Origin of the sequence: Pseudomonas sp. TYF_14 (genome assembly GCF_043105275.1) — a bacterium.
GTDB lineage: Bacteria > Pseudomonadota > Gammaproteobacteria > Pseudomonadales > Pseudomonadaceae > Aquipseudomonas > Aquipseudomonas alloputida.
On the sequence record NZ_JBICLK010000006.1, the window covers coordinates 1 to 57,671 of the forward strand.

At 63.2% G+C, this 57,671-nt stretch carries 48 protein-coding genes (1 of these 48 running past the window's edge); 25 read left to right on the forward strand and 23 right to left on the reverse strand.

The window, feature by feature from the left end; genetic code table 11:
- Positions 1-28: 28 nt before the first annotated feature.
- The gene (locus ACF8O8_RS01415; RefSeq protein ID WP_003254945.1) at positions 29-631 is read right to left on the reverse strand and encodes a peroxiredoxin; all 603 of its coding nucleotides are present in this window, start codon (positions 629-631) and stop codon (positions 29-31) included.
- Positions 632-855: 224 nt separating this feature from the next.
- Here ACF8O8_RS01415 and ACF8O8_RS01420 point away from each other — a divergent pair, with 224 nt between their 5' ends.
- Both ACF8O8_RS01420 and bfr read left to right on the forward strand, forming a co-directional pair.
- A complete protein-coding gene (locus tag ACF8O8_RS01420; protein WP_003254947.1) occupies positions 856-1,074 on the forward strand; it encodes a bacterioferritin-associated ferredoxin in 219 nt (72 codons plus the stop codon).
- A 199-nt stretch (positions 1,075-1,273) separates the two neighbouring features.
- Complete coding sequence (bfr, locus tag ACF8O8_RS01425) at positions 1,274-1,747, forward strand: bacterioferritin (RefSeq protein WP_003254948.1); 474 nt, start codon at positions 1,274-1,276, stop codon at positions 1,745-1,747.
- A gap of 57 nt (positions 1,748-1,804) precedes the next feature.
- Here bfr and grxD read toward each other — a convergent pair whose 3' ends face one another.
- Together grxD and ACF8O8_RS01435 are read right to left on the reverse strand one after the other, a co-directional pair.
- Positions 1,805-2,140 carry a Grx4 family monothiol glutaredoxin gene (grxD, locus tag ACF8O8_RS01430; protein WP_010952251.1) on the reverse strand — a complete coding sequence of 112 codons (336 nt, stop codon included), beginning with the start codon at positions 2,138-2,140 and terminating at the stop codon, positions 1,805-1,807.
- A 91-nt stretch (positions 2,141-2,231) separates the two neighbouring features.
- Positions 2,232-4,340: a molybdopterin-dependent oxidoreductase gene (locus ACF8O8_RS01435; protein ID WP_392509141.1), complete on the reverse strand. Its 2,109-nt coding sequence runs from the start codon at positions 4,338-4,340 to the stop codon at positions 2,232-2,234.
- 374 nt (positions 4,341-4,714) lie between these two features.
- Between ACF8O8_RS01435 and argF the strand changes: the two genes are divergently transcribed.
- Together argF and ACF8O8_RS01445 are read left to right on the forward strand one after the other, a co-directional pair.
- Entirely contained in the window at positions 4,715-5,635 is a 921-nt protein-coding gene (gene argF, locus ACF8O8_RS01440) for an ornithine carbamoyltransferase (protein ID WP_003254953.1), read from the forward strand.
- Entirely contained in the window at positions 5,632-6,741 is a 1,110-nt protein-coding gene (locus tag ACF8O8_RS01445; RefSeq protein ID WP_010952248.1) for an ABC transporter ATP-binding protein, read from the forward strand. The genes argF and ACF8O8_RS01445 overlap by 4 nt, the downstream gene beginning before the upstream one ends.
- Before the next feature lie 37 nt (positions 6,742-6,778).
- Here ACF8O8_RS01445 and ybaK read toward each other — a convergent pair whose 3' ends face one another.
- Positions 6,779-7,249, reverse strand: a complete 471-nt coding sequence (gene ybaK / locus ACF8O8_RS01450; RefSeq protein WP_003254957.1) for a Cys-tRNA(Pro) deacylase — start codon at positions 7,247-7,249, stop codon at positions 6,779-6,781.
- Positions 7,250-7,551: 302 nt separating this feature from the next.
- Here ybaK and ACF8O8_RS01455 point away from each other — a divergent pair, with 302 nt between their 5' ends.
- The 4 genes from ACF8O8_RS01455 to glpD all read left to right on the forward strand — a co-directional run bounded on the left by ACF8O8_RS01455 (position 7,552) and on the right by glpD (position 12,572).
- Positions 7,552-8,403, forward strand: coding sequence for an MIP/aquaporin family protein (locus ACF8O8_RS01455; protein WP_350298233.1), 852 nt, complete (start codon positions 7,552-7,554; stop codon positions 8,401-8,403).
- Between the two features lie 51 nt (positions 8,404-8,454).
- Entirely contained in the window at positions 8,455-9,954 is a 1,500-nt protein-coding gene (gene glpK, locus ACF8O8_RS01460; RefSeq protein ID WP_060495345.1) for a glycerol kinase GlpK, read from the forward strand.
- Between the two features lie 101 nt (positions 9,955-10,055).
- Positions 10,056-10,811 carry a DNA-binding transcriptional repressor GlpR gene (glpR, locus tag ACF8O8_RS01465; RefSeq protein ID WP_010952246.1) on the forward strand — a complete coding sequence of 252 codons (756 nt, stop codon included), beginning with the start codon at positions 10,056-10,058 and terminating at the stop codon, positions 10,809-10,811.
- Positions 10,812-11,033: 222 nt separating this feature from the next.
- Positions 11,034-12,572, forward strand: a complete 1,539-nt coding sequence (gene glpD / locus ACF8O8_RS01470; RefSeq protein WP_020190708.1) for a glycerol-3-phosphate dehydrogenase — start codon at positions 11,034-11,036, stop codon at positions 12,570-12,572.
- A 27-nt stretch (positions 12,573-12,599) separates the two neighbouring features.
- Here glpD and ACF8O8_RS01475 read toward each other — a convergent pair whose 3' ends face one another.
- On the reverse strand, positions 12,600-16,919 hold the full coding sequence (locus tag ACF8O8_RS01475) for an NEL-type E3 ubiquitin ligase domain-containing protein (protein WP_392509142.1): 4,320 nt from the start codon (positions 16,917-16,919) through the stop codon (positions 12,600-12,602).
- A 333-nt stretch (positions 16,920-17,252) separates the two neighbouring features.
- On the opposite strand from ACF8O8_RS01475, the gene ACF8O8_RS01480 reads away from it, so the two are divergent.
- From ACF8O8_RS01480 to ACF8O8_RS01510, 7 genes are all read left to right on the forward strand, one after another.
- Entirely contained in the window at positions 17,253-18,170 is a 918-nt protein-coding gene (locus ACF8O8_RS01480) for a glutamate/aspartate ABC transporter substrate-binding protein (protein ID WP_003254967.1), read from the forward strand.
- 145 nt (positions 18,171-18,315) lie between these two features.
- Complete coding sequence (locus tag ACF8O8_RS01485; RefSeq protein WP_010952242.1) at positions 18,316-19,062, forward strand: amino acid ABC transporter permease; 747 nt, start codon at positions 18,316-18,318, stop codon at positions 19,060-19,062.
- Complete coding sequence (locus ACF8O8_RS01490; protein WP_010952241.1) at positions 19,063-19,734, forward strand: amino acid ABC transporter permease; 672 nt, start codon at positions 19,063-19,065, stop codon at positions 19,732-19,734. It abuts the gene before it with no gap.
- Complete coding sequence (locus ACF8O8_RS01495; protein ID WP_021781956.1) at positions 19,731-20,465, forward strand: amino acid ABC transporter ATP-binding protein; 735 nt, start codon at positions 19,731-19,733, stop codon at positions 20,463-20,465. Before ACF8O8_RS01490 ends, ACF8O8_RS01495 begins: the two co-directional genes overlap by 4 nt.
- Positions 20,466-20,533: 68 nt before the next feature.
- Entirely contained in the window at positions 20,534-22,438 is a 1,905-nt protein-coding gene (locus ACF8O8_RS01500) for an ATP-binding protein (protein WP_392509143.1), read from the forward strand.
- Positions 22,435-23,763, forward strand: a complete 1,329-nt coding sequence (locus ACF8O8_RS01505; RefSeq protein WP_010952238.1) for a sigma-54 dependent transcriptional regulator — start codon at positions 22,435-22,437, stop codon at positions 23,761-23,763. The genes ACF8O8_RS01500 and ACF8O8_RS01505 overlap by 4 nt, the downstream gene beginning before the upstream one ends.
- Before the next feature lie 23 nt (positions 23,764-23,786).
- Positions 23,787-24,122 carry a GlpM family protein gene (locus tag ACF8O8_RS01510; protein WP_010952237.1) on the forward strand — a complete coding sequence of 112 codons (336 nt, stop codon included), beginning with the start codon at positions 23,787-23,789 and terminating at the stop codon, positions 24,120-24,122.
- A 17-nt stretch (positions 24,123-24,139) separates the two neighbouring features.
- Here the strand turns inward: ACF8O8_RS01510 and ACF8O8_RS01515 are convergent, their stop codons facing one another.
- Positions 24,140-25,135, reverse strand: a complete 996-nt coding sequence (locus ACF8O8_RS01515) for an alpha/beta fold hydrolase (RefSeq protein WP_049588505.1) — start codon at positions 25,133-25,135, stop codon at positions 24,140-24,142.
- A gap of 195 nt (positions 25,136-25,330) precedes the next feature.
- On the opposite strand from ACF8O8_RS01515, the gene metR reads away from it, so the two are divergent.
- On the forward strand, positions 25,331-26,248 hold the full coding sequence (gene metR, locus ACF8O8_RS01520; RefSeq protein ID WP_003254981.1) for a transcriptional regulator MetR: 918 nt from the start codon (positions 25,331-25,333) through the stop codon (positions 26,246-26,248).
- On the opposite strand, the gene ACF8O8_RS01525 is transcribed toward metR, so the two are convergent.
- Entirely contained in the window at positions 26,232-26,645 is a 414-nt protein-coding gene (locus tag ACF8O8_RS01525; protein ID WP_392509144.1) for an NUDIX domain-containing protein, read from the reverse strand. The two genes, metR and ACF8O8_RS01525, sit on opposite strands and share 17 nt — an antisense overlap.
- Before the next feature lie 136 nt (positions 26,646-26,781).
- On the opposite strand from ACF8O8_RS01525, the gene ACF8O8_RS01530 reads away from it, so the two are divergent.
- Entirely contained in the window at positions 26,782-31,062 is a 4,281-nt protein-coding gene (locus ACF8O8_RS01530; RefSeq protein ID WP_392509145.1) for a DEAD/DEAH box helicase, read from the forward strand.
- A 214-nt stretch (positions 31,063-31,276) separates the two neighbouring features.
- Entirely contained in the window at positions 31,277-32,896 is a 1,620-nt protein-coding gene (locus ACF8O8_RS01535) for an FMN-binding glutamate synthase family protein (RefSeq protein WP_392509146.1), read from the forward strand.
- A gap of 36 nt (positions 32,897-32,932) precedes the next feature.
- Here the strand turns inward: ACF8O8_RS01535 and ACF8O8_RS01540 are convergent, their stop codons facing one another.
- A complete protein-coding gene (locus tag ACF8O8_RS01540; protein ID WP_003254987.1) occupies positions 32,933-34,351 on the reverse strand; it encodes an amino acid permease in 1,419 nt (472 codons plus the stop codon).
- Between the two features lie 391 nt (positions 34,352-34,742).
- On the opposite strand from ACF8O8_RS01540, the gene ACF8O8_RS01545 reads away from it, so the two are divergent.
- The 3 genes from ACF8O8_RS01545 (at position 34,743) to ACF8O8_RS01555 (ending at position 39,281) form a co-directional block, all read left to right on the forward strand.
- Positions 34,743-37,892 (forward strand): transglycosylase domain-containing protein, encoded by a 3,150-nt coding sequence (locus ACF8O8_RS01545; protein WP_392509147.1) that lies wholly within the window; start codon positions 34,743-34,745, stop codon positions 37,890-37,892.
- Positions 37,893-37,981: 89 nt separating this feature from the next.
- Positions 37,982-38,527, forward strand: coding sequence for a PadR family transcriptional regulator (locus ACF8O8_RS01550; protein WP_003254989.1), 546 nt, complete (start codon positions 37,982-37,984; stop codon positions 38,525-38,527).
- Complete coding sequence (locus tag ACF8O8_RS01555) at positions 38,520-39,281, forward strand: siderophore-interacting protein (RefSeq protein ID WP_392509148.1); 762 nt, start codon at positions 38,520-38,522, stop codon at positions 39,279-39,281. The genes ACF8O8_RS01550 and ACF8O8_RS01555 overlap by 8 nt, the downstream gene beginning before the upstream one ends.
- Before the next feature lie 159 nt (positions 39,282-39,440).
- Here ACF8O8_RS01555 and ACF8O8_RS01560 read toward each other — a convergent pair whose 3' ends face one another.
- From ACF8O8_RS01560 to ACF8O8_RS01615, 12 genes are read right to left on the reverse strand one after another with little or no spacing between them, the layout of a single operon-like run.
- Positions 39,441-40,103, reverse strand: coding sequence for a hypothetical protein (locus ACF8O8_RS01560; protein WP_392509149.1), 663 nt, complete (start codon positions 40,101-40,103; stop codon positions 39,441-39,443).
- Positions 40,100-40,486 (reverse strand): type II secretion system protein GspM, encoded by a 387-nt coding sequence (gene gspM, locus ACF8O8_RS01565; protein ID WP_010952229.1) that lies wholly within the window; start codon positions 40,484-40,486, stop codon positions 40,100-40,102. The genes ACF8O8_RS01560 and gspM overlap by 4 nt, the downstream gene beginning before the upstream one ends.
- Entirely contained in the window at positions 40,483-41,559 is a 1,077-nt protein-coding gene (locus ACF8O8_RS01570) for a type II secretion system protein GspL (protein ID WP_392509150.1), read from the reverse strand. The genes gspM and ACF8O8_RS01570 overlap by 4 nt, the downstream gene beginning before the upstream one ends.
- Complete coding sequence (locus ACF8O8_RS01575; protein ID WP_392509151.1) at positions 41,556-42,146, reverse strand: type II secretion system protein; 591 nt, start codon at positions 42,144-42,146, stop codon at positions 41,556-41,558. Before ACF8O8_RS01575 ends, ACF8O8_RS01570 begins: the two co-directional genes overlap by 4 nt.
- On the reverse strand, positions 42,143-42,511 hold the full coding sequence (locus tag ACF8O8_RS01580) for a type II secretion system protein GspI (RefSeq protein WP_003254995.1): 369 nt from the start codon (positions 42,509-42,511) through the stop codon (positions 42,143-42,145). The genes ACF8O8_RS01575 and ACF8O8_RS01580 overlap by 4 nt, the downstream gene beginning before the upstream one ends.
- A complete protein-coding gene (gene gspH, locus ACF8O8_RS01585; RefSeq protein ID WP_060489318.1) occupies positions 42,508-42,939 on the reverse strand; it encodes a type II secretion system minor pseudopilin GspH in 432 nt (143 codons plus the stop codon). The genes ACF8O8_RS01580 and gspH overlap by 4 nt, the downstream gene beginning before the upstream one ends.
- A 3-nt stretch (positions 42,940-42,942) precedes the next feature.
- Positions 42,943-43,377, reverse strand: coding sequence for a type II secretion system major pseudopilin GspG (gspG, locus tag ACF8O8_RS01590; RefSeq protein ID WP_003254997.1), 435 nt, complete (start codon positions 43,375-43,377; stop codon positions 42,943-42,945).
- A gap of 17 nt (positions 43,378-43,394) precedes the next feature.
- On the reverse strand, positions 43,395-44,597 hold the full coding sequence (gspF, locus tag ACF8O8_RS01595) for a type II secretion system inner membrane protein GspF (RefSeq protein WP_392509152.1): 1,203 nt from the start codon (positions 44,595-44,597) through the stop codon (positions 43,395-43,397).
- A 3-nt stretch (positions 44,598-44,600) separates the two neighbouring features.
- Positions 44,601-46,049, reverse strand: a complete 1,449-nt coding sequence (locus tag ACF8O8_RS01600) for a GspE/PulE family protein (RefSeq protein ID WP_049588498.1) — start codon at positions 46,047-46,049, stop codon at positions 44,601-44,603.
- Positions 46,049-47,785, reverse strand: a complete 1,737-nt coding sequence (gspD, locus tag ACF8O8_RS01605; protein WP_049588495.1) for a type II secretion system secretin GspD — start codon at positions 47,783-47,785, stop codon at positions 46,049-46,051. The genes ACF8O8_RS01600 and gspD overlap by 1 nt, the downstream gene beginning before the upstream one ends.
- Before the next feature lie 21 nt (positions 47,786-47,806).
- Positions 47,807-48,229 (reverse strand): pilus assembly protein PilZ, encoded by a 423-nt coding sequence (locus tag ACF8O8_RS01610; protein WP_049588493.1) that lies wholly within the window; start codon positions 48,227-48,229, stop codon positions 47,807-47,809.
- On the reverse strand, positions 48,229-49,869 hold the full coding sequence (locus ACF8O8_RS01615) for a lipoprotein UxpA (protein WP_392509153.1): 1,641 nt from the start codon (positions 49,867-49,869) through the stop codon (positions 48,229-48,231). Before ACF8O8_RS01615 ends, ACF8O8_RS01610 begins: the two co-directional genes overlap by 1 nt.
- A gap of 224 nt (positions 49,870-50,093) precedes the next feature.
- Here ACF8O8_RS01615 and ACF8O8_RS01620 point away from each other — a divergent pair, with 224 nt between their 5' ends.
- Complete coding sequence (locus ACF8O8_RS01620; RefSeq protein ID WP_392509154.1) at positions 50,094-52,169, forward strand: PhoX family protein; 2,076 nt, start codon at positions 50,094-50,096, stop codon at positions 52,167-52,169.
- Between the two features lie 129 nt (positions 52,170-52,298).
- Here ACF8O8_RS01620 and gspK read toward each other — a convergent pair whose 3' ends face one another.
- Positions 52,299-53,264 (reverse strand): type II secretion system minor pseudopilin GspK, encoded by a 966-nt coding sequence (gene gspK / locus ACF8O8_RS01625; RefSeq protein WP_392509155.1) that lies wholly within the window; start codon positions 53,262-53,264, stop codon positions 52,299-52,301.
- A 145-nt stretch (positions 53,265-53,409) separates the two neighbouring features.
- Here gspK and tatA point away from each other — a divergent pair, with 145 nt between their 5' ends.
- Genes tatA through tatC form a run of 3 tightly spaced genes read left to right on the forward strand, consistent with a single transcriptional unit; the run spans position 53,410 to position 54,691 of the window.
- Positions 53,410-53,643, forward strand: coding sequence for a twin-arginine translocase TatA/TatE family subunit (gene tatA / locus ACF8O8_RS01630; protein WP_350298244.1), 234 nt, complete (start codon positions 53,410-53,412; stop codon positions 53,641-53,643).
- On the forward strand, positions 53,643-53,933 hold the full coding sequence (tatB, locus tag ACF8O8_RS01635) for a Sec-independent protein translocase protein TatB (protein WP_350298245.1): 291 nt from the start codon (positions 53,643-53,645) through the stop codon (positions 53,931-53,933). Before tatA ends, tatB begins: the two co-directional genes overlap by 1 nt.
- Positions 53,930-54,691 carry a twin-arginine translocase subunit TatC gene (gene tatC / locus ACF8O8_RS01640; protein ID WP_003255015.1) on the forward strand — a complete coding sequence of 254 codons (762 nt, stop codon included), beginning with the start codon at positions 53,930-53,932 and terminating at the stop codon, positions 54,689-54,691. The genes tatB and tatC overlap by 4 nt, the downstream gene beginning before the upstream one ends.
- A gap of 41 nt (positions 54,692-54,732) precedes the next feature.
- Here tatC and ACF8O8_RS01645 read toward each other — a convergent pair whose 3' ends face one another.
- On the reverse strand, positions 54,733-55,044 hold the full coding sequence (locus ACF8O8_RS01645) for a YqfO family protein (RefSeq protein ID WP_010952215.1): 312 nt from the start codon (positions 55,042-55,044) through the stop codon (positions 54,733-54,735).
- A 3-nt stretch (positions 55,045-55,047) separates the two neighbouring features.
- Positions 55,048-57,671 carry the 3' portion of a phosphoribosylformylglycinamidine synthase gene (gene purL, locus ACF8O8_RS01650; RefSeq protein ID WP_392509156.1) on the reverse strand. 1,276 nt of this gene lie beyond the right edge of the window, so 2,624 of the gene's 3,900 nt are visible here — the last part of the coding sequence; its start codon lies beyond the right edge, outside the window; its stop codon occupies positions 55,048-55,050.

A 57,671-nucleotide genomic window follows, 5' to 3' on the forward strand; every position in this document is an offset into this window, starting at 1 on the left:
AAGGCCGGTTTTTTCATGCACGCAGCAATTACAGCTTGCCAGCGTTCTCGCTCAGGTAGGCAGCAACGCCTTCAGGCGAAGCGTTCATGCCCTTGTCGCCTTTTTTCCAGTTGGCAGGGCACACTTCGCCGTGCTCTTCGTGGAACTGCAGAGCGTCAACCAGACGCAGCAGCTCGTCCATGTTACGGCCCAGTGGCAGGTCGTTGACGATCTGCGAACGGACAACACCGTTGGTATCGATCAGGAAGGCACCACGGAAGGCCACGCCGCCTTCGGACTCGACGTCGTAGGCTTTGCAGATTTCGTGGGTCATGTCGGCAGCCAGGGTGTACTTCACCTGACCGATGCCGCCGTTGTTGACCGGGGTGTTACGCCAGGCGTTGTGGGTGAAGTGCGAGTCGATAGACACACCGATCACTTCCACGTTGCGCGCCTGGAAGTCAGGGATGCGGTTGTCCAGGGCGATCAGCTCGGACGGGCAGACAAAGGTGAAGTCCAGCGGGTAGAAGAACACCAGGCCGTACTTGCCCTTGATGGCCGAGGCCAGGTTGAAGCTATCGACGATCTCGCCATTGCCCAGCACGGCCGGAACGGTGAAATCGGGGGCTTTCTTACCAACGAGTACGCTCATTGTAATCTCCTGATGAGGGTGAAAAACCGTTTGCCGGGCCAGACGGGCTTGCCCGACATCCAACAAAGGCCGACCATCATACACGGCTTCTCATGACAGGCCGACTCCGTCGACAAAGCGACCATCGGTCGCTCAAGCACAGCCCTCTCAGAAAGATCTTTGACAAGCATTCTCATTACCATTAAGCTCCAACCCATCGACCCAACCAGCGATGGTCAGCCCTTATGTATGTGTGTCTTTGTGTCGGCGTTACCGACGGACAGATCCGCGATGCGATCTATGAAGGATGCTGCAGTTACAAGGAAGTGCGAGCCGCCACCAATGTCGCCAGCCAGTGTGGGAAATGCGCCTGCGTGGCCAAGCAGGTGGTCCGCGAGACCCTGACCGAGCTTCAGGTCAGCCAGGCGGCCTTGCCCTACCCCGTCGAATTTACCGCTGCCTGAACGCAGAATTTCAAGAACCGGACCTGGTGTCCGGTTTTTTTATGCCCGCAATTCAACAAGTTAGCGTTGCAACGCGGTTCACAAACATTCTTATTCCTATTAATTTTCACTTAGTATTCAAGAACTTAGGTTTGACACACCTAAGTATCGGGCTCAAACTTCAGTGGATTGACACACTTCTACAGGGCAGGAACCCGACATGAAAGGCGACGTAAGCGTCATCCAGCATCTCAACAAGATCCTCGGAAACGAGCTGGTCGCGATCAACCAGTACTTCCTGCACGCACGCATGTACGAAGATTGGGGGCTGAACAAACTCGGCAAGCACGAGTACAAAGAATCCATCGATGAAATGAAGCACGCTGACAAACTGATCAAGCGTATTTTGTTCCTCGAAGGTATTCCTAACGTTCAGGACCTGGGCAAACTGCTGATCGGCGAGCACACCAAGGAAATGCTCGAGTGTGACCTGAAGATTGAACAGCAAGGCCTGGTCGACCTGAAGGCCGCCATCGCCCATTGTGAAACCGCTGGCGACTTCGGCTCGCGTGACGTGCTCGAAGATATCCTCGAGTCCGAGGAAGAACACATCGACTGGCTGGAAACCCAACTGGGGCTGATCGACAAGATCGGTATCGAGAACTACCTGCAGTCGCAGATGGGCGAAGAGTAACTATTCGCCCCATAAAAAAACCCGCTGATCGCGGGTTTTTTTATGCTTGCCGGAAGATCAGGCTTCAGAAGCCTTGGCCTTGGCAGCCGCGTCCTTGATCAGGGTTTGCAGCTCACCCTTCTCGAACATTTCCAGCATGATGTCGCTGCCGCCAACCAGCTCACCGGCTACCCACAGTTGCGGGAAGGTCGGCCAGTTGGCGTATTTTGGCAGGTTGGCGCGAATTTCCGGGTTCTGCAGGATGTCGACGTAGGCGAACTTTTCGCCACAACCCATCACGGCCTGCGATGCACGCGCAGAGAAGCCGCACTGCGGGGCATTCGGCGAGCCTTTCATGTAAAGCAGAATGGTGTTGTTGGCAATCTGCTCTTTGATCGTTTCGATGATATCCATGTAGCACCTCGGCTGAACTATCCGACACAGTCGTCGGCACGGTGTCGCATTGTATCGGAAAGCCGAGCGCTGTGCTCGGCCTTGCCGTTCCTCAAGCGGCCTCGACCTGCACGGGTACGCCATTGAGTGCAGCGTTTCCGGAAACCTGGTCCCTAAAGCGCTCATCGGTCAGGTCATTGGCACTCACGCCGGGTTGCGCCTGGGCGATCTGCAGGTGCACGCCCTGACGACCATGACCATAACCATGGGGCAAGCTGACCACACCGGGCATCATGTCCTCGCAGGCCTGCACCTCGACCTCCAGTGAGCCAGTACGCGAACGGATGCGCACGCGCTGGCCATCCTGCAGTTGCCGCTGCTGCAAATCTTGCGGGTGCATCAACAACTGATGCCGTGGCTTGCCTTTCACCAGGCGATGGAAGTTGTGCATCCACGAGTTGTTGCTGCGCACATGACGGCGCCCGATCAGCAGCAGCTCGCCCGGCACTGGGGGCGTCATTTGCGCCAGGCGGTGCAGGTCGTCCAGCAAAACCTGGGGGGCGGCTTCGACAGCCTTGCTGGCAGTTGCCAGGCGCCCAGCGAGGTTGCTGCGTAACGGCCCCAGGTCAAGCCCGTGCGGGTGATCGTCCAGTGTTGCCAGGGAGAGCCGCCAGGGCGTTGCTTCACCATAGCGCCCTTTGCGCAGGGCTTGATCAATCATCTGCGCAGGCGACCAGGTCGGCTTCAACGCCAACTCGGCACGCTTGGCAAACGCCTGGGCCAGGCCGACGAAGATCTCCCAGTCATGCAGTGCCCCCTCCGGCTTGGCCAGGATCGCCCGGTTGAAGCGCGTGACATTGCGCACTGCCAGCAAGTTGAAGGTGCTGTCGTAATGGTCGTTCTCCAGCGCTGAGGTGGAGGGCAGGATCAAGTCGGCATGGCGGGTGGTTTCGTTGATGTAGAGATCGATACTGAGCATGAACTCCAGACCCTCCAGCGCCGTATCCAGCTGGCGGCCGTTAGGCGTGGACAACACAGGGTTACCGGCAACGGTCACCAGGGCGCGCACCTGCCCTTCGCCCGGTGTTTGCATTTCCTCGGCCAGGGCAGCCACCGGCAGCTCGCCGCCATACTCGGGCAAACCCGACACACGGCTCTGCCAGGCGTTGAAATGGCCGCCCGAGGTGGTTGCCACCAGGTCGACGGCAGGCTCCGTGCACAACGCGCCGCCTGTGCGGTCGAGGTTGCCGGTCACCAGGTTCACAAGTTGCACCAGCCAGTGGCAAAGGGTACCGAATGCTTGGGTCGAGACGCCCATGCGGCCGTAGCACACGGCCTGCCCGGCAGCAGCGAAGTCGCGTGCCAGCTGGCGAATATCCGCTGCAGCAATACCACATTGGGCGCTCACGGCCTCGGCACTGAACGGCGCAATGGCCTCGCGCACCTGCTGCAGGCCGTTGACCGGCAAGTGCGAGCCCCGTGCCAGGCCCTCTTCGAACAATGTGTTGAGCAAGCCGCACAACAGGGCTGCATCACCACCGGGGCGTATGAACAAATGGCTGTCAGCCATTGCCGCCGTTTCGCTACGCCGCGGGTCAACCACCACCAGGCGCCCACCACGCGCCCGCAGGGCCTTAAGGCGCTTCTCCACGTCCGGGACGGTCATGATGCTGCCATTGGAGGCCAGCGGGTTGCCGCCAAGAATCAGCATGAACCCCGTGTGGTCGATGTCCGGAATCGGCAGCAGCAGCCCATGCCCATACATCAAGTGGCTGACCAGGTGTTGGGGCAACTGGTCCACTGAAGTGGCTGAGAAACGGTTACGGGTCTTGAGCAGGCCTAGAAAGTAGTTGCTGTGGGTCATCAAGCCGTAATTGTGCACGCTCGGGTTGCCTTGGTAGACCGCCACGGCATTGCGCCCATGGGCTTGCTGGACCGCCCACAATTTTTCGGCTGCCAGTGCGAAAGCCTCATCCCAGCCAATGGCCTGCCAATGCTCGCCGACTCGCTTGTGGGGCTGACGCAGGCGATCCGGGTCGTTCTGGATGTCCTGCAACGCCACGGCCTTGGGGCAGACATGGCCACGGCTGAACGGGTCCAGGGGGTCGCCCTTGATCGAGCTGATCAGCGCCCGCCCGTCCTCCTCATGGCTGACTTCGATGTTGAGCCCGCAGATCGCTTCGCACAGGTGACAGGCACGGTGATGCAGGGTCTTGGTCATGGCCGCCTCTGCCTTGTTGTTGTCGAACAGTGACTATGCGCCCGCCCCCGCCCTGCGGCCAGTGCGCTTCGCCGCGTGAATCCACCGACATCATGCGCACGATTTACGACAGCCATTTGCCAAATTGCCAGCAAGCCGTGTACAACCGTCTGTAGCAAATAAAGAACAGCACGGGCCAACGGGTAAAGACACCCTTTGCAACACCCTTTGCAATCACGCCGCTTTTCCCCCCTTGGCTTCAGGCGACATTTACTTATAGTATTGCGCCTTTCCCTATTTCGTCCGCCCCGTGCGGCTTACGCCGCAGGTCACCCCCGTTGTCAAAAAAAACCATACGGTCGACCTGCATACCGTTGCAGATAAGGTAGTCACTCATGAGCGCTAGGCACTTTCTCTCCCTGCTGGACTTCACCACCGACGAATTGCTCGGGGTGATCCGCCGCGGCATCGAGCTGAAGGACCTGCGCAAGCGAGGCGTGCTGTTCGAACCGCTGAAGAACCGTGTGCTAGGCATGATCTTCGAAAAGTCCTCGACCCGTACCCGTGTGTCGTTCGAGGCCGGCATGATCCAGCTCGGCGGCCAGGCCATCTTCCTGTCGCCCCGCGACACCCAGCTGGGCCGCGGCGAGCCAATTGGTGACAGCGCCATCGTGCTGTCGAGCATGGTTGATGTGGTGATGATCCGGACCCACGCCCACAGCACCCTGACCGAGTTCGCCGCCAAGTCGCGTGTGCCCGTGATCAACGGCCTGTCCGACGAATCGCACCCGTGCCAACTGCTGGCCGACATGCAGACCTTCGTTGAACACCGCGGCTCGATTCAGGGCAAGACCGTGACCTGGATCGGCGATGGCTTCAACATGTGCAACTCCTATATCGAAGCCGCCAGGCAGTTCGATTTCCAGCTGCGCATCGCCTGCCCCGAAGGCTATGAGCCGGATCAACGCTTCATGGCACTGGGCGGCGACCGCGTGCAGATCATCCGGGATGCCAGGGAAGCTGTGCGTGATGCACACCTGGTGGTCACCGATGTCTGGACTTCCATGGGTCAGGAGGAGGAAACTGCACGGCGCCTGGCGCATTTCGCGCCTTACCAGGTCACCCGCGAACTGCTCGACCTGGCTGCACCCGATGTCCTCTTCATGCACTGCCTGCCCGCCCACCGTGGCGAGGAAATCAGCCAGGACCTGCTCGACGACCCACGTTCGGTCGCCTGGGACGAGGCTGAAAACCGCCTGCATGCACAGAAGGCGCTTCTCGAATTCCTTGTAGAACCGGCTTACCACCACGCATGAGTCAACCCCTACTGCTCAACCTGCGCAACCTCGCCTGCGGCTATGGCGACCAGCGCATCGTCCAGAACCTCAACCTGCACCTGAACGCAGGCGACATCGGTTGCCTGCTGGGTTCATCCGGTTGTGGCAAGACCACCACCCTGCGCGCCATCGCCGGTTTCGAGCCGGTGCACGAAGGTGAAATCCACCTGGCCGGTGAGGTCATTTCCCGGGCTGGCTTCACCCTGGCCCCGGAAAAGCGCCGCATCGGCATGGTATTTCAGGACTACGCACTGTTCCCGCACCTGACCGTGGCGCAGAACATTGCCTTTGGTATCGCCAAACACCCACGCCAGGCGGCCGTCATCGAAGAGATGCTGGAGCTGGTCAAACTCGGCGGGCTGGGCGGGCGTTACCCGCATGAGCTGTCCGGCGGCCAGCAGCAACGTGTCGCCCTGGCCCGGGCGCTGGCGCCCGAGCCGCAACTGCTGCTGCTTGACGAGCCATTCTCCAACCTCGACGTGGAGCTGCGCCGGCGCCTGAGCCATGAGGTTCGCGACATTCTCAAAAGCCGCGGTACCAGCGCCATTCTGGTCACCCATGACCAGGAAGAAGCCTTTGCCGTCAGCGACCAGGTCGGCGTCTTCAAGGAAGGCCGCCTGGAACAGTGGGACACGCCCTACAACCTTTACCACGAACCGCAGACGCCATTCGTGGCGAGTTTCATCGGCCAGGGGTACTTCATCCGTGGGCAAATGAGCAGCCACGAGGCGGTCAATACCGAAGTGGGTGAGCTGCGCGGTAACCGCGCCTACATCATGGCGCCGGGCAGCTCGGTGGATGTACTGCTGCGCCCGGATGATATCGTGCATGCACCTGGCAGCGCGCTCATGGCGAACATCGTGGGCAAGAGTTTCCTTGGGGCATCCACGCTCTACCGCCTGCAGTTGCCCACCGGTAGCCAGCTCGAAGCGATCTTCCCTAGCCATAACGACCACGAGATCGGTGAGAATGTGGAGATTGCAGTGAAGGCCGATCACCTCGTGCTATTCCCGGTACCGGGTAGCGTTGCGGCACAGTTGCCACGCCAGGAGAATGGCGTGCGTCGATACAGTTCGGCGACTTGACTTCAGAACCAGAGGGCCGCTTGGCGGCCCCCTGTTCTCAGCCTCGACCAATCCCGGCAAACGTGCCCTGCGTATACTCCGCCAGCACCGCCGCGGCCAACTCCACTTCCAGGCCACGCCTGCCGGCGCTGACATGGATAGTTGCAAAATTCTGCGCCGAGTCATCAATAAAGGTCCGCAGGCGCTTCTTCTGCCCCAGCGGGCTGATGCCGCCCACCAGGTAACCGGTCGCCCGCTGCGCCGCTGCCGGGTCGGCCATCTCGCACTTTTTTACCCCGGCAGCATGGGCCAGGGCCTTGAGGTCCAAGGTCCCCACCACAGGCACAACCGCTACCAGCAATTCCCCTTTCTCGCTGCTTGCCAGCAACGTCTTGAACACCTGTTGCGGGTCGAGCCCGAGCTTTTCTGCCGCCTCCAGGCCATACGACGCCGACTTCGGGTCATGTTCATAACTGTGCACACGATGCTCGGCACGGTGCTTCTTCAACAGGTCTAGGGCGGGGGTCATGCAAGGGCTCCAGTCAGGGACGACTCGGCGGCTACTTTAGGACAATTCCCACATCCCAGCCACCGCACCGCAATCGCGCGCGTCTAGTACAGGGATCAGCAGCTGATTCTAGCGACCATATCGTGACTGACCGTTCACTTTCGACCTTTGACATCAGCGTTTCTTGTCTATATTTTTTCGTTTCTGAATAAGCGGTGCACTTATAAGGTGCATTTCCTACATCACCCGGGGTCAATGGGGATAGACACCGGGTTTTGCTGTCGAGCGCCACGCGCCTCACAACAAAAAAAACGAGGTCATACATGACGACTGCTCTGCGCCAACCCACACTGTCCAGCCAATGCCTGGCCGAGTTTCTCGGCACCGCCCTGCTCATCTTCTTCGGTACCGGCTGCGTCGCCGCGCTCAAGGTGGCCGGCGCCAGCTTCGGGCTTTGGGAAATCAGTATCATCTGGGGCGTGGGCGTCAGCATGGCCATCTACCTCACCGCCGGTATTTCCGGTGCGCACCTGAACCCAGCCGTGAGTATCGCCCTCACACTGTTCGCAGGGTTCGACAAGCGCAAGCTGCCCTTCTACATGCTGGCCCAGGTATGCGGCGCATTCTGTGGCGCAGCACTGGTCTACACGCTGTACAGCAATCTGTTCTTCGATTTCGAACAAGCCCACGCCATGCTGCGCGGTAGCGAAGGCAGCCTGGAGCTGGCCTCGGTGTTCTCCACCTACCCGCACCCGTCGCTGTCCACCAGCCAGGCGTTTCTGGTTGAAGTGGTGATCACTGCCATTCTGATGGCCGTGATCATGGCCCTGACCGACGACAACAACGGCCTGCCGCGCGGCGCCATGGCCCCGCTGCTGATCGGCCTGCTGATTGCAGTGATTGGCAGCGCCATGGGCCCATTGACTGGCTTTGCGATGAACCCGGCCCGCGATTTCGGGCCAAAACTCATGACCTTCCTGGCCGGTTGGGGCGAAATCGCCTTCACTGGCGGGCGGGATGTTCCCTATTTCCTGGTTCCGGTATTTGCACCGATCCTTGGCGCCTGCTTGGGTGCAGCGAGCTATCGCGGCCTGATTGCACGCAACCTGCCAATGGCGCCCGCCGCGACCCCTGAGACAAATGACATTCGCCAGGGCGATACTCAAGCCAATTGATGCCACCATCACGCACAGCCCTGACCCCCTATTCTTGCAAGGCCTACGACCATGACAGACACCCAGGATAAGAACTACATCATCGCCCTGGACCAGGGTACCACCAGTTCGCGGGCGATCATTTTCGACCGTGACGCCAATGTTGTAGGTACCTCCCAGCGCGAGTTCGCACAGCATTACCCGCAGGCGGGCTGGGTCGAGCATGACCCGATGGAGATTTTCGCCACACAAAGCGCGACCATGGTCGAGGCCCTGGCCCAGGCGGGTATCAGCCACGCCCAGGTCGCCGCGCTGGGCATTACCAACCAGCGCGAAACCACGGTGGTATGGGACAAGGAAACCGGGCGCCCGGTGTACAACGCCATTGTCTGGCAGTGCCGCCGCAGCACCGAGATCTGTGCTCAGCTCAAGCGTGACGGCCATGAAGACTACATTCGTGAAACCACCGGCCTGGTCACCGACCCGTATTTCTCCGGCACCAAGCTGAAATGGATCCTCGACAATGTCGACGGCGCCCGTGAACGCGCCGAGCGTGGCGAACTGCTGTTCGGCACCATCGACACCTGGCTGATCTGGAAGTTTACGGGTGGGAAGGTTCACGTCACCGACTACACCAATGCCTCGCGCACGCTGATGTTCAACATCCACAGCCTGCAGTGGGACGACAAGCTGCTGGAAATCCTGGGCATCCCGCGGCAGATGCTGCCTGAGGTGCGCCCATCCTCGGAAGTGTACGGCCACACCAAGAGCGGCATAGCCATCGCCGGTATCGCCGGCGACCAGCAATCGGCACTGTTCGGCCAGATGTGCGTGGAGCCGGGCCAAGCCAAGAATACCTACGGCACTGGCTGCTTCCTGTTGATGAACACGGGCGACCAGGCGGTGAAGTCGTCCCACGGCCTGCTCACGACCATTGCCTGCGGCCCGCGTGGTGAGGTGGCCTATGCACTGGAAGGCGCGGTATTCAATGGTGGCTCTACCGTGCAATGGCTGCGTGACGAACTGAAGATCGTCAACGACGCCCTGGATACCGAGTATTTCGCCAGCAAGGTCAAGGACAGCAATGGCGTGTACCTGGTGCCAGCCTTTACCGGCCTGGGTGCCCCGTACTGGGACCCGTATGCCCGTGGTGCGTTGTTCGGCCTGACACGTGGCGTGAAGGTAGACCACATCATCCGCGCCGCACTGGAGTCCATCGCCTACCAGACCCGCGATGTCCTCGACGCCATGCAGCAGGACTGTGGCCAGCGCCTGTCCGAGCTGCGCGTGGACGGTGGTGCCGTGGCCAACAACTTCCTCATGCAGTTCCAGGCCGACATCCTCGGCACCTGCGTGGAGCGGCCGCAGATGCGCGAAACCACGGCGCTGGGCGCCGCCTATCTGGCAGGCCTGGCCTGTGGCTTCTGGAGTGGCCTGGACGAGCTGCGCGACAAGGCGATCATCGAGCGTGAGTTCAGCCCGCAACTGGACGAAACGCAGAAAGAAAAGCTGTATGCCGGCTGGAAGAAGGCGGTCGAGCGTACCCGTGACTGGGAAGATCACGAGGCATGATAGCTGTTGGGGCCGCCATGCGGCCCCAATCGTCTACTGGCCGTCATCCCCTTCCTACGGCATCATTGCAGAATTTGTCCGGCAGCCCCAAAGGACCGCCCATGAATCTGCCCCCCCGCCAACAACAAATCCTCGAACTGGTACGCGAACGCGGCTATGTCAGTATCGAGGAAATGGCGCAGCTGTTCGTTGTCACTCCCCAGACCATCCGACGCGACATCAATCAGCTTGCCGAGCTCAACCTGCTGCGCCGTTACCACGGCGGCGCAGCTTACGACTCGAGCATCGAGAACACCGCCTACGCCATGCGTGCCGACCAGATGCGTGACGAAAAGCAGCGCATTGCCGACGCCGTAGCCCGGCAGATTCCCGACCATGCGTCGCTGTTCATCAACATCGGCACCACCACCGAATCGATCGCACGGGCGCTGCTCAACCACAGCCACCTGAAAGTCATCACCAATAACTTGCATGTGGCGGCGATCCTGGCCGCCAAGGACGATTTCGAAGTGCTGGTGGCAGGTGGCACGGTGCGCCGAGATGGTGGTGTCGTCGGCCAGGCCAGTGTCGATTTCATCAACCAGTTCAAGGTCGACTTCGCCCTGGTGGGCATCAGCGGTATCGACGAGGATGGCAGCCTGCTCGATTTCGACTATCAGGAAGTGCGGGTGTCGCAAGCCATCATTGCCAATGCCCGGCAAGTGATCCTCGCCGCCGACTCCAGCAAGTTCGGGCGCAATGCCATGGTGCGCCTGGGCTCGATCGACCTGGTCGACTGCCTGGTGACCGACCGGACACCAACCCCGGCCCTTACCCAATTGTTGAACCAGAACAAGATCAGGCTTGAGGTGGTCTGAGGGCTGGTGGGTGCATGCCGCCAGACTTTTGGTGTCTGCGTGAGCAAGCGCCCCCTCACCCAAGCCGTACCCCCTGAATTTTCGTAAATGTTCACTTCATTGTCATTTGATCAGTTTTTTCTATAGAGACTGACTGGCGACCGGCGTTCTGTTGCGCTAATATTTTCGCAAACGAACATCAATGTTCACATTCGATGTGAACAGCCTCAGGAGGCCTTGCCCGTGTCCCAGCCAGTTTCGTCCCAGCCCCCAACAGCCAACTGCTATGACCTTGCCGTAATCGGCGGTGGCATCAATGGCGTGGGCATCGCTGCCGACGCCGCTGGTCGCGGCTTGAAGGTCTTCCTTTGCGAAAAAGACGACCTGGCCCAACACACGTCGTCAGCCAGCAGCAAACTGATTCACGGTGGCCTGCGCTACCTGGAGCACTACGAATTTCGTCTTGTACGCGAGGCCCTGGCTGAACGCGAAGTGCTGCTGGCCAAGGCGCCCCACATCGTCAAACCTATGCGCTTCGTGCTTCCGCACCGCCCGCACCTGCGCCCTGCATGGATGATCCGCGCCGGCCTGTTCCTCTACGACCACCTGGGCAAGCGCAAGCGCCTTGGCGCCTCGCGCAGCCTGCGCTTTGGCCCGGGCTACCCGCTGAAGCCGGCAATCACCCGCGGCTTCGAATACGCCGACTGCGCTGTCGATGACGCCCGCCTGGTAGTACTCAACGCCATGGCGGCCCGTGAGCTTGGCGCCCATATCCGCACCCGCACCCGCTGCTTGCGCGCCGAACGTGTAGAGGGCTTGTGGCAGGTAGAGCTACAGCACGCCGATGGCAGCCTCCAGACGATCCATGCCCGCGCGCTGGTCAACGCCGCCGGCCCGTGGGTGGCCAGCTTCATCAAGGACGACCTCAAGCTCGATGCGCCTTACGGCATCCGCCTGATCCAGGGCAGCCACATTATCGTGCCGCGCCTGTATGAAGGCGAACATGCCTACATTCTGCAGAATGAAGACCAGCGCATCGTCTTCTGCATCCCGTATCTGGACCGCTTTACCCTGATCGGCACCACTGACCGGGAATACAGCGGCGACCCGGCCGCGGTCGCCATTACCGAGCAGGAAACACATTACCTGTTGAAGGTCGTCAACGAGCACTTCAACCACCAACTGAGCCAAGCCGACATCCTGCATACCTACTCCGGCGTTCGGCCGCTGTGCAACGACGAGTCGGACAACCCTTCGGCGGTGACCCGGGACTACACACTCGCCCTTTCGGCAGAGGTTGGCCAGGCACCGCTGCTGTCGGTGTTCGGCGGCAAGCTCACCACCTACCGCAAGCTGGCCGAATCGGCCATGGCTGAACTCAAGCCCTTCTTCACTCAGATGCGCGCCCCCTGGACCGCCAGTGCGCCACTACCGGGCGCAGAGGGCATGACAACGGTACAGGCGCTGATCGATGCCGTACTGGCACGTTGCGGCTGGTTGCCTGTCGACCTGGCCAAACGCTGGGTGCTCACCTATGGCAGCCGTGTGTGGCGACTGCTCGATGGCGTTCACGGCCCCGAAGACCTCGGGCAGGCTATCGGGGCCGGGCTGTTCACCCGTGAGGTGGACTACCTGCTGGAGGAGGAATGGGCTGAGCAAACCGCTGACATTATCTGGCGCCGCACCAAGCTGGGCCTGTCGCTGACCGCACAGGAGCAGATGGCCCTGGAGGCGTATCTGCAGCAAGCCCGCAAGGTGCGGGCGAATAGCCGCGCAGCCTGATACCTACGGTGAAGCCCTCTTGATCCGTCAAGGGGGCGTATTCGCCCAGCGCTCGTAGGCTTCACGCGCCAACCGCGCCAGCAATGCCCGCTCGCTGCGATCGAAATCAGCCTTCAGTGCTTCACAGCGTTGCAGAAACTCGTTTTCGCTGATCACTTGCTCATCTACCTGAGCCTGCAGGGCCTCCATACGCTGGTGCAGTGGCTGTACCAGGTCTTCAAATCGCTGCGCATGAAACTCGCGCGCGTATTGCTCCCAGAAAGGCCGCTGTGCCAGCGAGGCAATCAGGGCATCCGTCGACTCATTTTGTAAAACCGCGTCCTGGACCCGCAGCAGGTTGCTGGTGGTCACGTTTGCAAAACCTGGGTAGTGCATTTCGTCGAGCTCGATCGGCAAGCCCAATGGACGCGCAAGCCGCTGTCGGTAAAACAGCCTTGTCTCAATTTCATCGATATGTGGGGCGTGCTCGGCATGCATGCGTTGCACGTGCAACGTCGCGTGGCGGTCAACCTCGTCCAGGCGAAACAAACCACGCGCCAGGCTTAGCAAGCGAGCTTCCATCCGACTGCCATGCGCGTCTTCGACGGCGCGCAACACCAGAACCCCAAGCTCCATCTGCTCCAGCAACAGCAGCAGGCGGTCTTCACAACTGCGTGGACCAGACGCCTCGAGAAACAACTGGTGACGCAACTGCTCGTGCTGCTCACACGTTTCCAGAATTCGCCAGATTCGGCTGCGGTAATGCCCAGGGTGCTGTTCAAAGTCCTCGCCGTGGACGAAGTCTGCCAGAAAGCGGAACATTCCATCTGAGTGCGGTTCCTCAAGCAGCGCTGTCCATATGGCCTGCTGGCGATCACGTTCAGCGTCGGCTGTGCTGTTGGCCCAGGTATTGAACAGGTCACTGTCAATGGCGCGATGGCGTGCGGACGCTGACCCCCACTGGCCCGGGGCCACACCTCGTGCCTCATCGAGCAGCAATGCGTCAGCTTCGCCAAGTGGATTATCGTGCAAGGACAACTGGTGCACCTGCCGGCGCAGCTGCTGCAACTCTCGGCGCAGTGTGCGAATGTTGTTGTTACGCACGTCCACATGGGCACGAAATGAGATCTGCTCAGGCAACGCCTCAAGGCCAGCAGAGCGCAGGTTGACTTCACGCAAATTGCCCAGGCGCGTCAGTACCGGCGCCCTTCCCAACGGGTTGTGGCTGAGGTCCAGGTACCGCAGCGCACTCATCCCGGCAAGACGCAATTCACCGGCCTCATCCATTATCACGCTGTTACGGCGCAGGTTCAGCTGCCGCAGGCGGGGCATATGTTCAATGCCGTGAGGGATCGCAGTCAGGCGATTGCCGGACAGGTCGAGTTCAATCAGGTTGGGAAAACGGCGAAGAAAGTCCGCATTGATTTCACCAAGGCCCAGATCACTGAGGATCAGCCGTCGCACATGATCAAAGCTCACCCCCTCCGGTAATTCGGGCAGACTCCCGATACGCTCTCCGCTGATGATCAGCGCGTAGTCCCCGGCCTCGTCGGTTATCTTGCGCCGCCAGCTTCGCCGTACGGCAGTAGCGACCCGACGGCGGCGTAAAGCGTCCAGTGGGTTACTGGCATCCCTGCGCCACTGGCGCAGGCTCTGACGCAGGCGCGCCAACTGCCCCGTCAGCTGGCTGTAGTGCTCCCACAACCCTACTCGCCGCTCCATGAGGTCAAGCAGATAGGCTTGTAGCTCCCCGTCTGTCATCGTCGGAAACACTTGGTGAATACCACGCCCTATGGCACGCCGACTGCTCTCGCCTCGCCCACTCAAGGCATACCCGATACGCCCATCCCCGAAACGGGTCGGGGGTCGCAGGCCAACGCCCAGACGCGGCATGCCACAGAGCTCAGCCGCTTGGGTACGATCACCGGCAGCGGCCTCGATCAGCAACGAGCCCAGGGCGCCTGGACTGACAGCGGCATCGCCGAGATCGGCTGTCTGCGTCTCGTCCAGCGCAGCCAACAGTGCCGCCAGGTAGGGGCCGGATGTACCTTGACCGGCGTAGCGATAGCCGTCGCCGCGGCGCACGATACACCGTACATCCTGCGCAGACTCTGCGCCGATACCGGCCAGATACCGGCCACTCGGGCTACCTTCGCGCAGTTCGATGCGCAGGGTGTCCGGCCATTTCAGCTGACGCTCGAGCAAGCCCAAAGCCAGGCGTTCGGTGTCCGGATTGACGCAACGCGGCAGGCGCAAACCGGCACAGGCCCTGTCCAGACGGCTTTCGCGCAGCGACCATCGTGCACGCTCGGCCACTGCCAAAGGGATCCGCTGCGCGTTGCTGAGCGTATCGAGCTGCGCACCGCTGCATTGCTGAAGCAGCTCACGGGTACAGCGAGCCGACAGGCCGGGGAAAGTGCGCCGCAGTATCCGCTCGATGCCATTGGGCTGCACTTGCCGATCAGCAACGTACTGCGCCAGTCGCGGCGCGCTGAAGTCCGGGTGTAATTCATGTGCCTGATAAAGCTCCAGGGCATCGAGCAACCGTGCAGGTGCGCCCATGTGCTCGACGTGCAAACGGCGAATCTGCGCTTCACTCAGCCCTGTCACCTGGAGCAGGTAGTCACATGTCGGTTCCGGTAGCTCTGCCAGGGGCGTACTCAAACGGCGTACCAGATTGGCCCGCCCTTCCCAGTATTGGGGAGCTTCCAGTTCGTGGCGCCAGCCGCCGGCGCCATTCTGCTCGATCACAGGCTGATAGGCACTGGGACGACCAGGGTGCAGGATCCTGGAGCGACCATCCTGTGGATCCTCCAACACCCGATAACAGCCCTCATCAAGGTGCCATAACCATTCCTGTGCGCCAGCACCACGCAAAGGTTGGGCATCGTAACCGGGTAGATCCGTGGCCATGAGCTTGACCTTGCCGGCGGAGGTGCACACCGGTACCAAGTCATCGACGCAGGCCAGACGCTCAAGGGCACGCACGGCCACTTTGCTGCCGGCTGCGATCATCCCGCCGAGCACGACGTTCTCGGCAACGTTGAACAGGTGGTTCAACGCCCCTTCGCGGTCACCCATGCGCCAATCCTCATACCCTTCATAAACTTCGTCAGCAATCTGAACCGCGTTTGCCACCAGCAGCACTTCGCCAAGCACAGGCACGAACGCCCCCGCCACGTTCAGCACATTCAAACCCAGCTCTTTGTAGCCCTGCATGCGCGCTTCACGGTCTTCGTCATCTTCGACATCGGTGGGCACGGCGAGCACCCTGGCGTCATCCCTGATCTTGGCGAGGCATTGCCGACGCAGGTGTACGAACGGTGCGTCAGTGATCGGTGCAGAACGGGCGTCGAGTTCCACCCCGGCTGTCGATGCCTGCGCGACCCGCTCGTTTAATACCCGATAGAAATTGATGCGCTCACGCTCGGTAATGAAGCGTGCGAAAAAGCGCCGATAGGCCGGCGCACGGAAGCGCTTACCGAGGTACTTGTCGAGTGCATCCCAGCTGGCATGACGGGAGACGGGCTGATGAGGGTCATCGGGTATCCAGAGCACCACCGACTCCACTGCGTCAGCTGACGGACGCACTTCCAGCGTCAGCACGCCTTGAACCGGGCGGCCCAGCAGGTACAACTGTCGGGGCACCACAGTGCCCACCAGCGCAGGCACCACCGGCTTTTCGGCAATAAGTGGCAACAGAAAAAAATACGTGCGCTCGTCAATGTCCTGTTTCAACGCAGCGACCCGCATCGCCACCTCGAAATGGGCCTTGAAACTCGCCTCGAAAAGACCGTGCAAGCGGGAAACGGCCTGGCCCGGCTCATCCTCCGGGCCATCTTCAGGCTGTAGATGGTGGGTGAGCAACGCCTGGTACTTGCCCCCTGCGTCGACCTCGCGACATGCGGAGGCAAACGCGTGGAAGCTCATCGGCAGGCGGTTACCGTTGCCATCGACCAGTTCACCTTTGAGCGTGAGCCCGGGGCGTGTCTCCCTGCGATGATAGTTATGCAGCGCCGCCTCCAGCAATGACCGCCTGGAGCGGCGAACATAGGTGGGCCGCAGCAGCACAGGCGAAGCGCTGGGCAGCAACAGCCGCTGCGAGACCCGTACCCTCCAGCCCGTCACGTCCGGGTTGCTGAAGCCGCTCTTGCGCAGTTTCGTTTTGAGCAACGCTGCTGCGTAGGCCTGCAAAGAAGGGATGGCCTGGAGGATCGGGCCAAGCCGCGCATTGCAGTGCGCCTGGCGACTCAGGGCATTACGTAACGCATCGAGCCTTTCCGGTTGGGCGTGGTCGACTAGCCATCCAGGCAAATTCTGGGCGATCAGGCTATCGATGGAATCGTTCGGGAGCCGGTGCGGTGACATCTGTGGAACTCTCCAGGCAAAGAGCAAAGCTCACTACGTCTGAGCCCTTGCCGCGCACTGCATAGTTACCGCAAGCGATACCGGGATAGGTTGGCAGCCCATGCGTTCGGATAACCGAATGAGCAATCGCTGTTTATTCGGCCTGGCGAACCCCAGAGAGAGGTCGAGACTGTCAAGCACGAGCAATACCAGTGGTTTAAGGTCGACAGCAGGGCTTGGCACGAGTCATGCTCTACACTTGGTAGCCGAATGCACCCGCTTCTTGCTGTATTCGTTGAACGAAGAGTCCGCCAACGGCTCCATAAAAAAAACAAACACGTCGAGGAAAATTTGATGCGTATCGTTCGTCAATTGCTGGGCGCAGCCATCGCGGCTGCAGTCATCGCTTCGCCGGCCATGGCCGAGGAGCTCACCGGCACCCTGAAGAAGATCAAGGAATCGGGCACCATCACACTGGGGCACCGCGACTCCTCCATTCCATTTTCCTACCTGGCCGGCAAACCCGAGCCCGTCGGTTACTCGCATGACATCCAGCTGGCCGTCGTCGACGCGCTGAAAAAGCAACTGGGCACGGACATCAAGGTCCGTTACAACCTGGTCACCTCGCAAACCCGTATTCCGCTGGTGCAGAACGGCACCGTCGACCTGGAGTGCGGCTCCACCACCAACAACGTCGAGCGCCAGCAGCAAGTCGGCTTCTCGGTCGGCATCTTCGAAGTCGGTACCCGCCTGTTGACCAAGGTCAAGGACGGTCAGCCTGCATACAAAGACTTCCCGGACCTGGCCGGCAAGAACGTGGTGACCACCGCCGGTACCACCTCCGAGCGCATCCTCAAGGCGATGAACGCCGACAAGCAGATGAAGATGAACGTGATTTCCGCCAAGGACCACGGTGAAGCCTTCAACATGCTCGAAAGCGGCCGCGCCGTGGCCTTCATGATGGACGATGCCCTGCTCGCCGGTGAAATGGCCAAGGCGCGCAAGCCATCCGACTGGGTCATCACCGGTACGCCACAGTCGTATGAAATCTACGGCTGCATGGTGCGCAAGGAAGACGCTGCGTTCAAGAAAGCGGTCGACGACGCCATCGTTGCCTACTTCAAGTCGGGCGAAGTCAACAAGAGCTACGACAAGTGGTTCATGCAGCCGATCCCGCCTAAAGGCCTGAACCTCAACTTCCAGATGAGCGAAGAGCTGAAGAAACTGATCGCCGAGCCGACCGACAAGGCTGCGGACGAGAAGAAGTCCTGATCCTCAGTAAATAGTGGCCTGGTGCTCACGAGCACGAATCAATTCTGCAGGCCACTCATTAGTGTCTAACCTTTCATCCGTGGGCGCCTTGCGCCCCCGGATGCTCGAAGGTGCCCGTGAAACAACCGTCTGAGGGGAAATCCCGATGAATTACAACTGGGACTGGGGCGTGTTCTTCAAGTCCACCGGCGTGGGCAGCGAAACCTATCTGGACTGGTACATCACCGGCCTGGGCTGGACCATCGCCATCGCCATCACCGCCTGGATCATCGCGCTGCTGCTGGGGTCGCTCCTCGGTGTCATGCGTACCGTACCGAACCGCCTGGTATCGGGTATCGCCACCGCCTACGTGGAACTGTTCCGCAACGTGCCACTGCTGGTGCAACTGTTCATCTGGTACTTCCTGGTACCGGACCTGCTGCCAGAAGGCTTGCAGGAATGGTTCAAGCAGGACCTCAACCCGACCACTTCGGCGCTGATCAGCGTGGTCATCTGCCTGGGCCTGTTCACCGCCGCGCGCGTCTGTGAGCAAGTGCGTACCGGTATCCAGGCGCTGCCCAAAGGCCAGGAAGCTGCCGCCCGCGCCATGGGCTTCAGCCTCCCGCAAATCTACAACAATGTGCTGCTGCCGCAAGCCTACCGGATCATCATTCCGCCGCTCACCTCCGAGTTCCTCAACGTATTCAAGAACTCCTCGGTGGCGTCGCTGATCGGCCTGATGGAGCTGCTGGCGCAGACCAAACAGACCGCAGAGTTTTCCGCCAACCTGTTCGAGGCGTTCACTTTGGCCACGCTGATCTACTTCACCCTGAACATGGGCCTGATGCTGCTCATGCGCATGGTCGAGAAGAAAGTCGCCGTGCCTGGCCTGATTTCCGTGGGGGGCAAGTAAATGGAAATGGATTTCAGCGAAATCATCCCCGCCCTGCCTGCCCTCTGGGAGGGCATGGTCATGACCCTCAAACTGATGGTCATGGGAGTCATCGGCGGTATCGTGCTGGGCACCATCCTGGCACTGATGCGCCTGTCGTCGAGCAAACTGCTGTCGAACCTGGCCGGCGCCTACGTCAACTACTTCCGCTCGATCCCGCTGCTGCTGGTGATCACCTGGTTCTACCTGGCGGTGCCGTTCGTGCTGCGCTGGATCACCGGCGAAGATACCCCGGTGGGTGCCTTCACCTCCTGCGTGGTCGCCTTCATGATGTTCGAGGCCGCGTATTTCTGCGAAATCGTCCGCGCCGGTGTGCAGTCGATCTCCAAGGGCCAGATGGGCGCCGCACAAGCGCTGGGCATGAACTACGCGCAGACCATGCGTCTGATCATCCTGCCCCAGGCCTTCCGCAAGATGACCCCGCTGCTGCTGCAGCAGAGCATCATCCTGTTCCAGGACACCTCGCTGGTATACACCGTGGGCCTGGTCGACTTCCTCAACTCGGCACGCTCCAACGGCGACATCATCGGGCGCTCCCATGAGTTCCTGATCTTCGCCGGCGTCGTCTACTTCCTCATCAGCTTCTCCGCTTCGTGGCTGGTCAAGCGCCTGCAAAAAAGGATCTCCGTATGATTTCCATCAAGAACGTCAACAAGTGGTACGGCGACTTCCAGGTACTGACCGACTGCAGCACCGAGGTCAAGAAAGGTGAGGTGGTGGTGGTCTGTGGCCCGTCGGGCTCGGGCAAGTCCACCCTGATCAAGTGCGTCAACGCGCTGGAGCCGTTCCAGAAGGGCGACATCGTGGTCGATGGCACTTCGATTGCCGACCCGAAGACCAACCTGCCCAAGCTGCGCTCGCGCGTGGGCATGGTGTTCCAGCACTTCGAGCTGTTCCCGCACCTGACCATCACCGAGAACCTGACCATTGCCCAGCGCAAGGTATTGGGCCGCAGCGAGGCGGAAGCCACCAAGAAGGGCCTGGCGCTGCTCGACCGTGTAGGCCTCAGTGCCCATGCCAAGAAACACCCCGGCCAGCTCTCCGGTGGCCAGCAGCAGCGCGTGGCAATCGCCCGCGCCCTGGCGATGGACCCGATCGTCATGCTGTTCGACGAACCTACCTCCGCACTGGACCCGGAAATGGTCAGCGAGGTACTGGACGTGATGGTGCAACTGGCCCAAGAAGGCATGACCATGATGTGCGTAACCCACGAGATGGGCTTTGCCCGCAAAGTCGCCAACCGGGTCATCTTCATGGACAAGGGCAGCATCATCGAAGACTGCACCAAGGAAGAGTTCTTCGGTGACCAGAGCGCCCGCGACCAGCGCACCCAGCACTTCCTCAGCAAGATCCTGCAGCACTGACCCGGCCACAGCTTCCGCTGCCAGGGACCCACCAGGCAGCGGAAGCTGGTCGTAACAAGGCCACTGTGATGAAATGCGATCCCTCGCTACTTCACCCTGCCAAGCCTGCCGTGAATTCCCGCCTGATCCGTCAATTGCTGTTACCACCACTGATCATCCTGCTGATGGTCGGCCTGGGAATGGCTGGCTACCTGATCAGCGAGAGCAATGGTATCCGCACCCTCAGCGAAAACGGCGAACGCCAGCTGGAGCTGCACGCACGCACGGTCGAAAGCGAAATCAGCAAGTACACCTACTTGCCGAGCCTGCTGGAGCTGGAAGACAGCGTCTCGCACCTGCTCAACGACCCGGACGGTGCCTCACGCCAGACGGTCAACGAATACCTTGAAGGCCTGAACCGTCGCAGTCGCAGTCGGGCCATCTTCGTCCTCGACACCAATGGCCGGGTACAGGCCACCAGCAACTGGCGCGATGCCGACTCGTTCCTGGGTGAAGACCTGTCGTTCCGCGCCTACTTCCAGACTGCCGTGCGCGGCGAGCCAGGGCGGTTCTACGGCATCGGCAGTACCACGGGCGAGGCCGGCTATTACCTGGCCCATGGGCTTGAGGAGCACGGCAAGATCATAGGCGTTGCGGTGATCAAGGTGCGCCTGGACACCCTCGAGGAGCGCTGGCAGCGTGCTCGCCTGGAGGCGTTCGTCAGCGACGAGAATGGCATCATCATTCTCTCCAGCGACCCGGCCCGGCGCCTCAAGTCGGTGCGCCCGCTGACCCCGCAAATCAAGGAGCGCCTGGCGCGAAGCCTGCAGTACTACTGGTGGCCGCTGAACGAATTGCAGCCCCTGGCCCGGGAAACCCTGGCCGATGGTGTGGAAAAACTGACCTTCCCGGCCAACACCGAAACCGCTCATGGCAAACCGCACGAAGTGGCCTATCTGGCGCAAACCAGGCGCCTGGTCGACACCCCCTGGCATTTCACCCTGCTGACCCCACTGCAGGACCTGCGTCGCGAATCCATGGTGCAGGGCATTCTGGTGGGCGTGGCCTTTGCCTTGCTGGCGATCCTCGGCATTGCCTGGAACGAGCGGCGCAAAGTGATCGCCACCCGCCTGGCGGCCCGCGAAGCCCTTGAAGAGGCCAACAGCCAGCTGGAGCGGCGGATTGCCGAACGCACCGCCGACCTGCGCGCCAGCAACGAACGCCTCAAGGGCCAGATTCGCGAGCGCCGGCATGCCGAGCAGACCTTGCGCCACGCCCAGGATGAGCTGGTGCAGGCAGGTAAGCTGGCCGCCATCGGGCAGATGTCCACCAGCATTGCCCACGAGCTGAACCAGCCACTGGCTGCGCTGCGCACCCTTTCTGGCAATACAGTGCGCTTCCTCGAGCGCGGGGCGCTGGAAACCGCCAGCACCAACCTGCGCACCATGAATGACCTGATCGACCGCATGGGCCGCATCACCGCCAGCCTTCGCTCGTTCGCCCGGCGCGGCGATGACAGCGGCCAGGCTTCACTGGCCAAGGCAGTAGAGGCCACCCTGCAGGTGCTGGCCAACCGCATCAGTGCCTGTCATTTGCAATTGCACCACCAGTTCGAGGACCAGCAACTGGCCATCGACCAGACCCGCCTGGAGCAGATTCTGGTCAACCTGATCGGGAATGCCCTTGACGCCATGGCCGCGCAACCGCAGCCTGAGCTATGGCTGGAAGGCGAGTTGCAGGGTGACAAGTACCGTTTGCAGGTGCGCGACAACGGCCACGGTATCGACCCCGAAGCGCGCAAGCACCTGTTCGAACCTTTCTTTACCACCAAACCGGGCGAGCATGGCCTGGGCCTGGGCCTGACCCTGTCGGCGAGCCTTGCCGCCGCCGCCAAGGGAAGCCTGAACGTCGAGCATCCCGTCACAGGCGGCACGGCCTTCGTCCTGGCCCTGCCTCTGGTTTCACCCCCTAGCGAATCGGCAGAGCATCCATGAACCAAGCGCCTCTTACCGTCCTGATCGTCGAAGACGACCCGCATGTGCTGCTCGGCTGCCAGCAGGCGCTGGCCCTGGAGGATATTGCCTGCGAGGGCGTAGGCAGCGCCGAACAGGCGCTGGAACGCATCGGCGACGATTTTGCCGGCATTGTCGTCAGCGATATCCGCCTGCCGGGTATTGATGGCCTGGAGCTGCTCAATCGCCTCAAGGCCCGTGACCGCAGCCTGCCGGTGGTGCTGATCACTGGCCATGGCGATATCGACATGGCCGTTGGCGCCATGCGTAACGGCGCCTACGACTTCATGGAAAAACCGTTCTCCCCCGAGCGCCTGGTCGACGTGGTACGCCGCGCGCTGGAACAGCGCGGGCTGTCACGCGAAGTGGTGGCCCTGCGCCGCCAGCTGGCCGAACAGAGCAGCCTGGAGGGACGCATCATTGGTCGCTCACCGGCCATGGAGCACTTGCGCGAACTGATCGCCAACGTCGCCGACACCTCAGCCAACGTGCTTATCGAAGGCGAGACCGGCACCGGCAAAGAGCTGGTCGCACGCTGCCTGCACGACTTCAGCCGCCGCCAGAGCCACCCGTTCGTGGCGCTGAACTGTGGCGGCCTGCCGGAAAACCTGTTTGAAAGCGAGATATTCGGCCACGAGGCCAACGCCTTCACCGGTGCCGGCAAACGCCGCATCGGCAAGATCGAACACGCCAACGGCGGCACGCTGTTCCTCGATGAAGTGGAGAGCATGCCGATCAACCTGCAGATCAAGCTGCTGCGCGTGCTGCAGGAGCGCACCCTGGAACGATTGGGCTCGAACCAGAGCATCCCGGTGGATTGCCGGGTGATCGCCGCGACAAAGGCGGACCTTGATGCCCTGGGCCAGAGCGGCCAGTTCCGCAGCGACCTGTATTACCGGCTGAACGTGGTCACCCTTGAGCTGCCGCCGCTGCGTGAGCGCCGTGAAGACATCCTGCAGTTGTTCGAACATTTCCTGCAGCAGTCGGCCCTGCGCTTTGATCGGGAAACACCGACACTGGACAGCCAGACCCTGTCGCGCCTGATGGCCCACGACTGGCCAGGCAACGTGCGCGAGTTGCGCAACGTGGCCGAACGCTATGCCCTCGGCCTGCCAGCGTTCAAGAAAGGCCCCAGCGGTGGTGCCAACCAAGGCCTGCTTTTTGCCGAGGCGGTGGAAGCATTCGAACGCAACCTGCTCACTGATGCCCTGCAACGCACGGGTGGCAACCTGAGCCAGGCCAGCCAGGAGCTGGGCATGGCCAAGACCACGCTGTTCGACAAAGTGAAAAAATACGGCCTCGCCTGACTGAACCCAAACTGGAAAACAACGTGGACCTGGTATTCAAAGCGGCCCTGGGCGCAGGCGTGGTGCTGTTGCTGGCGGTGCTGTCGAAAACGCGCAACTACTACATCGCAGGGCTGGTGCCGCTGTTCCCCACCTTCGCCCTGATTGCCCACTACATCGTCGGCAAGGGGCGCAGCATTGCCGACCTCAAGACCACCATCCTGTTTGGCATGTGGTCGATCATTCCGTATTTCGTGTACCTGGCAACCCTGTATGTACTGGTCGACCGCTTGCGCCTCGAGGCTTCGATGGCGCTGGCCACAGTGGCCTGGCTGATCGCCGCGACCGTGCTGGTGACTGTGTGGGTGCGGATGCACTGAGCGAAATCGACGCCGATTCAGAGCCCTGCGATGTGCGTGACCTCTTGCCTGTGCGCCTGCAAATAAGGCAACACCGCCCCCAGTAACGGCGCCTTGAACGGCTCCTGGAAACGGTGCGCCAGCCCCGGGATCAAGCGCAACTGGCTGCCCCGGATATGCGCCGCCAAGTGCACGCCATGCATCACCGGCAATAACGGATCAGCCGTGCCGTGTACCACCAGGGTCGGCACTCGCAACTGGTTGAGCAACTCGACGCGGCTCGGCTCGGCCAGTATCGCCATGATCTGGCGCTTGGCCCCGTCAGGGTTGAACGCCCGGTCGTAGGCCTGCGCCGCCTGGTGCAGCAACACCTCGCGGTCGTCCCGTACCTCAGGGCTGCCCAAGGCCGCCAGCAGGTCGGCCTGCTGCTCGATTGCCACTTCACGGTTCGGTGCGCTGCGCCGGGCCAGCAACTGCACCAGCGCCGGGTCCGGCGCCGGGAGCCCCGCCGCCCCTGAACTGGACATGACCAGCGTCAGGCTGCGCACACGCTCGGGCGCCATCGCCGCCAGGTGCTGGGCAATCATGCCGCCCATGCTCACACCCAATACATGAAACTGGCGCACGCCCAACGCGTCCATCAGGTGCAAGCCGTCATCGGCCATATCAGTCAGCGTGTAGGGCGCCGACACGGGCAGGCCCAGCTTGTAACGCAACAGTTCGAGCGTCAGGTTGGCGTGCGGTGGCACCTGGTTCCAGCGTGACAGGCCGACATCGCGGTTGTCATAGCGGATCACCCGAAAACCTTGGCGACACAATGCTTCGACCACGTCGTCTGGCCAATGAATCAGCTGTCCGCCCAAGCCCATGACCAGCAGCAAGGCCGGGTCGCGTGGCGCACCGACGCTCTGGTACACCAGGCTGACGGCACCGAGTTCGGCACGCTGCACCGGCACCTGGGCGTCACAGCGCTGTTCGGCGAAACTCGCCGGTGCGCTGAACAGAAAGAAAAGAAAAAGCCAAAAAGCCCGCATGAAAGAAACACCAGAATGCAGATCCCCAGTAGAGCGCGAGTCTGATGAATTCTGTTCGGGCGCGCTGCCACAATTCGGTGACAGTTTCATGACTCCCGCCAGGCGGTGCGACGATCGCCCAGTCGACAGATGCCGCATCATGAGAGAAACTCAATTCATTCCCTGTTTCTTCAATTCCACACCCCGGAGTCATCTGTGCTGGAGATCCGTCACCTGAAAACCCTTCATGCCCTGCGCGAAGCCGACAGCCTGGTGGAGGCCGCCGAACGCCTGCACCTGACCCAGTCGGCGTTGTCGCACCAGTTCAAGGAGCTGGAAGAGCGCCTGGGCCTCCCGATTTTCGTGCGCAAGACCAAGCCAATCCGCTTCACCAGCGCCGGGCTGCGTCTGCTGCAACTGGCTGATGCCACCCTGCCGTTGCTGCGCAGTGCCGAACGTGACATCGCACGCCTGGCCGGAGGCACGGCCGGACGCCTGCACATGGCAATCGAATGCCACAGTTGCTTCCAGTGGCTGATGCCGACCATCGACCAGTTCCGTGATGCCTGGCCGGAAGTGGAACTGGACCTGGCCTCGGGCTTTGCCTTCGCCCCGCTGCCGGCCCTGGCCCGCGGCGACCTTGACCTGGTGGTGACCTCCGACCCAGTGGACCTGGCAGGCATCACTTATGTCCCGCTGTTCACCTACGAGGCGATGCTGGCAGTGGCCAACCAGCACCCGCTGGCCAGCAAGCCTTACATCGTGCCGCAAGACTTGCTCGACCAGACGCTGATCACCTACCCGGTGGAGCGCGATCGCCTGGACATCTTCACCCGCTTCCTGGAGCCCGCCGATATCGAGCCAGCCGCCGTGCGTACCTCGGAGCTGACGGTGATGATGATGCAACTGGTGGCCAGCGGCCGTGGCGTATGCGGCATGCCGCATTGGGCACTGCACGAGTACAGCTCGCGCGGCTATGTGAAGGGCAAACGCCTGGGCGAGAAAGGCCTGTTTGCCACGCTTTATGCCGCCGTACGCACCGACATGCTCGATGCCCCTTACATGCGCGACTTTTTGCTGACGGCCAAGGACACCTCGTTCGCCACCCTCGACGGCGTCAGCGCGGTGCGTTGAGCGCCTGGCGATACAGCGGCAGGATCAAGTCGCGGGTCAGGGGAGCCAGTGGCATGACGGGCGCCTGATCTGCTGCCAGCCAGACCACCTCCTCGATCTCTGCGGCCGGCACCACGGCAGCGGCGCTGTCGACACGGAACAGTTCGGCTTGCACTTCGAAGCCGGGCTCGTTGGCGGCGGGGGCACTGAACTGGCCCAGGTGCATGGCGTGAGCCGGGTCGATGCGCAGGCCCAGTTCCTCCTGCAACTCGCGCACCAGCGCCTGTACCGGCGTTTCACCGGCATCGATCTTGCCGCCTGGCTGCATGAAAGCCTCGGTGCCACGCTTGCGCACCAGCAGCGTGCGGCCCTGAGGGTCGATCAGCAGGGCGGCGGCGATGCGGATGATGTTGGGCATGAAGTGGGCTCGCTGAATAAAATGACCCGCGAGGATCCCATGGGGTCATTGGCCTGACAAGGCCGGTCATTCCTGTGTCGGCCTGGTAGACGAGCGGCCCCTTGCCAACCTGTTGCACACCCTCCATAAACAACACATGAACCTGCCCGCCAAACACCACCCGGTGCTCGAGCTGTTCCATCCTGCCGTCAGCACCTGGTTCCGCCGCCACTTCGCCACGGTCACCGATGCCCAGGCACAGGCCTGGCCGTTGATCCACGCCGGGCAATCCATGCTGCTGGCCGCGCCGACCGGCTCAGGCAAGACCCTGAGCGCTTTTCTGGCCGTGCTTGATGAGCTGCTGCGTGAAGGCATGAAGCATCAGGGCGAACTGCCCGCACAGACCCTGGTGATCTACGTTTCACCTCTGAAGGCCCTGTCCAATGACATTCGTCTGAACCTGCAGGCCCCGCTCGAAGGCATCAGCCAAGCCATTGCAGAGCAAGGCCTGAACGCCCCACGCATCACCACGGCGGTACGCACCGGCGATACACCGCAGAAGGAACGCGCCGCCATGCGCAAGCTGGCCCCGCACATTCTGGTGACAACCCCCGAATCGCTTTACGTGCTGATGGGCTCGGCCTCTGGCCGTGAAGGCCTGGCCCATGTGCACACGGTAATCGTCGACGAAATCCATGCCTTGGCCGGTAACAAGCGTGGCGCCCATCTGGCACTGACCTTGGAACGCCTGCAAGCCTTGTGCAAAAAACCACTGCGGCGGATCGGCCTGTCCGCTACCCAACGCCCGGTCGAACGGGTGGCACAGTTTCTGGTGGGTAGCGGGCGCCCCTGCGCCATTGTCGATATCGGCCATGCCCGCAAGCGTGACCTGGCCATCGAAGTGCCGCCGGTACCGCTGGGGGCGGTGATGGCCATTGATGTCTGGGGCCTGGTGTATGACCGCTTGGCCACCCTTGCCCGTGAACACCGCACCACGCTGGTATTCGTCAACACCCGGCGCCTGGCCGAACGTATCACCCGCCACCTCAGCGACCGGCTGGGCAAGGAGGCGGTTGCCGCACACCATGGCAGCCTGTCCAAAGCGCTGCGCCTGGATGCGGAGCAGCGGCTCAAGAGCGGCCAGCTCCAGGTGCTGGTAGCGACCGCATCGCTGGAGCTTGGCATTGATATCGGCGATATCGACCTGGTCTGCCAGGTCGCCTCGCCGGGCTCGATTGCCGCCTTCCTGCAACGGGTTGGCCGCGCTGGACACCAGGTCGATGGTGTGCCGAAGGGGCGCCTGTTCCCTACCTCACGCGATGACCTGATCGAATGCGTTGCCTTGCTTGACTGCGTTCGACAGGGCGAACTGGACGCACTGCACATCCCCCGGGCACCGCTGGATGTGCTGGCCCAGCAGATCGTCGCAGAAGCCAGCAACCAGGCCTGGCACGAACAGGATCTGCTGGATTGCCTGCGCCAGGCCACACCTTACGCCGAGCTTGACCAGCACCACTACCAGGCCCTGCTGCGCATGCTCGCCGAGGGCTACAACGGCCGCCAGGGTGTGCGCAGTGCCTACTTGCACCGTGACGCAGTGAGCGGCACGCTGCGTGGCCGACGTGGCAGCCAGCTGACCGCGCTGACCAGCGGCGGCACCATCCCCGACAACGCCGACTACGCCGTGTTGCTGGAACCGCAGGCGCTGAACATCGGCAGCGTCAATGAAGACTTTGCCATGGAAAGCATTGCTGGCGATATTTTCCAGCTGGGCAACGCCTCCTATCGCATTCTGCGCGTCGAGCCGGGCCGGGTGCGGGTAGAGGATGCTCATGGCCTGCCACCGACCATTCCGTTCTGGCTGGGTGAAGCGCCGGGGCGCAGTGACGAGCTGTCTGCCGCCGTGGCCCGGCTGCAGGCGCGAATCGACCAGCAACTGGCGCAGGCAGGCGGCGACACGGTGGAGGTACTGGCCTGGTTGCAGGCGACCTTCGAACTGGACGAAGCTTGTGCGGGCCAGTTGCTCGACTACCTGGCCCGCACCCGTGAAGTGCTTGGCGCCCTGCCCTCGCAGGATACGCTGGTGATGGAACGTTTTTTCGATGAGTCCGGCGGGACCCAACTGATCATTCATTCACCCTACGGTAGCCGCATCAACCGCGCCTGGGGTCTGGCCCTGCGCAAGCGCTTCTGCCGCACCTTCAACTTCGAACTGCAGGCTGCCGCCAGCGAGGACGCCATCGTGCTGTCACTGTCGACCAGCCACAGTTTCGAGCTGGACGAAGTGTGGCGCTACCTGAACAGCCGCAGCGCCGAGCCGATTCTCATCCAGGCCCTGCTCGATGCACCGCTGTTTGGCGTGCGCTGGCGCTGGAATGCAGGCGTGGCCATGGCACTGCCGCGCTTTGTGGGCGGACGCAAGGTGGCGCCACAAATCCAGCGCATGAAGAGTGAGGACCTGGTTGCCGCCGTGTTCCCCGACCAGATCGCCTGCCTGGAGAACATCGCCGGCGAGCGGCAGATTCCCGACCATCCGCTGGTCGAGCAAACCCTCGACGATTGCCTGCACGAGGCGATGGACAGCGAAGGCTGGCTGGCCCTGCTGCGGCGTATGGAAAGCGGTGCAGTGCGCTTGCTGTGCCGGGATCTGCCCGCCCCCTCGCCGCTGGCATCAGCGATTCTCAACGCCCGGCCTTATGCCTTTCTGGACGATGCGCCACTGGAAGAACGACGTACCCAGGCGGTGCTCAACCGGCGCTGGAACGACGTGCACAGTAGCGACGACCTGGGCGCGCTGGACGCTGATGCCATTGCTGCCGTCGCGGCCGAGGCCTGGCCACAGCCGGCCAATCCCGACGAAATGCACGAGGCATTGATGAGCCTGGGTGCCATCGGTCAGGTCGAGGTAGATGCCAACCCCTGCTGGGATTTGCTGCTAAGGCAGCTGGCCAAGGCTGGGCGTGCCTTGCGCCTGCCCGATGACAAGCTCTGGTTGGCCCGCGAACGCCTGAACCTGCTGCTGGCACTGTACCCCACAGCGCACAGGGAGCCAGCGCTCGAACGGCTCGCTGGCTTCGACCAGCCCATCGAGCCCGACCACGCACTGAGCGAACTGCTGCGCGCCCGCCTGAGCGGCCATGGCCCCCAGACCCTGGCGCAGATCGCTGCGCCATTGGGCAAACCGGTAACCGATATCGAGCAGGCTCTGGCCCGCCTGGAAGCCGAAGGCTATGTGCTGCGCGGGCATTTCAGCCCAGGTGCAACTGACCTGCAATGGTGCGAACGCCACTTGCTGGCACGCATCCACCGCTACACGGTCAAACGCCTGCGCCGCGAGATCGAACCGGTCAGCCTGCAAGACTTCATGCGCTTTCTGTTCGATTGGCAGCACCTGGCGCCTGACGAGCGCCTGCGTGGTCCGCAGGCGGTGGCCGAAGTGCTCGGCCAGTTACAAGGGTTCCCCAGCGCCGCAGCGGCCTGGGAGGCGGAACTGCTGCCGGCGCGTATCAAAGACTACAGTCCGCACTGGCTCGACGAAGCCTGCCGAAGTGGCCAGTTTGCCTGGAGCCGGCTGGCGGCAACAGTGGCGAGCAGCACGTTGACCAGTACCCCACTGGTGTTGCTGCCGCGGGACCAGTTGAACACGTGGCGCAGCCTGGCGCCCGCACCTGCTGTCGACGCCCTTGGCCTACGTGCGCAACGTGTGCACGAAGCGCTGAAAACCCAGGGTGCGCTGTTCTTCGATGAACTGGCACATGAGGCACACTTGCTGCCCAGTGAACTGGAAACTGCACTGCAGGAGCTGGTGGGCTCGGGCCTGGCCGGGGCGGACAGTTTCACTGGCTTGCGCAGCCTGATCACGCCTGCAACCAAGCGCAGCTCACGTAACAGCCGCCGAGGGCACCCGCCGCTTTCCAGCAGCATGGCGCATGCCGGACGTTGGGCCCTGCTGCGCCGCAGCGATGCGCCCCCGGATCACGACCAGCGCCTGGAGCACATTGCCCGCACGCTGCTGCGCCGCTATGGCGTGATCTGCTGGCGGCTGTTGGCGCGCGAGAGTGATGTACTGCCGCCCTGGCGTGAGCTGCTGCGCTGCTATCACCGCTTGGAAGCGCGTGGCGAGATCCGGGGCGGGCGCTTCATTGCCGGGCTGGCCGGTGAACAGTTCGCCTTGCCTGAGGCGGTAGTATTGCTGCGGCAAGTGAGACGACGTGAACCGGACGGAACGCTGCAGGTGGTGAGCGCCGGTGACCCACTGAACCTGATCGGCTCGTTGCTGCCTGGGGCGAAAGTGCCGGCAGTGATTGGCAACCGGCTTCTGTATCGCGACGGGATACCGGTGGCGGTGCGGATGGCCGGGCGTTACGCGTATCTGGTCGAGGCGTCCGTACAGGAGCAGGAAAGCTGGCGGCAGAAACTGCTGCGCGCCCCCCTGTAGGAGCGGGTTTACCCGCGAATACGGTGGCGGCGGCAACGCTGACCGGCGGGTAGAAATTGGCCAGCAGGCCCGGCCCTTTCGCGGGTGAACCCGCTCCTACGCTCGAGAATGATTTTCGCTACCCCGATTTTATTTTGCAGCGCCCGGCAACTTGGCTATGGTCGGGGTTTGCCCCCAGGCCCTGAGCCTGACCGCGCCATCGCAAGGACCCTGTATGAGCCTGTCACTTCTCAGTCGCTATGCCTTCTTCGCCGCCTGTGTGCTGTTCACCCTGGCGAGCCTCCCCTTCAGCCACCACGAATGGCTGTGGCCGTTCACCCTGACCACAGGCATTCTCAGCCTGATCGGCCTGTTCGACCTGCTGCAGCAGCGCCACGCCGTACGCCGCAACTACCCGGTTCTCGGCAACATCCGCTATCTGGTCGAGGCCATTCGCCCGGAAATCCGCCAGTACCTGCTGGAGTCCGACAGCGATGCCCTGCCCTTCTCCCGCGCCCAGCGCTCGCTGGTGTATGCCCGGGCGAAGAACGAAGCCTCGGACAAACCTTTCGGCACCCTGATCGACGTATATGAATCCGGTTTCGAGTTTATCGGCCACTCCATGCGCCCGGCACCGCTGGCTGACCCGACCAGCTTCCGTGTCATCGTCGGTGGGCCGCAGTGCGGCCAGCCGTATTCCGCGTCGATCTTCAACATTTCGGCCATGAGTTTCGGCTCGCTCAGCGCCAATGCCATCCGTGCGCTCAACCAGGGCGCCAAGCTGGGCAATTTCCACCATGACACCGGCGAGGGCAGCATCAGCCCCTACCATCGCGAGCACGGTGGTGACCTGGTGTGGGAACTGGGCAGCGGCTACTTCGGGTGCCGCACGCCAGATGGGCGCTTCGATCCCGAACGCTTCGCCGCCCAGGCGCGCAGCCCTCAGGTGCGCATGATCGAGATCAAGATGAGCCAGGGCGCCAAACCCGGCCATGGCGGCATATTGCCCAAACACAAGGTCACCCAGGAAATTGCCGAAACCCGTGGCGTGCTGATGGGCGAGGATTGCATCTCACCGTCGCGCCACAGCGCCTTCTCGACACCGATCGAAATGATGCAGTTCATCGCCCAGTTGCGTGAACTGTCCGGCGGCAAGCCAGTGGGGTTCAAGTTCTGCCTGGGCCACCCGTGGGAATTCATGGGCATCGCCAAGGCCATGCTGGAAACCGGCATCCTGCCCGACTTCATCGTCGTCGATGGCAAGGAAGGCGGCACCGGCGCAGCGCCCGTGGAGTTCACCGACCATATCGGCGTGCCACTGCGTGAAGGCCTGCTGTTCGTGCACAACACCCTGGTCGGCCTGAACCTGCGCGACAAGATCAAGCTGGGCGCCAGCGGCAAGATTGTCAGCGCCTTCGACATCGCCAGCGTGCTGGCCATTGGCGCCGACTGGGCCAACTCGGCACGCGGCTTCATGTTCGCCATCGGCTGCATCCAGTCGCAAAGCTGCCACACCAACAAATGCCCGACCGGCGTGGCCACGCAAGATCCGCTGCGCCAGCGCGCGCTGGTGGTGCCCGACAAAGCCCAGCGGGTGCTGAACTTCCATCACAACACGTTGCGTGCCTTGGCAGAAATGCTGGCGGCGGCAGGCCTGGAGCATCCGGCACAACTGGAGGCCAAGCACCTGGTGCGGCGCATTTCGGCCACCGAAATCAAGCTGTTCTCGCAGATGCATGTGTTCTTGAAGCCAGGTGAGCTGCTGACCGGCGAGGTGAACGGCCAGTTCTATTCGCGGATGTGGCAACTGGCCCGGGCGGACAGTTTCGAGCCGCACAGCGAAGTGGCGGCCTGAGAGAACGCTGGGGCCGCAAGGCGGCCCCACGTCAGGTCAGGAGGCTGTACTCGTCACACCTTGTGCGTCTTTCGGCGCCAGGCGGAACGTGTAATACAGCACTGTCAGCAACACCAGGAACGCCGGGCCGATGTACAGGGCCACACGCGTATCCTCGAAGTACGCCATCAGCCCCACCACCAGCACCAGGAAGGCCAGTGCCAGATACGAGCTCAGCGGCCACAGCCACATGCGGTACTTCAGTGCCTTGCGCTCGGCAGTGGTAAGGCCGGCACGGAACTTCAACTGCGCCAGCAAGATCATCACCCAGGTCCAGATCGCACCGAAGGTGGCGATCGAGGTCACCCAGACGAAGACCTTTTCTGGCACCAGGTAGTTGGCCAGCACGCCCAGCAGCAATGCGCCAATCGACAGCAGCAGCGCATTGCGTGGCACGCCGTTCTTCGAGGTGCGGGCGAAGGCCGCCGGGGCCTGGCCGTTCTGTGCCAGGCTATAGAGCATGCGCCCGGTGCTGAAGATGCCGCCGTTGCACGATGACAGCGCCGCCGTGATGACCACGAAGTTGATGATGCCGGCGGCGGTCTTGATGCCGAGGCGCTCGAAGGTCATGACGAACGGGCTGCCCTGGCTACCGATTTCGTTCCACGGGTAAATCGACAGGATCACGAACAACGCGCCGACGTAGAACAGCAGGATGCGCCAGAACACCGAGCCGATGGCCTGCGGAATGGTCTTTTGCGGGTTGCGTGCTTCACCTGCGGTGAGGCCGATCATTTCCACACCCAGATAGGCGAACATCACCATCTGCAGCGACATCAGCACGCCGGTCACACCATTGGGCATGAAACCGCCGTTGCTCCACAGGTTGGAGATCCCCACTGCCACACCGTCATTGCCAAAGCCGAAGGCAATGATGCCGATGCCGCCAAGCACCATGGCGATGATGGTGACGATCTTGATCAGCGCGAACCAGAACTCGAACTCACCAAAAGCCTTCACCGCCACCAGGTTGACCGCGCCCATGCTGCCCAGCGCCGCCAGGGCCCAGATCCAGCGCGGAACGTCGGGGAACCAGATGCCCATGTAGATGGCCACTGCCGTGATTTCGGCAACACAGGTCACCAGCCACAGGAACCAGTAGTTCCAGCCGGTCAGGAAGCCCGCCAATGGGCCGAGGTAATCCTGGGCATAACGGCTGAACGAGCCGGCGACAGGGTTGTGCACGGCCATTTCACCAAGGGCGCGCATGATCACCAGAATGGCCAGGCCGCCGATGATGTAGGACAACATGATGGCCGGGCCGGCCATTTCGATCGCCTTGGCCGAACCGAGGAAAAGACCGACACCGATACAGGCGCCCAGCGCCATCAGGCGGATGTGCCGTTCGCCCAGTTCACGCTTGAGCGGGCCGCCTTCAGTGGCCTGGCCGTGGGCAGAGTGGTTGCCGACTGGCATAGCAATACAACCTCATTTTGTTATTGGATTTGACCTTCGTGCCGCCGCGACCAAGCCGATAGGCGTGGCATTGGCTTGCCAGGCTGGCCTTGTGGACCGGCCCGTGTGCCGGAGTAGAGCGCCCGGCAAGGCGAAGGGGGCGAGCAGTATAGGAAGACCGTTGTAGGAGTTTTCACTGTATATATGCAGAAATTTGGCTAGAACTCTGGGGCCGCCACACGCCCCAAAAATCGCCGGGGCACCATAGCAACATCGTCCGTTGAAGGAACCCACACCAAAGCCGCATAGCCCCACATGACTTTTTCCTTCTTCTTACAAATTTTTCACCCTATCCACTCAACGTCTAAGCTTCAGACAAGCAAGACGAAAATACTTGGCCGGATAGAAGATTATGGGCGCACTGTGGCAATCGGAACCAAGCAGAACGGAAGCACCCGAGATACCTCCGGCCGAGACGCCACAACCCAAGTCCCCCCGTCAGCGTCGGCTATGGTGGCGGCTGATCATCCTCATCCTGCTGGTGGCGCTGGTTGCCATCGGTGTTGCCGCGTATGACGAATTCCGTACCTCTGAACTGCAATCGCGCGAGTTCAGCAAACTGGCCAGTACACTGACCTATTCGCTGCAACCCGGTCCCAGCGATGCCATCATCTACCCCGGTGACGGGCCGTTCGACAAACGCCTGGGCTATAGCGCCCTGGGTGAATTCCTGCCACGCCTGCTCAAGCGCGACTACCTCATCAGCGAACAGGTGAAGTTCTCACCCGCATTGATGAACTACGTCGATCATGGGCTGTTCGCCCCCTATATCGAGAAAATCCAGGCCGGCCTGTCGATCACCGACTGCCGCGGCGACACGCTGTACCAGTACAACTACCCCCAGCACCTGTACCCGGACTTTGCAGCGATCCCTCCCGTGATGGTCAACAGCTTGCTGTTCATCGAAAACCGCGACCTGCTGGATACCCAGGACCCACGTAACAACCCGGCAGTGGACTGGCCACGCTTTGCCAAGGCCGCCTACAGCCAGGTCGCCAAGTACCTGGCCCTGCCCGGCCAGTCTGCCGGCGGCAGCACCCTGGCCACACAGCTGGAGAAATATCGCCACTCACCCGACGGCCTGACGGTGTCGGGCGCAGAGAAAATACGGCAGATGATTTCTGCCAGCGTGCGTGCCTACCAAGGCGGTCCCGACACCACCGAGGCACGCCAGCGCATCGTGCGTGACTACCTCAACAGCGTACCGCTGTCGGCTGTGCCTGGGCATGGTGAGGTACATGGCATGGCCGAGGGCCTGCGGGTGTGGTACGGCGCCGACTTCGACCAGGTCAACCAGGCCCTGAACGCCACCGCCACCGACCCCCAGAGCATGGCCGCACGCGGCCTGGCCCTGCGCCAGGTGCTGTCGCTGATGATTGCCCAACGCCGCCCCTCGCATTACTTGTCCAAGGGCCGGGTCGAGCTGGCCGAACTGACCGACGCGCACATCCGCGTGCTCGCCGCCAACAAGGTCATCGATCAGCCACTGGCCGATGCCGCGCTGGCCAGCAAGGCGGTGTACCGCGACTGGGTCGCGCAGCCGACCATCGTACCGATCATTACCAACAAGGGCATCAGCCTGGCGCGCAACCGCCTGTCGGCCATGCTCAATCGCCCGCTGTACGACCTCGACCGCCTCGACCTGTCAGCCACCAGTACCTTGCAGGCCGACCTGCAGCTGCAGATCAGCCAGTACCTGAAAAACCTTGCCGACCCGGAGTTTGCCGCACAGATCGGCCTGATCGGCGAGCGGCTGCTCACTGCCAAGACCACCGACCAGGTGAGCTACAGCTTCACCTTGTTCGAACGCACCGCCGATGGCTCGCGGGTCCGGGTGCAGACCGACAGCACCAACCAGCCCTTCGACATCAACGAAGGCAGCAAGCTGGAGCTGGGCTCAACCGCCAAGCTGCGGGTACTGACCACCTACCTTGAAATTATCGCCGAGCTGCACGACAAGTACGCCGGCAAACCTGCCGCCGAGCTGAAGAAGGTCGAAGTGGCCGAACTCGACCGCATCACGCAATGGTCGCTGGAATGGCTGGCGCTGAACAGCAAGAACCAGAGCCTTGACGCCATGCTCGACGCCGCGCTCGAGCGCAAGTATTCGGCCAACACCGGTGAAGCGTTTTTCACCGGTGGCGGGATGCATGTGTTCAACAACTTCCGCAAGGAAGACAACAACCGCAACCCGACACTCAAGGATGCACTGCGCGAGTCGATCAACCTGCCGTTCATCCGGCTGATGCGCGACCTGGTGCGCTACGTGACTTACCAGCAGCCGTACAACCGCGTGCCGCTGCTCAAGGACGATGCCGACCCGCGCCGCCAGGAGTACCTTGCGCGCTTTGCCGACAAGGAAGGCACCAACTACCTGATGCGCTTCTGGAAGAAGTACCAGCGTAAAACCTCGCAACAACGCCTGGACACCTTCCTCGACAGCATGCGCGTGACCCCACAGCGGTTGGCGGCGGTACACCGCTACCTGTTCCCCGAGGCAAGCCAGGAAACCTTCAACGCGTTCGTGCGTGCCCACCTCAAGGGTGACAAGGTCGTGCTGGGCAAACTGACCGATGGCCGTCTGTCCGAGATGTACGTAGCTTACGGCCCCGGCAAGTACGACCTGCCCGACCAGGGTTACATCGCCAAGGTCCACCCGCTGGACCTGTGGCTGCTTGGCTACCTGCTGAAGAACCCGAGCTCGACACTGACCGAGATGATCAACGCCAGTCGTTTCGAACGCCAGGAGGTATACGGCTGGCTGTTCAAGAGCCGCCACCAGGGCGCCCGTGACAGCCGCATCCGCACCATGGTCGAAATCGAAGCCTTCCTCGATATCCACCAACGCTGGAAACGCGTGGGCTATCCATTCGACCACCTGGTGCCCTCATTGGCCACCGCCATCGGCAGCTCCGGCGACCGCCCCGCTGCCCTCTCCGAACTGGTCGGGATCATCCAGAACGACGGTGTTCGCCTGCCTACCCTGCGCATCGACACCCTGCATTTCGCAGCCAACACACCCTACGAGACCAAGTTGATCACAGACCCTGACCGGGGCGTGCGAATTCTGCCAGTCGAAGTGGCGCGTGCACTCAAAGGCGCCATGTCGCAAGTGGTCGATGCAGGTACCGCGCGGCGTATTTCCGGCAGTTTCAAGCTGCAGGACGGCACGCCGCTGGTGATGGGCGGCAAGACCGGTACCGGCGACAACCGAATCGAGAGCTTTGGCGCCGGCGGCCGGCTGATCGGCTCGCGCTCGCTGAACCGCACCGCCACCTTCGTGTTCTTCCTTGGCGACAACCATTTCGGCACGCTGACCGCCTTCGTGCCGGGTCGCACGGCAGAAGCGTTCAAATTTACCTCGGCGCTGCCGGTGCAGGTGCTCAAGGGCATGGCACCGATCCTCATGCCTTACCTGCAGCCGGGCAATCCGAATGAGTGCAAGCCGCCACAGGTTGCCCTGCACACACCGTCACCGGCAGGGAACACATCGACGCAGTAGATGATAATCATCAGCATTGAAGGGCTTGTCTTTAGATATATCTTGAGTAATATCTTACGATATATCGCAAACGACGGAGCCCTATCCCTATGCGCGAACATCCCCCTCATGATCCCTTCGAGCGGCGCCCCGCCCGTGGCGAGCGCGGCCCGCGTGTCTTCGCCCCGGGTGACCTCAAGCTGCTGATGCTGGATTTGCTGGCCGAGCAGCCCGGCCACGGTTACGACCTGATCCGCCAGATCGAAAATCTGTTCGACGGCAGCTACAGCCCAAGCCCTGGGGTGATCTACCCCACGCTGAACTTCCTTGAAGAGGCCGAACTGATCAGCGGCCAGGTACAAGGCAGCAAACGCCTGTATGCCATCACCGATGCCGGCCGCAGCGCCTTGGCGGATCAGGCAGTGGCCCTGGATGGCGTGCGCATGCGCATCGAGGTCAGCAAACGCGCCCTGCGCGGCCACGACCGCCCACCAGAGATTCATGAAGCGGTCGGCAACCTGCGCCATGCACTGCACATGCACAGCGGCCGCTGGACAGTGGAAGAAATCGAACGGGTCCGTGACCTGCTCAACCATACCGCCAAGGCCATCGCCTCCGGGCCCACCGAACCTTTCAGGGAGACGCCCCATGAGTGACACCATTCACCGCGTAAACCACGAGATCCGCCAGCGCCGTCTGCAGGTGCTGCGGGTCACCGAGCTGACCCCGCGCATGCGCCGGATCACCCTGGGGGGTGCCGAGCTGCAAGGCTTTACCAGCATGGGCAGCGACGACCATATCAAGCTGCTGTTCGCCGAAACGCCGGAGCAACAACAGGCCATCGAGGCCCGTAATCTGGGCAAGGACGGTGGCGCGCGGCCCACCATGCGCGAGTACACACCACGGCGCATCGACCTGGTGGCACATGAGCTGGACATCGACTTCGTGCTGCACGGCGACGGCCCTGCCTCTACCTGGGCCGCGCAAGCCGCGCCTGGGCAAACCCTGGACATCGCAGGGCCACGGGCCTCGCTGGTGGTGCCGGATATTTTCGACGCCTACCTGCTGATCGGTGATGAAACTGCCATCCCGGCCATTGGCCGTCGGCTGGAGGAGTTGCCAGCGGGCCGCCAGGTGCTGGCAGTGATCCAGATCGAAGACGAGCACGAGCGCCAGCCGCTGCCAAGCAAAGCGCAGGTGGAAGTGATCTGGGTACGTCGCCAAGGGGAAGACTTGTTGGAGCTGGTGCGTAACCTGAGCTTGCCGCAAGGCCAGCTGTATGCCTGGGTGGCGCTGGAAAAAGCCCTGACTCGCCAGGCCAAGGCGTTGTTGCTGGAGAAAGGGGTGCCGGAAGATGCGCTAAAGGCTGCAGCCTACTGGCGGGCCAACGGGACTGCGGACGACGAGTGATCGTGATTGCCTGATCTGCCGTCTTCGCCGGTGCCACGCAAAGCGCAGCCTGCTTCGCGGTTTAAACCATTTGATAAGACCAAGCGGTTCAGCCCCAAGCACCTCAGAAAAGCTCGACCGCCAACAGCCTATCTACAGGGGGCCGCGCCACGTTGTTGCTTACCAACGAAGGTCTCGCTGCCCCGCCAGGGCCTGCGGTCCAAGCCATTGAGCCCCACGCAACAATGGCGTCAACTGCGCTTCAGGCTGCAGCTGGAACACCACCTGCACCTGGCGTCCTGGCAGGTCGGCATCCACGGTCAGTTGATGTTGCCCTTGCTGCGCCAACTGCCCGCGCAGGTGCCAGCCACTGCGGCAATCCATTTCCAGCCAGCCGTGCCCAAGGCCCAGGGACCAAGGGTCGCTGAGGGCTAGGTCGGTTACGATCACGCGGCCTTCACTGGCCTGGCATTGGCGCCCTGCCCCCTGCATCCTCAACACACCCTGCCACTGGCCGGCCAGGCGGTAATCCGTCGAGACCGTCGCCAAAGCCCCCTTGGCTGATGCCTCCAGCCGCCAATGCCAAGGCCAGCCTTCTGCACGCAACTGCCAGGCCTGGCCCTGGAACCCCACTTGCGCATTAGCCTGCAAGCGCCAGGGCTGCAGCGTCCAGCGCAAAGGCCCGACCGGCCCCCATTGTTGTGCCTGCCCTTGCCAGAGGCTTCCACCAACATCGCGTACCGGCAGGCCGAACGCACGCACCACCCAATTGGCCGGAAGCTCGATAAACAGCGTGAGCACGAATACCAATAGCACCCAGGCCATTGCTGAACTGCGGCTCATGGCTGCACCACCAGGTCGAATCGCAAAGCCTTGCCCTGCTGCTCCAGCCCCCATTGCAACGGCAATGCGCCTTCTGCACGCAGGCTCTGCACCCAGCCTTGCAGCATGCGCTCATCGGCCACCTGCCCACGCAGTTGCCAGGCCTTGCCTTGCGTATCGACTTCAATCAGTTCGACCCCACGGGCCTGGGCCGACTGACGTAGCCGCTCCAGGTTCAAACCGGGCCCGCCTTGGAGGCTGGCCGCCTGTTCGGCCAGCACACGCCACTGGCCAAGCACGCGCCATTGCGCAATGCCTTCGCGCAGGGCCAGGAAGGCCAGCAGCAGGGCGATCAGTCCCCAGGCGAACGTGATGCGATGACGCTGCAGCCAGTCACGGTTCATGAGGCTGCTCCCAGGTCGAAGATCACTTGGCCATCTTGAACCTGCACTGTGGCGCCAGCGGCAGCCGCCATATCAGGCCATGGCGGCGCACTGCCCTCGCCCTCCAGGCGCAGGTGCCAACGCTGACCATCGAAGCGCACCGCTTGCAGGCGCAAGCCGGGGTTGTCACGCAGCCAGGTCTGCAAGCGAGCCTGCAGGTCGTCGAGCTGACGTGTACGCAGTTGCTGCTGCAGTACGCTCTCGCGCAGGCGCTTGAGGGCCTGTGCCGCGTGCCAAGGGCTGGCCTGCTCGCCGGTCACGGCAATGACCTGGCTACGCCAGAGTTGTGCCTGACGCCATTGCTGGCTCAACCACAGGCCACCCCAAACGGTAGCCAGCACCAGGCAAGCTGCCAGCAGCCGCTGCTGCTGGCGGGAGGCGGCCGGCAACGAGCGCACCTTGCGGGCGCGATCGAACAGGCCGGGCAGTGTGTCGAGCGGCGCAAATACGGTTGGCCAATTGCCGCTCAGCAACGTCTTGTGCAGCCCTGCCCACGGTGGCTGCGGCACGCCACCCAAGGCATCAGGCCACGCCAGCCAGTGCTCCTGTCCATCTTCGGCCAAGCCTTTGTAGAGCGACATGCCGGGGGTGCGTTGCCATTGCCAGGCGCATCCTGGCTCGGGTGGTGGCAGCAGCTGCAGCTCCGCCCAGCAACGTACCGTCTGCAAGCCCCATTCGGCGCATTGGCCACGCCAGTCATCCAGCTGCTGACGCGCCACTACCAGCAGACGAAGGTACCCCGGTTCACGGGCCAGGCAAGCACAGGCCACCTCATGCGGGGCCTGCAGCAAGCGATCCTCAAGCAGCAAAGGCCATTCTTCGCGCTTGAGCCCGGGCGGGGCCGGCACGCGAAAATGGCTGCACGCCTCGGCAGGCAGAATCAGCGCAACATGGGCCTGCGGGTTGGCCGGTGGCTCGCCCTGCCCCTCGCTTTGCAAAATACCGTCCTGAACCAGTGCCCAGTGCCAGACAGCACCCGGGCGCAGCAGCAGCCACGCCTGGGCCGGCGCACGCCGTCGCCATTCAAGTTTCATGAGCGCCCCCATGGAAGGGCGAAGGTGCAGACATAGGGGGCTCCATCACGCAGCAGTTCCAGACGCACACCACGACCTGGGTGCACCGGTTGGTCAGAAGGCCAGGCCAGCCAGCGGCCGCCCTGGTAGTACAGAACGTTCATGCCGCTGACCTGGTCGAGTCGTTCGCGCTGTACCCAGCGCGGGGCGCCAGCGGCGTACAGGTCCGCCGAGCTTTCCAGCAGCAGGCGTTGCTCGCGGGCCTCGAACCGCAGGCGCTGGCGTTGCAGGCGCGAGCCACCTTCGGCTGCCGGCAGGCCGGTGCTGGCGACCCACAGCAACTGGTTGCTGGCGGGCTGCCAGTCCAGCCAACGGCTGGCCAGCGGCAGACGCTGGTCGTAGACACGGCGCAGCACCGGGCTGTCGAAGCGCCGCTCCAGGGCCAGGCAAAAGTCCAGCACCGAGGTTTGCCGAGTGGTGTCCTGCAGGCGTTCGCGCACCTTCAGCCAGCCATTGACCAGCGCGGCGAGCATGATGCCAAGCACGGCAGTCAGGGCCAGGGCGACCATCAGTTCGATCAGGGTCAGGCCGGTTTGGCGGTGTTTCATGGGCGCTCCAGAAACACGGTGTACTGGCCCAGTGGCAGGCGCTGGTCGCGGTCGGCGAACAATTGCAGTTCGCCACGGCGCAGGTCTCGCACGCCGGTGCGGCGCAGTTGCAGTTGCCAGTGACACCGCTGGCCACCTTGGCCGAGCTCGCCGGCTACCTGGTTTTCGGCGGGCCAGTACTGCTCGACGGCAAAGCGGGCTTGCAGCTCACGCGCGCACAACAGGCCAAGGCGGTGCTGTTGCAGGTTGTCCTGCACTGCCAGCCGCTGGCGCAGTACCTGGCTGGTGATCACCGCCAGCACGGCAGCGATTGCCAGGGCTACGGTCACCTCCAGCAGAGTGAAACCACGCTGTGCTTGCTTCATGGCACTAACCACATGCCATCAGTGCGGCTCCAGGCCCATTGCTGACTGCCATCGGCCCAGCGCCAGCGCACGCTACCCGCCTGCGCCCAGCCATGCGGCGTGAACAGTACGCGCGGTTGCGGGCTGGCCGGCCAGTCCGGGTGCAGGCCCTTGGGCCAGTCGCCGAGCGGGACCGCTTCGACCACCCAGGCATTGCCCTCGCGGCGGACGAACTCCGGTCGCTGGCCATTCCAGCGCAACCCGCGCAGTTGCCCCGCATGCCGGGCCAGTGCGGCCTGGCCGCGGACCTCGACCGCCAGCCGTTGCAGGGCCTGCTCGACACTGGCCTGGCCGTTGCCAAGGCCGGCCACCGCCAGCCCGGTCATCAGCCCGGCGATAGCCAACACCACCAGCAGCTCGATCAGGCTGAAGCCACGCTGACCGCGCACCGGTTACAGCGCCCAGTTACCCAGGTCGGCATCCTGGCCTTCGCCGCCCGGCAGGCCATCGGCGCCCAGCGAGTACACATCGACCCGGCCATGTTCACCGGGCATGCGGTACTGATAAGGGGTGCCCCACGGGTCTTCCGGCAGGCGACGCACGTAGCCATCACTGCGCCAGGCCCGAGGCAGCGGCTCCTGAGCCGGCTTTTTCACCAGCGCGGCCAGGCCCTGTTCGTTGCTGGGGAAGCGCAGGTTGTCCAGGCGATACATGTCCAGCGCCTGCTCCAGGGTGGCCAGGTCGGCCATCACCTTCTGCTTCATGGCCTTGTCCTGGTTGCCCAGCACGCTGGGCGCTACCACGGCAATCAGCAGGCCGATGATAAAGATCACCACCATGATTTCCATGAGGGTGAAACCGCGTTGGCGGTTACGTCGATGCTGCATGGCAATACTCCTCGTCGTCACAATTGCAGGCCCTGGTTGAGTTGCATGATCGGCAGCAGCACCGCCAGCACGATGAACAGCACGACGGCGCCCATCACCAGGATCATCAGGGGTTCGAACAGCGCCATGGCGGTATCGACCTGGCGGGCAAAGCCGCGCTCCTGGTCGTCGGCCACGCGCTCGAGCATGTCCGCCAGGGTGCCGCTGGCCTCGCCGCTGCCAACCATGTTCACCAGCAGCGGCGGGAATTGCTGGCTGGCATCCAGCGCACGGTGCAGGCTGGTGCCGCCCTGCACGTGTTGGCGCACCTGCTCCATGGCCAGGCGGATACGCCGGTTGCCGATGGTTTCGGTGGCCACTTGCAAGGCTTCGAGCAGGGCCACGCCACTGCCAGTGAGAATCGCCAGGCTGCGCGCCAGACGCGCGCTTTCCAGCACCTGCAGCAGGTTGCCAATACGCGGCAGGCGCAGCAGCAGCTGGTCGCGACGCAGGCACCAGTGCGGTTTGCGCAACAACCAGCCAGCCAGCCCCCCGAGCAACAGCGCCACCCCTAACAACCAGGGCCCGGCGTGCACCAGCCCCTGGCTCAGGCCGATCAGCAACGAGGTGATCAGCGGCAGGCTTTGCCCGGCATGGGCGAATTGCTCGGTGAGTTTGGGCACGACGAACGTCATCAGGCCAATCACCACGGCCAGCGACACACCCATCAGCACAGCGGGGTAGATCAGCGCTGTGCGGGCCTTGTGTTGCTGGCGTTGCACCTGCTCCAGGTGGTCGGCCAAGCGGGTCAGCACCTGGGCCAGGTGCCCGGAACGTTCGCCGGCCTCGACCAGCGCGCAGTACAAGCCAGTGAACGGTGCGCCCTGCCGGGCCAGGCTGCGGGCCAGGCCCAGGCCTTCGGCGAGTGAGCCGCGCAAGGCCACCAGCACACTGTGCAGGGCAGGCTGACGCAGTTGCCGTTCAAGGGTGGCAAGGGCATCGACCAAGGGAATGCCGGCCCCGGTCAAGGTGGCCAGCTGACGGGTCAGCTCACACAGCTGGGCGCGGCTCAGGCGCTGGCGTCGGGGTTGTCGGCTGCCGGCGTCATGACGCTGCAACTGGCGGGCGAACAGGCCCTGCTCGCGCAACAGCTGGCGGGCGTGGCGTTCACTGTCAGCCTGCAGGCTGGCCTTGTGCGATTTGCCGGCGAGGTCAACGGCCTGGTAGCGATAGGTCGGCATGCCTTAGCCCTGCACCACGCGCAGCACTTCGGCCAGGCTGGTCTCACCGCGAGCCAGGCAATCGCTGGCCATCGCCACCAGGCTTTGGCGCCGGTCAGCCAGATAGTCCTGCATGGCCAGCTCACTGGCGCCGTCGTACAACAGGCCGATGAGCCCAGCGTCCAGCTCGATGAATTCGTACAACCCCAGTCGCCCGATATAACCGCTGCCCTGGCACTGCTCGCAACCCACGGCGTGATAAGAGCAGCCCAACGCCGCAAGCTCAGGCCATAGCTCGCGCTCGGCAGCCTGTAGCGGGTGCGCCACGGCACAGCTGCACAAACGCCGCACCAGGCGCTGGGCCAGGACGCCGCGCAGGCACGAGGCGATCAGGAAGGGCTCGATGCCCATGTCGCGCAGGCGGGTCACTGCGCCTACCGCATTGTTGGTGTGCAAGGTCGACAGCACCAGGTGGCCGGTGAGGCTGGCCTGCACGGCGATCTGCGCAGTCTCCTGATCGCGGATTTCGCCGAGCATGATCACGTCAGGGTCCTGACGCAGGATGGCGCGCAGGCCACTGGCAAACGTCAGCCCGGCACGCGGGTTGATGGCGGTTTGGCCAATGCCGGCGATGGCGTACTCCACCGGGTCCTCGACGGTGAGGATGTTGCGGCTGCCATCGTTGAGGCTGTTCAGGCTGGCGTACAAGGTCGTGGTCTTGCCCGAACCGGTCGGCCCGGTGGACAGCACAATGCCGTTGGGCCGCGCCAGGCAACTGCGCAGGCCCTGCAATACCGCTGCCGGCATGCCCAGGTTATCCAGCGCCAGCAGGCTGGCCTGCTTGTCGAGCACGCGCATCACCACCCGCTCGCCGTGGATGCCGGGCAAGGTCGAGACTCGTACGTCCACTTCGCGCCCCGCCGCGCGCAAGGTGATGCGGCCGTCCTGGGGCTGACGCTTTTCCGCAATGTCCAGGCGGGCCATGACCTTGATCCGTGATACCAGCATGGCCGACAACGCACGTGGAGGACGCAGCACCTCACGCAGGTGGCCATCGACCCGCAGACGCACCACCAGGCTCTGCTCGAAGGTCTCGATATGGATATCCGAGGCGCGCAGCCGCAGCGCCTGGCCGAACAGGCCGTTGATCAGGCGGATCACCGGGGCTTCGTCGTCGCTTTCAAGCAGGTCTTCGATGCGCGGCATCTCGCTCATCAGGCTATCCAGGTCGACCTGGTCGCCGATGCCTTCGATCAACGCTTCGGTGGCGGCATCGCCGGCCTGGTACAGCTGGCCAAGGCGCTCGTCGAACAGCGCAGGTTCCAGGTATTCGAGCAGGCTTGGCTGGCCATGCACACGCAGCAACTCCTGCAACTGGGCATTGTCGGCGTCGGGCCGCAGCCATAGCTGCCAGCCCTGCTCTGCCGGGGCCATGGCCACTCCGCTCTGCCGTGCCTGGCGATAGGGCAGCATCACCAGTCACCGCCTTCCAGGCGTGCGCGGCTGGCGGGGAATACCTGCAGCAGCCGCGTGCCCTCTGCAAGGTCCGGCAACTGCAGCGGTGTGGTCTGCTGCAAGGTGCGGTACTTGTCTTCACTGAGGCCCGCCAGGCTCGGCCCGTCGCGCAGGATACGCGGGCGGATGAACACCATCAGGTTCTGCTTGGTATTGCGGGTGGCATCGGAGCGGAACAACCGGCCAAGATAAGGAATGTCGCCGAGCAGTGGCACACGCTGGTCGCTGGTACTCAACTCGTCGCTGATCAGCCCGCCAAGTATCACCAGGCCGTTGTCCTCGACCATGACCTTGGTCTTGATCTCGCGCTTGTTGGTGATCACGTCGCTGGCCGAGCTGGTGTCGGCAATCGACGACACCTCCTGGACGATGTCCAGGCGCACGCTGTTGTCGATATTGATCTGCGGCTTGATGCGCAGCTTCACCCCGACTTCCTTGCGCTCGATGGTCTGGTACGGGTTGGCGTTGTTCTGCGTCACGGAGCCGGTGACGAAGGGCACCTCCTGGCCGACCAAAATCGACGCTTCGGCGTTGTCCAGGGTCAGCAAGGTGGGCGTGGACAGCAGGTTGAAGCCGCTCTTGCCCTTCAGCGCGTTGACCAGCATGGCGAAGTTGAAGCCACCGCCGAAATGGCCGATGCCCGCCGTGGCACCGGTGGTGGTGGACAACAGATCGCCCAGGGCCTCGTTGTCGCCACTGGCGGCGGCGCCGGCGATGCTGGCGATATTCACCCCGTTACTGCCGAAGTTGACGATACCGGCGCCGAACTTCTCGTCGGCGAACAGCCACTGCACGCCCAGCTCCTGGGCGCTGCTGTCGGACACCTCGGCGATGATCGCTTCGACCACCACCTGGGCACGGCGAATATCCAGTTGCTCGACAATGGCCCGGTACGCCGCCAGCTCGCTGTCGGGGCCGACCATGACCACGGCATTGGTACCTTCTTCGTATTCCAGGCGGATGCCCGAGCCACCGGCGGCTGGCACCACCGGCCGGTCCTTGCCCTCTGCCTCACCCGCGCCTTCAACCGGCACCGCCCCTTCCTGGCTGAGCCCTCGCAGCACCTTGACCACTTCGCCGGCATTGGCATGGCGCAAGTAGATCACCTGGGTGCTGCCGCTGCCCGGTACCTCTTGAGGGCGGTCGAGCTGGCGCAGCAGGCTGGCGATGCGTTCGAGGTTGCTGCGCCAGTCAGTCACCACCAACTGGTGCGCCGCCGGGTACGGTGTAATAACCCCAACTCGCGGGTCGATCAGCGGTTTGAGGATGCCCAGTACCTGTTCGCTGGCGGCGTTGCGCACGCTGAATACGCGGGTGGCCACGCTGTCGCTGCCCTCGCCTTGCTGCCCGCCCGCCTCCACTGGCACCGGCTCCAGGCGCGCGGCCTGGTCGGGCACGATTTTCACGCTGCCGTTGGGCAGGTCGACGGTGGCATAGCCCTGGGCGCGCAGTTGGGCCAGGAAGATGTCGTAGATGGCGTCGGCGTCGTGCAGGTCGACGGTGCGCACGGTGACCTTGCCCTTGACCCGGGGGTCGACGATGAAGGTGGTGCCGGTGATGCGCGACACGCTGTCGATGAACTCGCCGAGTTCGGTATCGACGAAATTCACTTCGTACATCGGCGTACCGTTGTCATCGAACACCGGCTCTTGGGCATAGGCCATGGACAAGGCCAGGCTCAGCGCAGCCGCCATGCAGTATCTAACAGGCATCGTTCATCCTTGCCGCTTGAAGCCGGTCACGGCGGGGCGTGGCGGCCAGGGCAGGCGCTCACGCCGCCCCTGGTTGTTGAAAATCAGGCCATCGCTGTCGATGTCCTGCAGCACGATCCCTGGCGCCAGGCGCTGACCGCGGGCCAGGGTGCGCACTTGCTCGCCGTAGCGCAGCACCACCACACTGGCGGCCAATGGCTGGGCCTTGAGGCCGCCGAGGTATTGCAGCGGCAGACGAGTGATGGTGATGGCGCCGTCGTCGGGCGGCGCCTGCCAGTGACCAACCATCAGCCCGGGCAGCGGGCTGTCGGCCACCGCAGGCGCCGTGGCCGGGTGTGGCTGCCGGCTCAACTGCAGCACACACTGCGCAGAAAGCCAGCCGGCCAGGGTCAGGCCAGCACCGGTGAGCAGACGCGAGGTGAGCATCACGAGGCCAATTGCCGTGGGTGCCAGCCTGGGTGCCCCTGCACGTAACGCACTTCGGGCAGTTGCAGCGGCGCCAGTTGCCAATCCTCAGGCTGGCGGGCGAGCCAGGCCTCGACCCGCTGCCACAGTGGCTCGCCGGCCTGGCTTTCGAACTGCAGGCCAAAGGTGCGGCACAGGCCCTGCACCGGCTCCAACCCCGTGATGCGCTTGCCTTGCGGGCTGTAGCTGACGCTCCAGGCCTGGCCCTGCCAGCGCGGCAGGTCCTGGCTGTTGTCCAGCAACAGCGGGTCACCGAACAATTGCTCAGCGGCGTTTTCCAGCACTTGCTCAACCTGCCGGGCCAGTGCCTCGACCACTGGCGCGGGGTAGCCTCCGGTAAGGCTGATCAGATGTTCGCGGGTAATGGCCGCCCCCGCTGCCAGCGGGTAGTCATAACGCAAGCCCGGCAGCAACACGGGCATGCTGCTATCGTCGGCCAAGGCTTGATGCAGCAGGCAGTCCCAGCTACCGCCACGGGTATCGCGGCGCCACAAGGCCTGGGGCGCGCGGGCCAGCGGCTGGTCGAGCCAGGCCGCGTGGCCGGCCCGTTGCTGGCGCAGTTGCGCCTGCAATTGCGCGACACGCAGCTGCGCGGCAGGCGCCAGTTGCTGTTCAAAGGCCGGGAAAAAACGCCCGTCGAACTGCCACTGGCCGGCCACACGCTGGCAGCGCAGGCGGAAGGCACCGCTGCCCCGGCAGCCGGCAAACAGCACCGGCACGCGCCGACCGCTGGCCTGGGTGGCCTCGACCGGTGCGGGCCACAGGTCCTGACCACGGGCGCACAACAGCACGTCGATTTGCGGCACCCGTTCAGCCAGCCACAGGCCGGGGCCCGTGCCTGCATCGGCCATGGCCACCACAAGGTCAGCCTCGTGCCGGGCTTGTTCGAATACCGGCAGCAGAGACCGGTACCACTGTTTGAGTGAGGCTTTCTGGTCCTGGGCGTACGGGTCGGTCACGCCAACCACTGCAATACGGGCACCGCCGCGCTCGAAAACGTGCAGGGCTTGCACACCCAGTGCCTGGCGTTGTGCGTCAGCCAGCCCGGCGCCGAGGGTAATGGCGCTGGCCTGGCGATACAGGCCCGTGCTGCGTTGTGGCCACAGCACACGCTCGTCGCTGCTGACCCGCGCTTCGATGCCCAGCAGCTGGCTGCCTTGCACGCCACTTTCGCCCTGGGTCAGGTAGGCCAGGCCACTGCCATTCCAGCCCTGGCCGTTTTCCAGGGTCAGGCTGTTGCCCGCACCGGCCTCGCCACGCAGTTGTTCCAGCAACGCCGCGAGCACCGCATAACCGCCCAGCTGGGCTGTCGTTGCCTGGCGGGCATCGAGCAGCGGCGCCAGTTGCGGGTAGGCGATACTGGCGCTGCGGCCGGTCATCCAGGGCGCACGGCCCAAGTGGCTGACCGGCCCCAACCGGGTAGCCGGTACCACCGCCTGGCCAGGTTGGCGGGCATCGAGGGTATCGGCCACGTACAGCAAGTCGAGCTGGGCATTGCCGCCCTGCTGCCCTGGGAAGGCTGTGCAGGCGCCGAGCAGCGGTGCCAAGGCACCGATACCCATCCAGCCGATCACTTCGCGCCTGTGCACACTGCTCGCCATCGCATCCGCCATCCTTAACCACGTCCATTCAGGGACCCGGATGTTGCGGCGTTGGCATTACAGTTTGATGGCAGAAATCCGACAGCAATTCCAATTCGATCTTTAGAAGAGCAATCCAAGAACCGGAAGTTTTAAAAGCTCGTTAACATTTCTGCCAAGGAATCATCACACTTGCGCCTTACAGTCGCGGTTTCTTCCAACTCAGCCAACATAAGGACAACCTGATGAGTCGAGATACCGGCGACAACCTGGACCGGAACCAAAGCGGCAACCTGCCGATGGCCAACGTCATGGACGCCTACCTGAGCCGCCGCAGCGTGATGCGCGGCAGCCTGGGCGCCGCTATCGCCATGATTGCCGGTACCGGCCTGACAGGCTGCTTCGACGGTGGTGGTTCCGATCACGATGATCCGGTCACCGAGCCACCGGTGACCGAACCGCCAGTCACCGAGCCGGAAGTGCCGAAACTGGCACTGGGCTTCCAGTCCATCCCAGGCTCGCGCACCGACGCCTGTGTAGTCGCCGCCGGCTACAGCGCCTACGTGCTGGCGCCCTGGGGTACGCCACTGAACAGCAACGGCAACCCGTGGAAGTCCGACGGCAGCAACACCTCGACCGACCAGGCCAACGCCATGGGCATGCACCACGATGGCATGCACTTCTTCCCCATCAACGGCAGCTCGGAAGACGGCCTGCTGGCAATCAATTTCGAGTACATCGACACTGCCGCCCTGCACCCGGCCGGCCCCACTACCGATGTCAACGGCAAGCGCCCGGTTGAAGAAGTGCGCAAGGAAATCAACGCTCACGGTGCTGGCGTTGTACGCCTGCAGAAGATCAACGGCCGTTGGCAAGTGGTCGACAACGACCCGCTGAACCGTCGCTTCACCACTGCTTCACGCATGGAGATCACCGGCCCGCTGCGTGGCACCGACCACGTCAAGACCAAATACTCCACTGCTGGCACCCACTGCCGTGGCACCAACAACAACTGCGGCAACGGCTATACCCCGTGGGGCACCTACCTGACCTGCGAAGAGAACTGGCCGGGCATTTTCGTCAACAAGGGCACCCGCCCCGAGGACCAGCGCCGCATTGGCGTGGGCACCTCCAGCGGCCAGTACAAGTGGGAAAGCGCTGCCGGTGACGCCAGCGAAGTGGACGACGAATTCGCCCGCTTCGACGTTACCGTCAAAGGCGCCAGCGCCACCGACGACTATCGCAACGAAGCCAGCACCTACGGCTACATCGTCGAGATCGACCCGTACAACAGCAGCACCCTGGCCACCAAACGCACCGCGCTGGGCCGCTTCCGCCACGAGGGCTGCGCCCCCGGCCTGCCCGTTGCCGGCAAGCCGCTGGTGTGGTACATGGGTGACGACTCGAACAACGAGTACCTGTACAAGTGGGTGTCCACCGCCGTGTGGGACCCCGCCGACGCCACCCCGGCCGACCGCCTGGCCACCGGCGCCAAGTACCTCGACCAAGGCAAGCTCTACGTGGCCCGCTTCAATGCCGACGGCACCGGTGTATGGCTGCTGCTGGACGTGGCCACCGCCACCACCGCCGGCAGCACCCTGGGTGCGCTGTATGGTGACCTGCCGGGCATCATCCTCAACACCCGTGGTGCCGGCGATGCCGTGGGCGCAACGCCGATGGACCGCCCGGAGTGGACCACGGTCAACCCGCTGAACGGCGACGTATACCTGACCCTGACCAACAACAGTGCACGCACCCCGGACAAGGTCGATGCAGCGAACCCACGCGGCCCGAACCGCCACGGCCACATCATTCGCTGGCACGAAAGCGACGACCAGCTGAGCTTTACCTGGGACATCTTCGTGTTCGGCGCCAACGCTGCCGGCACCGCCGACATCAACCGCTCCGGCCTGACCGAACTGAACCAGTTCGCCAGCCCCGACGGCATGAGCTTCGATAGCCGCGGCGTGCTGTGGTTCGAGACCGACAACGGCGAAACCACGTTGACCGACTACACCAACGACCAGCTGCTGGCGGTGATCCCTACTGACCTGGTGGATGCCAGCGGCAAGCAGGTGCCGGTGAACGCACAGAACCAGGTGGACCTGCGGCGCTTCTTTGTCGGGCCAAATGGTTGCGAGGTGACCGGGATTACCTTTACCCCGGACAACAAGACGCTGTTCGTCAACATTCAACACCCGGACAACTGGCCGTATACCGACAAGGCAACCGATGCAACGCCGGCTGGGGCTACTGTACGGCCGCGGGCTTCGACGGTGGTGATCCAGCGTATTGATGGTGGGGAGATCGGGACCGTTTGATCCCGTGCCGGTCAGCCAACTTTTGCTGGCTGTACCGGCCTCTTCGCGGGCAAGCCCGCTCCTACGGGGGGTTCACTGGTTTCAGAACCAGCGTAGGGGCGGATTTGCCCGCTAAGAGGTCGGTGAACGTTACCAGGCTATCGGCTCCCGGCTACGCACCCGCACTTGTTGCGCAGGTACACGGGCATGCCATTGCACCACCCCCAGCGCCTCCACCTGGAATTCGCTGCGCATCACCCGCCCCTCTTCCTCGAACGACAGCTGCAACAGAAAATGCCCGCTGTTGAGCAGCAGCCCTTCGCTCAACCGTTCGAACGTTTCGTCATCCACCGCCCCAAGCGCCTGACGCAGTGCAGCCGCGTCCACATACCCCGACGCCGGCCTGCCGCTGACAATGCGACTGAGCAACGAACGCGAGTAACGCCCTTCATACAGCGCCTCCAGCAGGGGCAGATGCTCCAACCCCAGCGCATTGGCGTTGAGCCGCCAACCCGTGGTCTGGGGCAAGGCGCACAGCATCGGGTAACGCGCCTGGCGGCTGGCGTCCGGCTCCAGCAACAGGTTCAGCTCGCTGGTGTCGAGCATCGGCTGGTCAGCCGCCAGCCGTGGCGGTTGCTGACGCAGGTACTGGGCGCTCTCGGCGCCCTGCAGGCGGGCATCACTGTCGGCATCAAGCCAGTCGGCCAGGGCATCGACCAGGCGTTCGGCCGCCATGTCATTGCCCAGTAAGTAACGCAACTGGCGCTCGGCGCGTTCGCCGTCGGCGCCGAGCAATGCATTGACGTTGAAGCAGGTGTGCTGGTCGCGTACCCGCAACTGCGCCTGGCCAGCGCCAAAGTCGTAGTTCAGCGGCTGCCCGCGCAAGGCTTGCCAGAACAGCGGACTAAGCCGCCAGGCGGGGTCACGCAGGGCCTGCCCGGCATAGGCCAGGCCGGCCTGCTCCATGGCCCGCACCTGCACTCGCTGGTGCAGCAGGCGCACTTCGTCGACCTGACGCCGGCCATCTTCCACCAGCCAGGCCATGCCCGCCGCCAGCATTGCCAGCACCACCATCACCATCAAAAGGGCCGCACCCTGCTGTTGCCTTCCACTCATCCGTGCGTGCCTCGCTCGCGGAATAAAAACGCCAGTCAACACGCGGGGTGTTTCAGCTAGATGGCAATGCCCGTTCGTCATGTGCACGTCATCTAGGCAAGGCAGGATTGCCCTTCCTTTTCATGACCTTACAGGAGTGGTCGCTATGGGTGGCATTGGAATCTGGCAACTGGTGATCGTATTGCTGATCGTGTTCTTGCTGTTTGGTACCAAGCGCCTGAAGGGCCTGGGTAGCGATGTGGGCGAGGCGATCCAGGGTTTTCGCAAGTCCATGGGTGGTGACAATGACGCCAGCGCCGCTGACCAGGCGCACGTGCAGCCACAGTGCCCGCTGAACGGCCAAGTTGCCCAGCAATCTAAAGCGGACCGCCAGGCCTGATGTTCGAGGTAGGCTTCAGCGAGTTGCTGCTGATCGGCGTCGTCGCGCTGTTGGTGCTGGGCCCCGAGCGCCTGCCGGTGGCAGCCCGTACCCTCGGCCGCGGCCTGGGCCAGGCGCGCCGGGCCATGCACGCCTTGCGCACGCAGGTGGAGCGCGAAATCGAGATGCCCAACCTCGACCAGGCACCTCTGCAACGCCTGGAACAGGAGATCCGCCAGGGCATCAGCCTGAACGCGGAACCGGCCAATGATACGGCTACGGCCGTGCTGCCCAAGGAAAATGCTTCATGAGTATCGCCATGGACCCTGCCGCGAGCATGCCCCTGACCGAACACCTGCGCGACCTGCGCAAACGCCTGGTGCGTTGCCTGGCGCTGGTGGCATTGGTGTTCGCCGGCCTGTTCCCCTTTGCCCAGACGCTGTACACGCTCATATCCGAGCCGCTACGGCGCTTTTTGCCGGAAGGCGCGAGCATGATCGCCACCAGCGTCACCTCGCCCTTTCTGGCACCGTTCAAGCTGACCGCGATGTGCGCCCTGTTCCTGGCCATGCCGCTGCTGCTGCATCAGGCCTGGGGTTTTCTGGCGCCGGGGCTGTACCGCCGTGAACGGCGCATTGCCCTGCCGCTGCTGGTATCGAGCATCGTTTTGTTCTATGCCGGCATGGCGTTCGCGTTCTTTCTGGTTTTCCCGATGATGTTCGGTTTCTTTGCCAGCGTGACACCGGACGGCGTGGCGATGATGACCGATATCAGCCAGTACCTGGACTTTATCCTGGCGCTGTTTCTGGCGTTCGGGCTGGCGTTCGAGATCCCGGTGGCGACGTTCATCGTGGTCTGGGCAGGGTTGGCCGATGTGGCCACATTGCGGCGCAGCAGGCCCTACGTGGTCGTCGGGTGCTTTGTGGTGGGGATGATCCTGACACCGCCGGATGTGTTTTCGCAGACGATGCTGGCAGTGCCGATGTGGGTGCTGTTCGAGGTGGGGTTGCTGGCTTGTGGAATGTTGAAGCGGCCGGAGCCAGGCAAGGAGATTGTGGCTGGATTGTAGGGCCCTTTCGCGGGCGTGCCCGCGAATAGCCGTGATGCGTTCTAGAACTCGGCGAGCCGCCAGACTTCATAGGCTGGCGTCTCGTACGGGTGGCTCTGCTTGAGCGCAGCGACGACCTGCACAATCAGCTCGTCAGCCACCACCAGCTCCACCTTCCACTCTTCCACCGCCTCGACCTGGCCCGCTTGCCCGAGGAACGGCTGGCTGCCGTCCAACGGGCGGAACTGGCCCTGGCCAAGGGTTTGCCAGGCGCAGTGGTCATAGTCACCGATGCGCCCGCCGCCCGCGGCGAACACAGCGGCCTTGACCACTTCGACATGGCTGGCGGGGACGAAGAAGGCGAGCTTGTACACGCCTTAGTTCACCCACACCCGTGCGTTGCGGAACATACGCATCAGCGCGGCATCTTCCTGCCACTCGTCCGGGCGCCAGGAGTTCTGCACAGCGCGGAACACACGCTCCGGGTGCGGCATCATGATGGTCACGCGGCCGTCGCGGCTGGTCAGGCCGGTGATACCACGCGGCGAGCCGTTCGGGTTGGCCGGGTAGGCTTCGGTGACCTTGCCATGGTTGTCGACGTAGCGCAGGGCCACGCAACCGGACACATCGGCTTCCAGCAATGCTTCTTCGCTGGCGAACTCGGCATGGCCTTCGCCGTGGGCGATGGCGATCGGCATGCGCGAACCGGCCATGCCCTGCAGGAAGATCGAGTTGGACTTCTGCACTTCGACCATGGCCACGCGGGCCTCGAACTGCTCCGAGCGGTTGCGCACGAAGTGCGGCCAGTACTCGGTGCCCGGGATCAGCTCGTGCAGGTTGGACATCATCTGGCAACCGTTGCACACGCCCAGGGCGAAGCTGTCGGTACGCTCGAAGAAGGCCTGGAAGGCGTCACGGGCACGGGCGTTGAACAGCGCCGACTTGGCCCAGCCTTCGCCAGCGCCCAGCACGTCACCGTACGAGAAGCCGCCACAGGCGACCAGGCCCTTGAAGGCTTCGAAGTCGACACGGCCAGCGAGAATATCGCTCATGTGCACGTCGATGGCGGCGAAGCCGGCGCGGTCGAAGGCAGCAGCCATCTCGACCTGGCCGTTGACGCCCTGCTCGCGCAGGATGGCCACTTGCGGGCGCACGCCCTTCTTGATGTAAGGCGCGGCGATGTCGTCGTTGACGTCGAAGCCCAGCTTCACCGACAGGCCCGGGTTGTCTTCCTCGAGCAGCAGGTCGAACTCCTGATCAGCGCAGTCGGCGTTGTCGCGCAGGCGCTGGATCTGGTAGCTGGTTTCAGCCCACTGGCGCTGCAGCATGCGACGGTCATCGTCGAACAGCACTTCGCCGTTCAGGCTGATGGTCACTTCAGCGTTGTTGACCGGCTTGCCGATCACCGCGACGCACTCTTCACCCAGGCCTGCAGCGCTGAACTGTGCCAGCACGTCCGGGGTAGCATCCTGGCGAACCTGGATCACCGCACCCAGCTCTTCGTTGAAGAGGATGGCCGGCACTTCGCCCTTGCTGTCGGTCAGCGGGTCGAGTTGCAGGTCGAGGCCGCAGTGGCCGGCGAAGGCCATTTCCAGCACGGTGGTGACCAGGCCGCCGTCGGAACGGTCGTGGTAGGCCAGCAGGTGGCCGTCGGCGTTCAGGCCCTGGATCACGGCGAAGAAGGCCTTGAGGTCTTCGGCGTCGTCGACGTCCGGTGCCTGGGCCGCGATCTTGCCGTAGGTCTGGGCCAGGATCGAGGCGCCCATGCGGTTTTTGCCGCGGCCCAGGTCGATCAGGATCAGGTCGGTCTCGCCCTTGTCCATGCGCAGTTGCGGGGTCAGGGTCTTGCGGATGTCGGTGACCGGGGCGAAGCCGGTGATGATCAGCGACATCGGCGAGGTGACGCTCTTCTCGACGCCCTCGTCGCTCCACTTGGTCTTCATCGACATCGAGTCTTTGCCGACCGGAATGGTGATGCCCAGCTCCGGGCACAGCTCCATGCCGACAGCCTTGACGGTGTCGTACAGGCGTGCGTCTTCACCTGGGTGACCAGCAGCGGACATCCAGTTGGCCGACAGTTTGATGTCGGACAGCTTTTCGATGCGCGAAGCCGCCAGGTTGGTCAGGGTTTCGCCGATGGCCATGCGGCCGGACGCCGGGGCATCCAGCAGCGCCAGCGGCGTACGCTCGCCCATGGCCATGGCTTCACCGGTGTAGACGTCGAAGCTGGTGGCGGTAACGGCGCAGTCGGCCACCGGAACCTGCCACGGGCCGACCATCTGGTCGCGGGCAACCAGGCCGGTGATGGTGCGGTCGCCAATGGTGATCAGGAAGCTCTTGCTGGCCACGGCCGGGTGGTTCAGCACGCGCTGGACGGCGCTGTCCAGGTCCAGCTCGCTCGGGTCGAAGTCATCGCCCAGCTCGGCTTCGCGGGTAACCGAACGGTGCATGCGCGGCGGCTTGCCCAGCAGCACGTCCAGCGGCATGTCTACCGGGGTGTTGCCGAAGTGGCTGTCGCTGACGGTCAGGTGCTGTTCTTCAGTCGCTTCACCCACCACGGCAAACGGGCAACGTTCGCGCTCGCAGATGGCCTTGAAGCGCTCGAAGTCGACCGCGCTGACGGCCAGCACGTAACGCTCTTGCGATTCGTTGCTCCAGATTTCGTGCGGGGCCATGCCCGGCTCGTCGTTGGGCACGTTGCGCAGCTCGAAGCGACCACCGCGGCCACCGTCGTTGACCAGCTCAGGGAAGGCGTTGGAAATACCGCCAGCGCCCACGTCGTGGATGAAGGCGATCGGGTTTTCGTCGCCCAGCTGCCAGCAACGGTCGATGACCTCCTGGCAACGGCGCTCCATTTCCGGGTTTTCGCGCTGTACCGAAGCGAAGTCCAGGTCAGCCGAGCTGGCACCGGTAGCCACCGACGAAGCAGCGCCGCCGCCCAGGCCGATCAGCATGGCCGGGCCACCGAGCACGATCAGCTTGGCGCCGACAGTGATTTCGC

Excerpts from the sequence above, each read along its gene's own strand:
- ACF8O8_RS01415 (WP_003254945.1), bottom strand. The coding sequence starts at position 631 with ATGAGCGTACTCGTTGGTAAGAAAGCCCCCGATTTCACCGTTCCGGCC.
- ACF8O8_RS01420 (WP_003254947.1), top strand. The coding sequence starts at position 856 with ATGTATGTGTGTCTTTGTGTCGGCGTTACCGACGGACAGATCCGCGAT.
- bfr (WP_003254948.1), top strand. The coding sequence starts at position 1,274 with ATGAAAGGCGACGTAAGCGTCATCCAGCATCTCAACAAGATCCTCGGA.
- grxD (WP_010952251.1), bottom strand. The coding sequence starts at position 2,140 with ATGGATATCATCGAAACGATCAAAGAGCAGATTGCCAACAACACCATT.
- ACF8O8_RS01435 (WP_392509141.1), bottom strand. The coding sequence starts at position 4,340 with ATGACCAAGACCCTGCATCACCGTGCCTGTCACCTGTGCGAAGCGATC.
- argF (WP_003254953.1), top strand. The coding sequence starts at position 4,715 with ATGAGCGCTAGGCACTTTCTCTCCCTGCTGGACTTCACCACCGACGAA.
- ACF8O8_RS01445 (WP_010952248.1), top strand. The coding sequence starts at position 5,632 with ATGAGTCAACCCCTACTGCTCAACCTGCGCAACCTCGCCTGCGGCTAT.
- ybaK (WP_003254957.1), bottom strand. The coding sequence starts at position 7,249 with ATGACCCCCGCCCTAGACCTGTTGAAGAAGCACCGTGCCGAGCATCGT.
- ACF8O8_RS01455 (WP_350298233.1), top strand. The coding sequence starts at position 7,552 with ATGACGACTGCTCTGCGCCAACCCACACTGTCCAGCCAATGCCTGGCC.
- glpK (WP_060495345.1), top strand. The coding sequence starts at position 8,455 with ATGACAGACACCCAGGATAAGAACTACATCATCGCCCTGGACCAGGGT.
- glpR (WP_010952246.1), top strand. The coding sequence starts at position 10,056 with ATGAATCTGCCCCCCCGCCAACAACAAATCCTCGAACTGGTACGCGAA.
- ACF8O8_RS01475 (WP_392509142.1), bottom strand. The coding sequence starts at position 16,919 with ATGTCACCGCACCGGCTCCCGAACGATTCCATCGATAGCCTGATCGCC.
- ACF8O8_RS01480 (WP_003254967.1), top strand. The coding sequence starts at position 17,253 with ATGCGTATCGTTCGTCAATTGCTGGGCGCAGCCATCGCGGCTGCAGTC.
- ACF8O8_RS01485 (WP_010952242.1), top strand. The coding sequence starts at position 18,316 with ATGAATTACAACTGGGACTGGGGCGTGTTCTTCAAGTCCACCGGCGTG.
- ACF8O8_RS01490 (WP_010952241.1), top strand. The coding sequence starts at position 19,063 with ATGGAAATGGATTTCAGCGAAATCATCCCCGCCCTGCCTGCCCTCTGG.
- ACF8O8_RS01495 (WP_021781956.1), top strand. The coding sequence starts at position 19,731 with ATGATTTCCATCAAGAACGTCAACAAGTGGTACGGCGACTTCCAGGTA.
- ACF8O8_RS01500 (WP_392509143.1), top strand. The coding sequence starts at position 20,534 with ATGAAATGCGATCCCTCGCTACTTCACCCTGCCAAGCCTGCCGTGAAT.
- ACF8O8_RS01505 (WP_010952238.1), top strand. The coding sequence starts at position 22,435 with ATGAACCAAGCGCCTCTTACCGTCCTGATCGTCGAAGACGACCCGCAT.
- ACF8O8_RS01515 (WP_049588505.1), bottom strand. The coding sequence starts at position 25,135 with ATGCGGGCTTTTTGGCTTTTTCTTTTCTTTCTGTTCAGCGCACCGGCG.
- ACF8O8_RS01525 (WP_392509144.1), bottom strand. The coding sequence starts at position 26,645 with ATGCCCAACATCATCCGCATCGCCGCCGCCCTGCTGATCGACCCTCAG.
- ACF8O8_RS01530 (WP_392509145.1), top strand. The coding sequence starts at position 26,782 with ATGAACCTGCCCGCCAAACACCACCCGGTGCTCGAGCTGTTCCATCCT.
- ACF8O8_RS01535 (WP_392509146.1), top strand. The coding sequence starts at position 31,277 with ATGAGCCTGTCACTTCTCAGTCGCTATGCCTTCTTCGCCGCCTGTGTG.
- ACF8O8_RS01540 (WP_003254987.1), bottom strand. The coding sequence starts at position 34,351 with ATGCCAGTCGGCAACCACTCTGCCCACGGCCAGGCCACTGAAGGCGGC.
- ACF8O8_RS01545 (WP_392509147.1), top strand. The coding sequence starts at position 34,743 with ATGGGCGCACTGTGGCAATCGGAACCAAGCAGAACGGAAGCACCCGAG.
- ACF8O8_RS01550 (WP_003254989.1), top strand. The coding sequence starts at position 37,982 with ATGCGCGAACATCCCCCTCATGATCCCTTCGAGCGGCGCCCCGCCCGT.
- ACF8O8_RS01555 (WP_392509148.1), top strand. The coding sequence starts at position 38,520 with ATGAGTGACACCATTCACCGCGTAAACCACGAGATCCGCCAGCGCCGT.
- ACF8O8_RS01560 (WP_392509149.1), bottom strand. The coding sequence starts at position 40,103 with ATGAGCCGCAGTTCAGCAATGGCCTGGGTGCTATTGGTATTCGTGCTC.
- gspM (WP_010952229.1), bottom strand. The coding sequence starts at position 40,486 with ATGAACCGTGACTGGCTGCAGCGTCATCGCATCACGTTCGCCTGGGGA.
- ACF8O8_RS01570 (WP_392509150.1), bottom strand. The coding sequence starts at position 41,559 with ATGAAACTTGAATGGCGACGGCGTGCGCCGGCCCAGGCGTGGCTGCTG.
- ACF8O8_RS01575 (WP_392509151.1), bottom strand. The coding sequence starts at position 42,146 with ATGAAACACCGCCAAACCGGCCTGACCCTGATCGAACTGATGGTCGCC.
- ACF8O8_RS01580 (WP_003254995.1), bottom strand. The coding sequence starts at position 42,511 with ATGAAGCAAGCACAGCGTGGTTTCACTCTGCTGGAGGTGACCGTAGCC.
- gspG (WP_003254997.1), bottom strand. The coding sequence starts at position 43,377 with ATGCAGCATCGACGTAACCGCCAACGCGGTTTCACCCTCATGGAAATC.
- gspF (WP_392509152.1), bottom strand. The coding sequence starts at position 44,597 with ATGCCGACCTATCGCTACCAGGCCGTTGACCTCGCCGGCAAATCGCAC.
- ACF8O8_RS01600 (WP_049588498.1), bottom strand. The coding sequence starts at position 46,049 with ATGCTGCCCTATCGCCAGGCACGGCAGAGCGGAGTGGCCATGGCCCCG.
- gspD (WP_049588495.1), bottom strand. The coding sequence starts at position 47,785 with ATGGCGGCTGCGCTGAGCCTGGCCTTGTCCATGGCCTATGCCCAAGAG.
- ACF8O8_RS01610 (WP_049588493.1), bottom strand. The coding sequence starts at position 48,229 with ATGCTCACCTCGCGTCTGCTCACCGGTGCTGGCCTGACCCTGGCCGGC.
- ACF8O8_RS01615 (WP_392509153.1), bottom strand. The coding sequence starts at position 49,869 with ATGGCGAGCAGTGTGCACAGGCGCGAAGTGATCGGCTGGATGGGTATC.
- ACF8O8_RS01620 (WP_392509154.1), top strand. The coding sequence starts at position 50,094 with ATGAGTCGAGATACCGGCGACAACCTGGACCGGAACCAAAGCGGCAAC.
- gspK (WP_392509155.1), bottom strand. The coding sequence starts at position 53,264 with ATGAGTGGAAGGCAACAGCAGGGTGCGGCCCTTTTGATGGTGATGGTG.
- tatA (WP_350298244.1), top strand. The coding sequence starts at position 53,410 with ATGGGTGGCATTGGAATCTGGCAACTGGTGATCGTATTGCTGATCGTG.
- tatB (WP_350298245.1), top strand. The coding sequence starts at position 53,643 with ATGTTCGAGGTAGGCTTCAGCGAGTTGCTGCTGATCGGCGTCGTCGCG.
- tatC (WP_003255015.1), top strand. The coding sequence starts at position 53,930 with ATGAGTATCGCCATGGACCCTGCCGCGAGCATGCCCCTGACCGAACAC.